Here is a 57443-nt window from a genome sequence, read left to right on the forward strand (position 1 = left end):
CGAAGCTCGGCTTCACCTTCCAGGCGCCGGACAATTTCACGCTCGACAACACCGCGCAGGCCGTGATCGGCGTCCGCGAGGGCGGCGCGCAGGCGATGCGCTTCGACGTCGTGCGCGTGCCGGCCGAACAGTCGCTCGGCGACTACCTCAATTCCGGCTGGATGGAAGGCGTCGAGAAGGCTTCGACCGAGGATCTCACCGTCAACGGTTTTCCAGCGGCGTCCGCCACCGCCAAGGGCGACCAATGGCAGTTCAAGGTCTATGCGCTGCGCTTCGGCAGCGACGTCTATCGCTTCATCTTCGCGGCACGGCAGAAATCGACCGAGAGCGAGCGGAATGCGCGCGAGACCGTCAACTCGTTCCGCCGGCTGACGCTGGAGGAAATCCAGGCCGCGCGCCCGCTGCGCATCAAGGTCATCACTGTGCAGCCCGGCGATACCGTGGAGTCGCTCTCCCACCGCATGGCCGGCGTCGACCATCCCGCCGAGCGCTTCCGCGTACTGAACGGCCTCGATCGCACCGCGCAGGTGAAGGTGCGCGACCGCGTCAAGATCGTGGCGGACTAAAGCGCGATGCGATTGGGATCGTCATCGCGCTTTAGGTTATTCTTTTGAGCATGATCTTTTCGGAAAACCGCTACACACTTTTCCGGACCATGCTCCGACGCCGCGCTAAGCGGATGTCATCCCAGAGAGACGCGGCCTCCCCCGCACCATGATCAGCGCCGCCGCCATCACCTCCAGCACGATGCAGAGATAGAAGGGCAGCGTATAGCCGCCGGAGAGATCGCGCAGGAAACCGACCACGCCGGGACCGAACGCGTAGGTCACCTGGTTGATCGCCGTGTTGAGGCTGATCAGCACGCCGAAGGCGGCAGAGTCGAACTCCTGCTGCACGATGAGCGAGGGCAGCGTGATGAGGTTGCCGACCGAAAAGCCGAACACGGCGCAGGCCGCGATCAGCACGTAATCGTTGTGCAGGTTGACGACGACGAGAAGCGCGGCGGCCTGGCTGAGGAACGACAGCGCGGACGCGAGGCGCTGATTGATGCGGTCGATCACCAGCGAGAACAGCACGCGACCGACCACCGCCATCGCGGTGAGCACCGCGACGGCCACGGCGGCGCGCTCGCGTCCGATCACGGGATCGAGGAACGAGATCAGATGCACGATGAAGCCGACCTGGGCGAACAGCACCAGGGCGAAGGCGATCGTCACCGTGAGGAAGCCGGCGTCCCGCAGCGCCCAGGCGCGGATCTCAGTCGATGATTGCGGCTTCGCCTTCGCCGCCGCCTGCCACCCGTGGCGATCGGGCGGGCGGCCGACGAGAAGGAGGATGACCGGCACGAGCAGGATCAGCATGGCGCCGGCGGCGGCGTACATCGCACCGGCGAAGCCGATATGGCCGATCAATGCTACCAGCAGCGGCACGCCGGCGATGCCGCCGAAGCTGGCGCCGTTGAGCGCGAGACTGATCGCCATGCCGCGCTTCTGGTCGAACCACAGGCTGATCGTGTTGGTGATCATGCCGAGACTGGTGCCGGCCCAGCCGAAGGCGAGCACGGCATTGGCGAGATAGAGCTGCCAGGGCTCGCGCACCGCGCCGATCGCGACCGCGGCGGACGCCATCGCCAGCGTCCCGGCGATCAGGCTGAGCCGTGGACCGTATTTCCGCACGGCCTCGCCGACGAAGACGACCAGCAGCGCGCCGAACAAATAGAAGAACGTGGTGCCGGAGGAGATCAGCGAGGCCGGCCAGCCCCGTGCGCGCTGCAGCTCGGCGACATAGACGCTCTGGCCGTAGAAGCCGAGCCCCCAGCCGAAGGTGGCGAGCAGGAAGCAGACCGCGACGATGCGCCAGCCTTCATAGCGGAGCGAGGATTCGTGGGCCGCTGGGGTCTGAGGATTGTCGAGCATTTCATCTGCCGTTTGTTCTGCTCCGTCATGCCCGGACTTGTTCCGGGCATCCACGTTCTTCTTCCGACCTCGCAAAGACGTGGATGGCCGGGACAAGCCCGGCCATGACGACATCTAAATAACCTTCCTCAGAAAATCACTTCGACCTGGATCGAAGTGTCAACGCTGCTGACACCCTCCCGCCACTCACACGGCATCGGGGAATTCGCCCATGGCCGCCTCCAGCCGCGCCTTGCGGCGCTTCGCCCAGGAGACCAGCGAGAGCACCGCAAGGCCCAGCACCACCGGCGGGAACACCACGAGGTTCACCGCGGACCAGCCGTAATTGGCGAGCAGCTGGCCCGATGAGAACGAGCCGATCGCCATCATGCCGAACACCAGGAAATCGTTGAAGGCCTGCACCTTGTTGCGCTCCTGCGGGCGATGCGTCTCCAGCACCAGCGCGGAGGCGCCGATGAAGGAGAAATTCCAGCCTACGCCGAGCACGATCAGCGTCGCCCAGAAATGCATCGCCGTAAGGCCGGAGAGACCGATGATGGCGGCGCCCGCTTCCAGCAGCAGGCCGGCGGCGACGATCTTCGGAGCGCCGAAGCGCGCGATCAGCGTGCCCGTGAAGAAGCTCGGCCCGTACATCGCAACGATGTGCCATTGCAGGCCGAAATTGGAATCGGACACGGACAGGCCGCACAGCTTCATCGCAAGCGGCGCCGAGGTCATGACCAGGTTCATCATGGGATAGGAGATGACGCCGCACAGCGCTGCCGCGATGAAGCGCGGCTGGGACACGATCGTGAGCAGCGGCCGGCCGCCGTGCAGATCGGCCGGCGCGGGCTTCGGCATATCGACGCCGGCGACGATGCCCATCGCGATCAGCGCGACGGCGGCCTGCACCAGGAAGCTGAAGGCGAACAGATAAGGCTGCCAGACATCCATGGTCCATTGCACGAGCTGCGGACCGAGCACGCCGGCGAACACGCCGCCCGCCATCACCCAGGACACGGCCTTCGGCCGGTAGGCCGCACTGGCGCCATCCGCGGCGGCGAAGCGATAGGATTGCGCCACCGCGCCGTAGAGACCGCCGAGGAAGGTAGCAAAGCAGAACAGCGCGAACGAGCCGCGCAGAATTGCGAGCGAGCCGAGCAGGCCGGTGAGCGTGCCGAGACCCGTGCCGATGACGAAGGCGGCGCGGCGGCCGAAGCGGCGCGAGATCGCGCCGGTCGGCAGCGTCCCGGCGGCGAGCCCGACCACATACATCGATATCGGCACGGTCGCGAACGACATGTCGGGCGCGAGCGTGGCGCCGACGATCGCTCCGGTGGCGAAGATCACGGCCGAGTTGGCGCCGGTCAGCGCCTGCGCGGCGGCGAGGCGCACCACGTTGGCGCGCGCGCGGGCATCGTCGGCGATCTCATGGGCTGCAGTCACGTCCAGCATCGGCATTTCCGCCCAAAGGGCTCTGTTGATTCGCGGCACTATGGAGGGGTGAGAGAGGGCCGGCAACCGGCGCAAACGGGCGCGGGCCATGCCCCTGACGCAATCGCTGGAATGATAACGCTGCGCACCCTTGACGGCTTGCGCTCGATCAAATCCTATCCGCCGCGATCTTCCGGGAGTTACCTTCATGTCCGTCGACGACAGGCCCACGCTTCAAGCGCCCGACGACGATCCCTGGCTGTGGCTGGAGGAGATCGAGGGCCGGCAGGCGCTCGATTTTGTAGAGCGGCAGAACAGCCTGACGCTCGCCGCGTTCGGCGGCAAGGCCTTCGAGCACGATCGCGACATCCTCGCGGCGATCTATGACCGACCTGACAACATTCCCTATGTCAGCCGGCGCGGCAACGACCTGCACAATCTCTGGAAAGACACCGCCAACCCGCGCGGCCTGTGGCGGCGGACTTCGCTTGCGGAATTTCGCAAAGCCGATCCGGCATGGGAGACCATGCTGGACATCGACCAGCTCGCGAGAAGCGAAGACGAGGACTGGTTGCTTAGCGGTATCGCCACGATGCCGGGAAGCTCGCGGGCGATCTTGAGCCTGTCGCGCGGCGGCAGCGATGCCGTCACCTTGCGGGAATTCGACCTCGCCACGAAAAGTTTCGTGGCGAACGGCTTTGCGCTGCCGGAAGCGAAAGGCGGCGTCGACTGGCTCGATGCCGACACGCTGCTGCTGTCAAGCGCGCATGGCGAGGACATGGCGACGAGCTCGGGCTATGCGCGCACCGTCCGCCTGTGGCGGCGCGGCCAACCGGTCGATCAGGCACAGATGGTCATCGAGACCACCGCCGATCACATGGTGATCTATGGCATGGCCGACGACACCGGAGCGGCGCCCCGGGTCTGGATCGTCGACCAGATCGACTTCTTCAACCACGCCATCTGGCTGCGCGATGCGGCCGGCACGACGACGAAGCTCGATCTGCCGACCGGGATTTGGATGCAGGCGCATGGCGACTGGTTCGCGATGAAGCTACGCAAGGACTGGCAGGTCGATGGCCGGACCTATGCCACCGACACCGTGCTCGGCATCTCGCTCTCGGCCTTCCTCGCCGGCAGCCGCGGTTTTGTCGTCCTGTTCGAGCCCGCACCGCGGCGCGCGCTGCAAGGGTTGTTCTGGGCGGAAGGAAAGCTGGTGATGTCGATTCTCGACGAGCTCAAACCTCGCTTCGAGATCTGCACACCGTCTGCCACTAGCTGGAGCCGCGAGACACTTGGCGGCCTGCCGCAGATCGGCGTCGTCGATGTCTGGCCGCTCGACCGCCATGCATCGGAGAGCAATGGCGATCTGCTCGCCAATGTGCAGGACCCGCTGACGCCGCCGGCGCTGCTGCTGATCGAGCGCGGCGTCGCAAGCCCGATCGTGCTGAAGCAGGCGCCGAAGACGTTCACCGCCGATGGCCTCGTGGTGACGCAGCACGAGGCGATCTCCGTTGACGGCGAGCGTATCCCCTATGTGCAGACGGGCCCTGCCGGCGAGACCGGCGATGCGCCGGTCTATCTGAGCGCCTATGGCGGCTTTGGTCACTCGGTGAAGCCGTACTACAATTCCTCGCTCGGCAAGTTGTGGCTGGAGCGCGGCGGCACGATTGTGCAGGCGAATCTGCGCGGCGGCGGCGAGTTCGGCACGCGCTGGCACGATGCCGGACGGCTTGCCGGCAAGAAGCTTTCACACGACGATTTCGCCGCGGTCGCGGCCGATCTCGTCCGCCGCGGTGTGACGAGCGCAAAACGCATCGCCGCGCAGGGCGGATCGAACGGCGGCATCCTCATCACCAACATGCTGGTGCGCTATCCCGAGCGTTTCGGCGCATTGTTCTGTACCATCCCGCTGATCGACATGCGCCGCTACACCAAGCTGCTCGCCGGCGCGAGCTGGATCGCGGAATATGGCGATCCCGACAAGCCGGAGGAATGGGAATGGCTGCAGACATACTCGGCCTATCACAATGTGAAAGCCGGCCGGTCCTATCCGCCGATCCTGATTGCAACGACGCGGCGCGACGACCGCGTCCATCCCGGCCATGCCCGCAAGATGGCGGCAAAGCTGCAGGCCATGGGCTATGAGGCCTGGTTCTACGAGCCGCCCGCAGGCGGCCACGGCTACGGCAAGGACAACAAGGAGCGCGCCGGTTTCGAGGTGCTGGGCTATCGGTTCTTGAAGGAGAAGATCGGGTGGCGGGATGAAGGCTAGAGTTGGGTGCGCTGACGTCTCCACATCGTCATGGCCGGGCTTGGCCCCGCCATCCACGCCTTGCCTTACCGCCCGAAGAACGTGGATGCCCGGGACAAGCCCGGGCATGACGACCTCCTAGCCTCTTGCAAACACCAGCGTCAGATTGTTCGCGGGCATCTCGATCGTGTCGACGAGGCCGAGGCCTGCCGCCTTCGCCAGCTTCTCGACGTCGACGACGTCGCGCACGCCCCATTCGGGATTGCCCTCGCGCAAGGAGGTGTCGAACACCGCATTGCTGAGCGCGGTATGCTTGCCGTCGCGCTTGAAGGGGCCGTAGAGGAACAGCTTGCCGTCGCGGCGCAGATAACGGCCCGCGCCGGCGAACAGGCCTTCGGCCACGGCCCAGGGCGCGATGTGAATGACATTGGCGCAGAACACGGCCGCGAGGCTGGTCGGCCCCTGCCCGCTTTTCATTTCCGGGCACCAGTCGGGATCGGTGAGGTCGATGCGCAGGGGTGAACGGATGTTCGGCAGGCCGGCATGCACGCGCCAGGCTTCGATGCTCTTGAGGTGGCGCTGGTTGAGATCGCTCGGCCACCAGATCAGGCCCGGCGTGTGGCGGGCGAAATGCACCACGTGCTGCCCGGTTCCACTGCCGAGTTCCACGACGTTGCCGGTCGCATCCGCGAGATGCTTTTCCAGCGCTGCCCAGATCGGTTCGTGATTGCGATGGAAGGCAGGCGCATCGAGCCGGCCATCCGGCTCGACCCGTCCGCCATCCCTGCCAAATTCGACCACATATTCAGCCAAGTGACGTCCCCAAAAAATGCGAACCAGAAAAGGCGGCCAAACGTCCGAGAATAATCTACTAGTTCACGCCCATCCGAATGAACGAACTATCTCGTCAGTTGCAATGCGCAGGATATTAACTCCATTTCACCGCGTGCATAGTCTTGATTGTCAGGCGATGGCCTTTGTGCTTTTGAACAATTCCGCAAACGAGATCATCGAGATAACGCCGGGACGATGCCTTGACCGCCTTTCCTCGCAAGCCCGCTCTGCTTGCTGCGCTGGCCCTCCTCGCCGGCGCGGCAATGGCCCCGGCGGGGGCGCAATCCACCGTGACGGAGGGCCAGAAGCTCGCCTTCGACCGCGGCAAGGGCAATTGCCTCACCTGCCACGTCATCAAAGGCGGCGACCTGCCGGGGACGATCGGACCGGAGCTGAAGGACATCAAGGCCAAATACCCCGATCGCAACGAGCTCACCGCGATCATCTTCGACGAGACCAAGCGCAATCCGCAAACCATGATGCCGCCGTTCGGCCGGAACCGGATTTTGACCGAGCAGGAGATCAACGCGATTGTTGATTTCCTGCAGACCCTGTAACCGCCGGCGGCCCCTAGGAGACTTGAGATGACCACGACCCCCAAGCCTCATTGGAGGCCTCATCCGACGCGGCGCCTGATCCTTCAGGGCGCTGCCTCCGTGGCGCTGCTCGGCCTCGGCAATCTGCCGTTCGCGCCCGCGCGCGCCGCGGCGAACGACAAATATCCGGAAGAGGCCTTCAGGCAGAAGAGCGAGGCGGATGCGATCAAGGCGCTCTACGGCAAGGCCGCCGAGCCGTCGGACAAGGTCAAGCTGGATGCGCCGGAGATCGCCGAGAACGGCGGCGTCGTGCCGATCTCGGTGACGACGACGCTGGACAAGGTCACCTCGATCTCGTTCTTCGTGGCGGAGAACCCGAGCGCGCTGGCGGCCAGCTACAGGATTCCCGATGGCACGATCCCTGCCGTCGCCAACCGGCTCAAGATGGCCAGGACCACCAAATTGACCGCGATCGTAGAGGCCGACGGCAAGCTCTACAGCGCGACCAAGGAGGTCAAGGTCACCGTCGGCGGTTGCGGCGGCTAAGCGAGGCAGTTCGACATGGCATCCAGCGTTCGCGTGCGCGCAACATCGACCGGCGACATCACCGAGGTGCAGACGCTGATCCAGCACCCCATGGACACCGGCCTCGTCAAGGACTCCAAGGGCGAGTTGATCCCGGCGCATTTCATCCAGCAGCTGAAGTTCGAATGTAACGGCAAGGACGTGTTCGTCGCCGATTGGGGCACAGCGGTCTCCAAGGACCCCTACGTCAAGTTCAGCTTCAAGGGCGCCAAGAAGGGCGACGAGCTCAAGATCTCCTGGACCGACAACAAGGGCGGCTCGGATACGACCACCGCGAAGATCGCGTGATGAAGGCCCGCATCCACCTCCTGCTGGGCTCACTCAGCGCTGCGCTCGTCGCGTTCGCGCTCGCCGCGCCGCGCGTGATCGCTGCCGACAAGGTCGATCCCGTCGCCGACGCCAAGGCGTTCCAGAACTTCTTCTTCCAGAAATTTCCGAACGTGAAGCACGAGGATTTCGTCAACGGTCCGTATTCCATGAACGAGGACATGAAGCGGCAGTGGCAGGAGAAGGAGGAATTCCCTCCTTACGAGTTCGCGCTCGAGGCCGGCAAGGAGATGTTCTCGACCCCGTTCAAGAACGGCAAGACCTATGCCGACTGCTTTCCGAACGGCGGCATCGGCATCCGCCAGAACTATCCGTACTTCGACAGCGGCGAAGGCAAGGTCATCACGCTGGAGCTCGCGCTCAACCGCTGCCGCGAGGCCAATGGCGAGGCGCCCTATTCCTACGTCAAGGACGAGATGGCCTCGCTCACCGCCTACATGGCCTACACCTCGCGCGGCAAGCTGATGGACATCAAGATCCCCGACGATCCCCGCGCGCTGGCGGCGTACGAGAACGGCAAGCGCTATTTCTACACGCGGCGCGGCCAGATGAATTTCTCCTGCGCGAGCTGCCACGTGCAGAGCCCGGGCGAGCGCATCCGCGCCGAGACCCTCGCCCCAGCGCTCGGCATCCTCAACGCGATGCCGATCTACCGCTCCGAATGGAGCGGCATGGGCACGACCAGCCGCCGCTTCATTACCTGCAACAGCCAGACCCGCGCGGTTCCACTGGAGCCGCAGTCGGATGAATATCGCGACGTCGAATATTTCCTGTCCTACGTCGCCAACGGCCTGCCGATCTCGGGACCGGGAGCACGGCCATGAAGCTGTCACTTGGCTTGGCCATGCTGCTCGCCTTGAGCCTTGCGCCATCCGCGCGCGCGGCGAGTGAGGCGGACTACAAGGCGGCCTATGCGGCCGCCGAAGCCGCCTCCAAGGAGGCGGCGGGCATGCGCAACCAGTGGACGGTGACCGTATCTGCGCTGGCGGCCGCGAAAAGGGCTGCCGATGGCGGCGATTTCGGCCGTGCGGTGGCCGCGGCCAGGGAAGCCGAAGCGCTGGCGAGGGCGTCGATCTTCCAGGCTGTTTCCGAAAAAGAAGCCTGGAAGGCGATGGAAATCCGCTAGACTGCCCCGCGGTGAACGCAGTCCCCACGAGAGGCGCGGAGAATTCTTGAATGGCGATCCGCCGCCGCGATTTCCTGAAAGGTGCAGGCCTTGCCGCGGCAACGATTGGCCTGCCGCGGCTCGCCCGCGGCGCTGACGCCGCCAGCATCTACGACCTCGAACGGTTCGGCAATGCGCGCATCCTGCACATCACCGACACGCATGCGCAGCTCAATCCGGTCTATTTCCGCGAGCCCAGCGTCAATATCGGCATCGGCGAGATGGCGGGACGGCCGCCGCATCTGGTCGGCCGGGCCTTTCTCGAGCGCTTCGGCATCCGCTCCGACAGCGCCGATGCCTATGCCTTCACCTGCTTCGAGTTCGAGAAGTCCGCAGGCCGCTTCGGCAAGCTCGGTGGCTTTGCCCATCTGAAGACACTGGTCGATCGCCTGCGCGCCGATGTCGGCGAGCGGCGTTCGCTGCTCGTCGACGGCGGCGATCTCTGGCAGGGCACGGGGCTGGCCAACCTGATGCAGGGCCGCGACATGGTCGAGGTGGCCAATCTGCTCGGCATCGAGGCGATGACGGGCCATTGGGAATTCACCTATGGCGAGCAGACGCTGCGCGACAATCTCGAGCGTTTCAAGGGCGAGTTCCTGGCGCAGAACGTGTTCCTGACCGAAGAGGCCGCGTTCAACGACGCGCCCGCCTTCGACAAGGCCACTGGGCGCGTGTTCAAGCCTTCCGTCATCAAGGAGCTCGGCGGGTATCGCATCGCAATCGTCGGCCAGGCCTTTCCCTACACTCCGATCGCGCATCCCAGGAGGTTTACACCGGACTGGAGCTTTGGCATCCGCGAGGAGGAGCTGCAGAAGCATGTCGATGCCTTGCGCGGCACCGACAAGGTCGACGCCGTCGTGCTGCTGTCGCACAACGGCATGGACGTGGATCTCAAGCTCGCCAGCCGGATCACCGGCATCGACGTCATTCTCGGCGGCCACTCCCATGATGCCGTGCCGCAGCCCATGCCGGTGAAGAACGCAGGTGGTACGACGCTCGTCACCAATGCCGGCTCCAACGGGAAATTTCTGGGTGTGCTCGATCTCGCGCTCGACAGCGGCAAAGTCAGCGATGCCAGATATCGTCTGCTGCCGGTCTATTCGGAGCTGCTGAAGCCCGATCCGGCGATGGCCGAGCTGATCGGCCGGGTCCGTGCACCGCACGTGGCCGACTGGTCGGAAAAGATCGCGACGCCCGACCGGCTGCTTTATCGCCGCGGCAATTTCTCCGGCCCCATGGACGAGCTGATCTGCACCGCGCTGCGCACCGAGCTCGATGCCGAAATCGCGCTGTCGCCGGGCTTCCGCTGGGGCGTCACCGCGCTGTCCGGCCAGGCCATGACCATGGAGGATCTGCTGGCGGAAACCGCGATCACCTATCCCGAGACCTATGTGCAGGAGATGACGGGTGCGGAGATCAAGGACCTGCTCGAGGACGTCTGCGACAACCTCTTCAACGCCGATCCCTACTACCAGCAGGGCGGCGACATGGTCCGTGCCGGCGGGCTCAGCTACACCTGCACGCCGGACGCTGCGATCGGCAGCCGCATCTCGGAGCTGAAGCTCGGCAGCGGCAAGGCGCTCAACGCCGGCCACCGCTACAAGGTCGCGGGCTGGGCCTCAGTCAACGGCCAGCAGGGCGCGCCGGTGTGGGACGTGGTCGGCAAATATCTGCGCTCGGGCCGGATGATGCCCGAACGGCTCGGCTCCGGCGTGACGCTGAAAGGCGTCGAAGGCAATCCAGGCATTGCAGGACTGGGATGATGTGTTTTGTCCGCGATCATGCGGCCATAATAATAATCTTCTAAATTTTTCTGCTCGTGCAGTGAATTACTTCTCTTTCCGACCCGTATTGTAGTAGAATCTTAGAAGTCAGTTCCAAGCCGGGTTCTGCCATGATCTTCCGACAGCTCTTCGACAGCGTTTCGGGCACCTACAGCTACGTCCTCGCCAGCCGCCCCGGCGGCGAGGCGCTGATTCTCGACCCCGTGCTGGAGAAGGTCGACCGCTACTGCCAATTGCTGCGCGAGCTCGACCTCAAGCTGGTCAAGGCGGTGGACACGCATCTGCATGCCGACCACGTCACCGGCCTCGGCGAGCTGCGCGATCGCACCCATTGCATGACCGTGATGGGCGACCAGACCAAGGCCGACGTCGTCGCCATGCGGGTGGCCGACGGCGACAAGGTGACGATCGAGGGCCTGTCGCTCGACGTGATGTACACGCCGGGCCACACCGACGATTCCTATTCTTATTTGATGGGCGACCGCGTCTTCACCGGTGACACGCTGCTGATCCGCGGCACCGGCCGCACCGATTTCCAGAACGGCTCGGCGCGCGCGCAATACGATTCGATCTTCAACCGCCTCTTGAAGCTGCCGGACGAGACGATGGTGTTTCCGGCCCACGACTACAAGGGCGACACCGTCTCCACCATCGGCGAGGAAAGACGCTACAATCCGCGGCTCCAGGTGCGCTCGGTCGACGAATATGTCGAGCTGATGGCCAATCTGAAGCTGCCCAATCCGAAGATGATGGACGTGGCGATCCCCGCCAACATGCATGTCGGCCTGCATCAGGAAGAGCTGGAGAAGGAAGGCCGCGCGCTCAGCGCGATCGAGGCGATCCGCAGCCTCGGCCGGCCCGACATCCTGCTGGTCGACTTGCGCGAGACCAATGAGCGGATGAAGCACGGCATGCTCGAAGGCGCGCTGCACACGCCCTACCCTTCCGTCGAGGAGAGCCTGAAGCCCGGCGGCATGCTGCGCGAGGTCGCGGCCGCTAGCGGCCGCCGCGTGGTGTTCTTCTGCGCTTTCGGCGAACGCTCGGCGATGGCCGTTGCGGCTGCAAAGGAGGCGGGGCTTCTCAACACCGCACATATCGCCGGCGGCCTCGATGCCTGGAAGAAGGCAGGCGGGCCGGTGGTGCACTGACGATCTCGTCGCCCCTTGAGATAAATCAGGCGCCGCACATATTTGGCAGGTAGATTCGGATGCAGCATCACCCATCCGGGACCAGCCATGGCCAAGACCGGCAAGTCGAGCGAGCCGCCCAAGATCACCGAGAAGAAGCCCGCGGACGACAAGGCGAAGAGGGCCCCGCGCCGGCGCGAGACCGATGACGACGACTACGAAGACGGCGACATCGCAACGCCGAAGCGCGACCGCTATGGCCCGGACGACGAGCCGTTCTGAGGATGCAGCTCCGCTGTCGTTCCTGCGCTCGCCGGGGACAACGGCGTGAAGCACACCTGACCCGCACGGCCCCGCCCGCACTACCTGCCATGCGCCTGCGTTCATGGACAAATAACCGCCAGCCCCGATAGTTTGCCGGTCCATCGGGAGTGAAACGGAACTGCAATGGTCGACGTTCTCGCCGCACCGCAACAAGGCAAGACGGACAGTGCGCTGCGCACGCTGACGGGGATCTCGATCGCGCATTGGGTCAGCCATTTCCATCTGCTGGTCCTGCCGATGCTGTTTCCGTTCCTGAAGGAGAAGCTCGGCGTCGGCTATGTCGAGCTCGGCTTCGCCCTCACCGTGTTCGCGGTGGTATCGGGGTTAACCCAGGCGCCGACCGGCTACCTCGTCGACCATTTTGGCGCGCGGCGCATTCTCTTGGCCGGGCTCGCGCTCGGCGGCGCCGCGCTGATCCTGCTCGGTCTGCATCTCAGCTACGCCTCGCTGATCGCCTGCGCAGTGCTGCTGGGACTTGCCAACAGCGTCTATCATCCCGCCGATTACGCGATTCTTGCGGAGCACATGGACGAGGGGCGGATGGGCCGCGCCTTCTCGATCCATACCTTTGCCGGGTTTCTCGGCGGCGCCGTCGCACCGGCGATCGTGGCCGCGCTCGTAACGCTGTCCGGCAGCACCGGCGCGCTGATCGCCTCGGGCGCGATCGGCATTGCGGTGGCGCTGCTGCTGATCATCATGAACATACCCGATGCCGGTGCGCACAAGAAGAAGCCCGGCAGCGAGAGCGCGCCAAAGCAGGCCATCATCACGCCGGCGCTGATCACGCTGACTGCGCTGTTCATGCTGCTGAGCCTGTCGGTTGCCGGCATCAACAATTTCGGCGTGGTGGCGCTGATGAGCGGCTACGGCACGTCCTATTCGATCGCCAATGTCGCGCTGACGGCGTTTCTCGCCGCAAGCGCCGCGGGCGTACTCGCCGGCGGCTTCCTCGCCGACCGCACCGAGCGCCACGGCTATGTCGCGGCGGCCTGCTTCGCCGCGAATGCGGCCATCGTGCTGCTGATCGCGCTGGTGACGCTGCCGGGCTGGGCCTTGACGGCGACGATGGCGACCGCAGGTTTCCTCTCCGGCGTGATCGCGCCTTCGCGCGACATGCTGGTGCGCAATGCCGCGCCTCCGGGTGCCGCGGGGCGCGCTTTCGGCATCGCCTCTACCGGCTTCAACCTCGGTGGCATCGTCTCACCGCTGCTGTTCGGCTGGATCATGGATCAAAGCGCGCCGCACTGGGTGTTCGGCGCGTCCGTGATCTTCATGGTGGCGACGGTGGTGCTGTCGCCGTTCACGGAGCGCCGGCCGGCGAAAGCTTGACGACGGCCGATCTCGGATCGGCGTACGCTCGATACGACGACAGTCGTGAGGCTGCGGGCCGCCGCCCTTACGTCGGCGACACTGCGCCCTTCAGCGCCGTGCCCTGCGCCGCCGCGCCACGCGTCAGCCTGGCCTTTTCCGTGTTCGGCCACAGCAGCAGCAGACCGATGACGCCGGAGCCGATCATGACCACCGCATTGATGGTGAAGCCGGTCAGGTAGCCGTCGAGCATGCTGCCGGCGCGCTGGATCACGGTGCCCATCACGCTCGGCGCGATGATTCCAGAAAGCGTGTAGAGCGCGCCGTAGATCGCGAGCACTGCACCGCGCTGCGAGGCCGGCGTGAACTCGCCGAGCATCGGCGGGCAGACCACGTAGATCGCACCGCAGAGTCCGGAGCCGACGACGAGCAGCGCGATCTGCAGGCCGGCGCCCTCGACATGCGCCATCGCGGTGAGGATCAGGCCGCCGACGATGAGCGGCACCGAGCCGAGCACGCCGCGCGAGACGCGCGTGGTGTAGCCGCGGGCCATCATCACCTGCGAGATCCAGCCGGTGAGGAGAACGATGGTAGCGCCGAACACCCAGGGCAGGATCGAGATGAAGCCGGCCTGGCTCTGCGAGAAGCCGAGCCCCTTGACGATGAAGGGCGTGAACCAGGTGAGGCCGAGCGACAGCGCCCAATAAGCGCCGAAGGTCGCGATCACGCAGCCGAGGAAGGTGCGCGAGGTCAGCAGCTGCACATACGGAATCTTCGGCTCGGTGGCGACCAGGATCTCGGTATCCTCCAGCGGGCCTTCCTTGCCGAGCGCGAGCCAGGCTGCGACCCAGATCAAGCCGACGACCCCGAGCGCGCCGAAGGCGTAATGCCAGGAATGGTTGACGATGATCCAGTTCAGCGCCGGCACCGCCAGGATGACGCCGAAGGCCGAGCCCTGTGACAGGATTGCAGTCGGCAGCGTGCGCTTCTCGTCGGGGAACCATTTGTAGATGGCGTGCGCGGCGACCGAGAAGGCCGGCCCTTCGCCCGCCCCCAGCACGATGCGGCAGATCAAGAGCGTGGTGAAGGAGACTGTGCCTACCATCGGGAACTGCGACACCGCCCAGATCACCGCCAGCGTCAACAACACCCAGCGCGTCGGCACCTTGTTGACGATGAAGCCGACCACGATGGCCGAGATCGAGAACAGGAAGAAGAACGAGGACCCGAGCAGACCGAACTGCTCGGCGCTGAGCTTCATCTCGGTCATGATCGGCACACCGGCGAGACCGACCACGATCTTGTCCGCGAAGTTCACCACCATGAAGAGAAAGAGGAGAAATGTAATAGTCCAGGCGCCCTTTGGCGTTTTGGTCGTCTTGGCCGCCACATTCGGCGTTTCCTGAGCGCTCATCATTCTCCCCACATGTCGTTTCGGCACTTTCTTGATTTGGCCGTTTTGGAAGCTAACAGCGGCTTCAGGGCCAACGCAACCCCGGCATTTCCGCATCAGGTGTGCTAGGCAGCAATTCCGTTAATTCGTCCGGCGCCATCATCGTGCTGAGCATCCGAAACCTCTCAAAGACCTTCTCTTCGGCCGGCGATCCCGTTCACGTTCTGCGCGGCGTCGACCTCGACCTCGGGGCTGGCGAGCGCGTCGCCCTGACCGGTGAATCCGGCAGCGGCAAGAGCACGCTGCTGCACCTGATCGCCGGCCTCGACGCCGCCGATGGCGGCTCGATCCGGCTGGGTGACGCCGAGGTCACCACGCTATCGGATGCCGGACGCGCCAGCTTGCGGCGGAATCGCATCGGCCTGGTTTTTCAGCAGTTCAACCTGATCCCGAGCCTCTCGGTCGCGGACAATCTCGCCTTTCAGGCGCGGATCGCCGGCCGGCATGATGCGGCCTGGACGAAAGAGCTTGTCGAGCGCCTCGGACTCGGCAGCCTGCTCAAACGGTATCCAGAGCAGATATCAGGCGGCCAGCAGCAGCGGGTCGCGATCGGCCGGGCGCTGGCGACAAAGCCCGCGCTGCTGCTGGCGGACGAGCCGACCGGCAATCTCGACGAAGCTACCGCCGAGGAGGTGCTGGCGCTGGCGCGCGACCTCGTCGCGCGCACCGGCTGCGGCTTCCTGATGGTGACGCACAGCCTGCATCTCGCCGCCACGCTCGACCGTCATCTCACGTTGCATGCGGGGCGCATTTCATGAAGCGCGCGCTCTGGGTTCTCGCCGTGCTGCTCAGCCATTGGCGGCTCCACAAGATGCAGTTCGCGACGCTGCTGATTGGCCTGATTGCGGCGACCGCGCTGTGGAGCGGGGTGCAGGCCATCAATCAGCAGGCCCGCAATGCCTATGACCGCGCTGCAGCGACATTCGGCGGCGTGCGCACCGCGATGCTGGTCGCTCCCAATGCGGCGACTTTCCCGCAGGAGCTGTTCATAAAGCTCCGCCGCGCCGGCTGGCCGGTGTCGCCGGTGCTGGAGGGGCGCGTCCAGATCAACGGGCATTCGGTGCGGCTGCTCGGCATCGAGCCGGTCACGCTGCCGGTCGATGTCGGCAACGCGCCACGCCTGGGTGCCACGGATCTCAGCAGCTTCGTTGCTCCGCCCGGCCAGACATTGGTGGCCCGGGAGACGTTGAGGGGCTTGGAGCAAGCAGAAGGCGCGGCCCCGGCGATCAGCAGCGGCGCAAGGCTGCCGCCGCTGCGGGTCCAGCCGCAGCTCGCACCCGATGTGCTCGTGGTCGATATCGGCGTGGCACAGCGGCTGCTGAGCAAGCCCGACCAGGTCTCGCGGCTGCTGATCGGCAAGCCGAGGGGCAAGCCCGCACCGCTCGCGAGCGTGGTCGGCGAGCAGCTAGAGCGAGTCGAGCCCAATGCGGAGACGGAGCTCGAGCGTCTCACCGACAGTTTTCATCTCAACCTCACCGCCTTCGGCCTGCTGTCGTTCTTCGTCGGCCTGTTCATCGTCAATTCGGCCGTCGGCCTTGCGTTCGAGCAGCGGCTGCCAATGCTGCGCACTTTGCGGGCCTGTGGCGCCTCGGCGCGGCTAGTCAATACGGTGCTGGTGGTCGAGCTGGTGGCGCTGGCGCTGGTCGCAGGCCTGATCGGGCTCGCGTGCGGCTATTTCATCGCAGCCGCCCTGCTGCCCGATGTCGCGGCCTCGCTGCGCGGACTCTATGGCGCGCAGATCCCTGGGCAGCTCAGCCTGCGGCCCGAATGGTGGCTCGCCGGCATCGGGATCAGCGTGGCGGGTGCGCTTGTGGCGGCGGCGACCAGCCTGATCAAGGCGATCAGGATGCCGGTGCTGGCGACGGCGCAGCCGGGCGCCTGGCAGCAGCGGCAACGCCGCTGGCTGATCCTGCAGAGCTGTGCGGCCTGCGGCGCGTTCGCCGTCGCGCTGCTGCTGCTCCACTACGGGCAATCACTGATCGCAGGGTTCGGCGTGCTGGCCGCGCTGATGTTCGGTGCGGCACTGATCCTGCCGGCCTTCCTCGACATCATCCTGCTCGTAGGCCAGCGCTTCGCGCGAGGCCCGCTCGTGCTGTGGTTCTGGGCGGACAGCCGGCAGCAGCTCTCCGGATTGTCGCTGGCGCTAATGGCGCTTTTGCTCGCGCTTGCCGTCAACGTCGGGGTCTCCACCATGGTGGAGACCTTCAGCCGCACCTTCATCGGCTGGCTCAACGGGCGGCTCGCCGCCGACGTCTACGTCAGCGCGTCCGACAATGCGCAAGGCGTCGCGATCCGGAACTGGCTGAAGGATCGCAGCGATGTTCAGGCGATCCTCTCGGGCGGGCGCGCGGAGGCGCAGGTTCAGGGCCAGCCGGTCGAGTTGCTCGGCCTGCCCGATCACGCGCTCTATCGCGAGCGCTGGCCGCTACTCGAGACCGCGCCGCGCGCCTGGACCCGCCTGGTACCGGGCAATGCCGCCTTCATCAGCGAGCAATTGAGCCGGCGGCTGAACGTGCAGATCGGCGACGTCGTCGAGGTGCCGGCGCCGGGCGGGACCTGGGAGCTCGACATCGTCGGCATCTATGCCGATTACGGCAACCCCAAGGGGCAGCTCACTGTGAACGTCGCCGCATTGATCCGGCAGTTTCCGCAGACGCCGCAGACGCGGATCGGCCTGATCGTCGCGAGAGAGAATATCCCCGGCCTGATTGCGGCTTTGCAGAAGCAGTTCGGGCTCGACGACCGCAGAATCGCCGACCAGGCGACGGTGAAGGCGGAATCGATCCGCATCTTCAACCGCACCTTTGCGGTGACGTCGGCGCTGAACGCCTTCACGCTCGGCGTCGCCGGAATCGCATTGCTCACGAGCCTGCTGACCCTGGCGAACTCCCGACTGCCGCAGCTTGCGCCGCTGTGGGCGATCGGCCTGACCCGGCCACGCCTTGCCGCAATCGAGCTGACCAAGACGCTCTCGGTCGCGCTGTTCACGGCACTGCTGGCCGTGCCGCTCGGACTGCTGGTCGCGTGGTGCCTGATTGCAATCGTGAACGTGAAAGCTTTCGGCTGGCGGCTGCCGTTCCACGTCTTTCCGTTGCATCTGGTGGAGCTGGTCGCGGTGGCGCTCTTCGCCTCGCTGCTTGCGGCGCTGCTCCCGATGGTGCGGCTGGCGCGGATGCAACCGGCGAACCTCGTCAAGGTGTTTGCCAATGAGCGCTGAAGCAATCACGCGGCGCGCCTTCGCCGGCGGCATCGTCGCCCTCGCCCTCCCGCGCCACGCCGGCGCGCAGGGCTATGCCGGACTCGCCGAGACCGCCGATGGGTTTACAAAGGTAACGCCGGGAAAGACATTCACCTTCCCCGAAGATCACGGACCGCATCCGCAGTTTCGTATCGAGTGGTGGTATCTCACGGCAAACCTCGTCGACGCGCGCGGCGCGGCGTGCGGCCTGCAATGGACGCTGTTCCGCCAGGCGGCGCAGCCAGGTCCGCAAGGCGAGGGCTGGGCCAATCAACAGGTGTGGATGGCGCATGCCGCGGTGACGCGCGCCGACACTCACCGCTTCTCTGAAACGTTTTCACGGGGTGGCGTCGGGCAAGCCGGCGTGACGGCAAAACCGTTCGATGCCTGGATTGACGATTGGGAGATGAAGAGTTTTGACCGCACCGATGACCTCGCTTTGGCGCCGCTGTCGCTGAAGGCAGCTGGCGCCGATTTCAGCTACGCACTGACGCTCGAGGCCGACCGGCCGGTCGTGCTGCAGGGCGATCGCGGCTTCAGCCGAAAGTCGGAGCGTGGGCAGGCCTCGTACTACTACAGCCAGCCGTTCTACCGCGCGCGCGGTACGCTCAGCATCGACGACAAGCCGGTCGAGGTCTCGGGCCAGGCCTGGATGGACCGGGAATGGAGCAGCCAGCCACTCGACGCCGACCAGACCGGCTGGGACTGGCTGTCGCTGCATCTGTCATCCGGAGACAAGCTGATGCTGTACCGGCTGCGGCAGAAGGACGCCAGAAATTATCCGTTCGGCAATTGGATCAGCGCGGCCGGCGAGACGCAGATGATTGCAGGCAGCGACATCCAGATGATGCCGAAGGCGACGGCTGAGGTCGCGGGACGCAAGTTGCCGGTGCAATGGCAGATCGCGATCCCCGCGCGATCATTCTCGATCCTCTGCAAGCCGCTCAATCCGAACGCCTGGATGGGGACCGGTTTCTCGTACTGGGAAGGGCCGATCAGCTTTGCCGGCACACATGATGGCATTGGCTATCTCGAGCTGACCGGCTATTGAGGCGCGATTTCTATGAAGGAACCGACGATGTATCATCTCACCGCCCTCGTCACGCTGCTGGCGATCGCGTTTTATTTCTTCACCTCCATCAACGTCTCGCGCTCGCGCACCAAGACCGGCGTCAAGGTACCTGCGATGTCGGGGCATCCGGATTTCGAACGGGCCTTCCGCATCCAGATGAACACGTTGGAATGGATGCCGATCGTCCTGCCAGCCCTTTGGCTGTTCGCGATCTATATCAGCGACGCCATCGCGGCGGCGATTGGCGTGATCTGGATCATCGGCCGGATCGTCTATTTCATCGGCTATTCGCAAGCCGTGGCCAAGCGCGGCACCGGCTTTGCGATCCAGGCGCTCGCGGCAATGGCGCTGTGGGTCGGGGCGCTCGGGGCGGTGGTGCTGCGGTTGGTGTGAGGCAATCCGCCGCCACACATTCCGCTGCCGTCCCGGACAAGCGTAAGCGCCGATCCGGGACCCATAACCGCAGGAAGATGTCGTGATGCGAGCTGATCACTCCGAGTCCCCGTAACCACGCGTGCCTGTGGTTATGGGTCCATGATCGGCGCGCGCTTGAGGCGCGCTTGTCCGGGACGACAGCGAGGGTGTGGCGCTCGCTGTGCCACTTCCCTACTTCGTCAGCGGACAGCCGCTCTCCTTGGCGGTGAAGAAGGCCTTGTCGCCGGGGACGGTGGCGAGCAGCTTGTAATAATCCCAGGGCTTCTTCGATTCCGAGGGCTTCTTGACCTCGAACAGATACATGTCGTGGATCATGCGGCCATTCTCGAGCACCTTGCCGCCTTGCGCGAAGTCGTCGTCGACCGGCAGCTCCTTCAGCTTCTTGGCGACGGCATCCGGATCCTTGGTGCCGGCAGCCTTGACGGCCTTGAGATAGCTCAGCGTCGCCGAATAGGTACCGGCGTGGATCATGCTCGGCATCCGCCCGGTGCGCTTGAGGAAGCGCTCGCCGAGATTGCGCGTCCTGTCGTTGAGATCCCAGTAATAACCTTCGGTCAGCACCAGGCCTTGCGCGGCCTGCAAGCCGAGGCCGTTCACCTCGGCAAGCGTCATCAGGAGGCCCGCGAGCTTCTGGCCACTCGCGACGATGCCGAACTCGGACGCCTGCTTGATCGAATTGGTGGTGTCGAGGCCGGCGTTGGCGAGGCCGACGATCTTCGCCTTCGAGCTCTGCGCCTGCAGCAGGAAGGAGGAGAAGTCCGACGAATTGAGCGGAACGCGCACCGAGCCGAGCACCTTGCCGCCATTGGCGGTGACGATCTCGCTGGTGTCCTTCTCCAGCGCGTAGCCGAAGGCGTAGTCCGCGGTGAGGAAGAACCAGGTGTCGCCGCCGGCTTTGGTCAGCGCGCCGCCGGTGCCGACGCCGAGCGCGCGGGTGTCGTAAGCCCAGTGGAAGCCGTAGGGCTGGCAGGCATCGCCGGTGAGGCGCGATGTCGCGGCGCCGACGACGATGTCGATCTTCTTCTTTTCCTTGGAGAGCTCGTGGATCGCGAGCGCGACCGAGGAGGTCGTCAGCTCCGTGATCATGTCGACGTTCTCGACGTCATACCAGCGCCGCGCGATCGAGCTTGCGAGGTCAGGCTTGTTCTGGTGGTCTGCAGTGACGAGCTCGATCTTCTGGCCGAGTACTTCGCCGCCGAAATCCTCGATCGCCATCCTGGCCGCTTCGACCGACCATTTGCCGCCGTAATCGGCATAGACGCCGGACTGGTCGTTGAGGATGCCGATCTTGACGCCTTGCGCGGAGGCGGGAACCGCAATCAAGAGGGCCGAGGCCGCTGCGGCCCAAAGTGCTGATTTCATATGTTAACTCCCGGCATTCTTCTGTGAAATCGCGCGGATAGTAGTGAAGAACCCCGCGCGCGCCCATCCATTTCATGTTGGTCGTTAGTATGGGATTCTGCGTGCCACATTCTCCACCGTCGTCCCGGGGCGTGCGCAGCGCGAGCCCGGGACCCATAACCACAGGATGGTGTTTGGCGAAGACTCGCCGCTGTCGCGCTAAACCCCTCCCTGTGGTTATGGATTCCCGCGTTCGCGAGGATGACAGCGGAGGATGTGGCGGAGTCTTTGGCCATCGAGAGAGACGTCAGGCCATCGCCTCCGGCTTCTTGTCGCGCCGCCCTTCCGCCAGGTTCCGCACCACGACGTAGAAGATCGGTGTGAACAGAAGGCCGAACAGGGTGACGCCGATCATGCCGAAGAACACGGCGACGCCGACGGCCTGGCGCATCTCCGAGCCAGAGCCGGTCGAGATCACCAGCGGCAAGACGCCGAGGATGAACGCGAACGAGGTCATCAGGATCGGCCGCAAGCGCAGGCGGCAGGCATCGATGACGGCCTCCAGCCGCGGCTTGCCTTCGTTCTCGATATCGCGCGCGAATTCGACGATCAGGATCGCGTTCTTCGCCGCCAGTCCCACCAGCACGACGAAGCCGATCTGGGTCAGAATGTTGACGTCCTGGCCCATGACGCGAACGCCGATGGTGGCGGCGAGCAGGCACATCGGCACGATCAGAATCACCGCGAACGGCAGCGTCCAGCTGCCATATTGCGCGGCGAGGACGAGATAGACGAACAGCACGCAGATCGGAAATACGTAGAGACCGGCATTGCCGCCGGTGACCTGCTGATAGGACAGGTCGGTCCATTCGAAGGTGAAGCCGCTCGGTAAAGTATCGTTCGCGAGCTGCTTGATGGCGTTGAGCGCGGTGGTCGAGCTCGTGCCCGGCGCCGGCTCGCCCTGGAGTTCGGACGCCGCATAGAGATTGTAGCGCGCGACGCGGTCGGGTCCCGAGACGTCCTTGAACTCGACCACGCTGCCGAGCATCACCATGTCGCCGGAAGCGTTGCGCGTGCGCAGGCGCGCAAGGTCGCTCGGTTCTTTCCGGAACGGGAAGTCGGCCTGCGCGGTGACGTGGTAGGTGCGGCCGAACAGGTTGAAGTCGTTGACATAGGTTGACCCGAAATAGGTCTGGATCGTCTCGTTGATGTTGGAGATGGGCACGCCCAGCTTCTGCGCCTTGGTGCGGTCGATGTCGACGAAGAGCTGCGGCGTGTTGGCCGTGAACGGCGAGAACACCGAGGGGGCGAGCAGCGAGGGCGATTTGCGCGCGGCGGCGACAAGCTCGTCGGTGGCGGCTGCGAGCATTTCAGGCCCGCGGCCCTGGCGGTCCTGGATGCGGATGGCAAAGCCGCCGCCGGTGCCGATGCCGGGCACGGCCGGCGGTGGAATCACGATGATGAAGGCACCCTGGATCGCGGACAGGCGCTTGCGCAGCTCGGCCGTGATGGCATTCGCGGACAGGCCCTTCTTCAGCCGCGCCTCGGGCTCGTCGAACACCGGGAACAGCGCCGCCGCATTGCCGGCCTGCGTGCGGGTGGCGCCGGAGAAACCGGCAAAGGCGGCGACTCGAACGATGCCCGGCGTATCCAGCGAGATCCGCTCGATCTCGCGCACGACCTCGGTGGTGCGCGCCAGCGACGCCGCGCCCGGCAATTGCACGGATATGATGACGTAGCCGCGATCCTGCGCCGGGATGAAGCCCTGCGGCGTGGTCACGATCAGCCAGCCGGCGCCGCCGATCAGCACGACGTAGATCAGCAGCATCACCACCGAATGGCGAATCGCGAAATTGGCGAGGCCGGCATAGCCATGCGCCAGCCGGTCGAACACGCGATTGAACACGCCGGTGAACGCATTCCAGCCGCGCGCGATGATGTTCCAGGCGGCCGGCGGCCGCTTTTCTTCGTGTGGTGTGAGGATCTGCGAGGCTAGCGCGGGCGAGAGCGTCAGCGAGCAGAAGCAGGAGATCGCCGTCGCAACGGCGATGGTGACGGCGAATTGCTGGAAGAACTGCCCGGAGATGCCGCCGAGGAACGCGGTCGGGACGAACACCGCGCATAGCACCAGGGCGATCGAGACCAGTGCGCCGCCGACCTCCTCCATCGTCTTCAGCGCGGCATCGCGACGACTGAGGCCGTGTTCGAGATGGCGTTCGACATTCTCGACCACGACGATGGCGTCGTCGACCACGATGCCGACCGCGAGGACGAGCCCGAACAGGGTGAGATTGTTGATGGAGAAGCCGAGCGCCGCCATCACCGCGAACGTGCCGACCAGCGAGACCGGAATCGCGATGATCGGAATGATCGCGGGCCGCCATCCCTGCAGGAACACCAGCACGACGACGACCACGAGCAGCATGGCCTCGTAAATGGTCTTGATCAGCTCGTGGACCGACTGGGCGATGAACTCGGTCGGGTTGTAGCCGATATTGAAGTCGAGCCCCCTGGGAAAGCTCTCCTTGAGCCTCGTCATGGTGTCGGAGATGTTCTTTGCGGTCGCGAGCGCGTTCGAGCCCGGCCGCTGCGTCACCAGCATCGCGACCGCCGACTTGCGCAGCAGGAAGCTGTTGGTGCTGTAGGCCAGCGCCCCGAGCTCGATGCGGGCGACGTCGCGCAGCCGCACCGTGCGGCCGTCAGGGCCGGCCTTGATCAGGATATCCTCGAACTGCTTCTGGTCCTTCAAACGTCCGGTGAAGGTGAGATTGGGCTGGAAGGCCCGATCGGTGATCGGCGGCTCGGCGATCTGGCCGCCGGCGATCTGCACGTTCTGGGCGCGGATGGCCGCGAGCACCTCGGCCGAGGTCAGGCCGAGATTGGCGATTCTGTCAGGATCGAGCCACAGCCGCATCGAATAGTCGCGGGCGCCGAAGATCTGGATGTCGCCGACGCCGTCGATGCGCAAGAGCTGGTCGCGGACCTGGAGCAGCGCATAATTGGAGATGTAGAGCTGGTCGAACGTGTCGTCCGGCGACAGCATGAACACGACCATTAGGATGTCGGGCGAGTTCTTGCGGGTGGTGACGCCGTTGCGCTGCACTTCCTCTGGAAGGCGCGGCTGCGCGATGGCGACGCGATTCTGCACCAGCACCTGGGCCTTGTCGAGATCGGTGCCGAGCTTGAAGGTGACGGTGATGGTGAGCTGGCCGTTCGAGGTCGCCTGGCTGTAGAGATACAGCATGTCCTCGACACCGTTGATCTCCTGCTCGATGGGAGCTGCGACCGTGTCGGACACGGTCTGGGCGGAGGCGCCGGGATATTGCGTCGTGACGACGACGGTCGGCGGCACCACTTGCGGATATTCGGAGACCGGCAGCGTGGTGTAGGCGAGTGCACCGACGATCAGGAGCACGATCGACAGCACCATCGCCAAAATGGGCTGGTTGATGGAGAGGCGGCCAAGATTCATGACTTGCCACCGGCCGGCGCTTGCGCGGTCTGGGGAGCGACCTTGGCGCCGACGCGGGCGCGCTGGATGCCGTTGACGATGACGCGATCGTCCGGCTTCAGCCCTTCACGGATCACGCGCAGGCCGTCGTCGAGCGGACCGAGCACGACGGGGCGTGCCTCGACCGTATCATCAGGCTTGACCACGAACACGATCTTGCGGGACTGGTCGGTTGCGATCGCAGCGTCCGGAATCAGCAGCGCCTCGTAAGGCGCGCTGCCGATCAGGCGGACGCGGCCGAACTGGCCGGGCAGGATCGAAAGATCCGTGTTCTTCACCACCGCGCGGCTGCGCAGCGTGCCGGTCGACACGTCCAGCCGATTGTCGAGGAAATTGACGGTGCCCTCGCGCGAGGGCTTGGTCTCGCCGGCCAGCGTCACTTGCACCGGGTTCGCGGTATCGCGCGAACTTGGCCGCCGTCCTTCGAACCACAATTTGCTGTATTTGATGAACGTCGCCTCATCCATGTCGAAATAGATGTAGATCGGATCGAGCGCGACGATCGAAGTCAGCAGCGTCGAGGTGCCGGTGTCGCTGCCCTGCACGAGATTGCCGGGGCTGACGAGATGGCGGCTGACGCGGCCGGTCAAGGGCGCTGCCACATGCGTGAACTCGATGTTGAGCTTGGCGGCCTTCAGCGCGCCCTCGGCCTGCATCTCGGCGGCGTGCGCAGCCTGCAAGGCCTGGCGGCGCTGATCGACGACCTGTTCGGAGACCGCGCTGGTCTGCACGAGGCTGAGACCACGGTCGAGCTCGCGCTTGGCGAGCTCCACTCGCGCCCGTGCGTCTGACAGCTGGCCCTCCGCCTGAGTGGCCACCGCCTCGAACGGGCGCGGATCGATCACGTAGAGCAGGTCACCCTGACGCACGATGGCGCCGTCCTGGAATTCGACCGAGTTGACGAAGCCGCCGACCCGCGGCCGCACCTGGACCTCCTCCACCGCCTCGAAGCGGCCGGTGAACTCGTCCCAATCGGTGACTGTGCGCTTGACCGGCTGGGCGACCGTCACCGCCGGCGCCGGCGGAGCCGCAGCCTGCGATGCCGGCTTGTCGCAGCCGGACAGGGCGAACGCGGCGGCGAGAAGCCCGGCAATTGCGCTGACCTGAACGAAATCGTGCTTTTTGATCAACTGCCTGCTTCCGTCCGGTCCGCTCATCCCCAGGTCCTCGCATCAAAGCCGCAGAAGATGCAGGGTACGCCTCTACCTGCGGGCGCCACAAGATGTGTTGCAAAGATGAACTCTTCAAGACCAATGCGCGCGCAATGCTCCGAACGGCGCCCTGACCGGATGACGGGTTGACAGAGAGAGAGACGGTGCCGGGCAAGGCAGTTGCGGCAAGCCGAACCCTGCCGTGAACGACGGGCACTCGGAATTGCGAGCTTTTCCCGGCGGCTGTCCTTCGAGACGCCCGCTTCAGGCGGGCCCATCCTGACAAAGAGAGCTACTTACGCAGCCTGGCCTTGGCGCCGGCGACGATCTGCATGGTGACGCCGGCCATCCAGCCGACCAAGACGAGCCAGGTCCAGGCCATGTGCGGATCGAGCCGGAGCACGATCACGGCGACCGAGGCGAAGGCGGTGAGCGTGGCGGAGAGCGTGCCGGCGGCGCTCATGAGCTCGGCGGCGTCAATTTGGCTGTGCGCATCGTCGAAAGGCATCTGCGGCGTGTCGATGCCGAGATAGAAGCCGATGCCGCCGAGCAGCATCATCAGCAGCAGGAAGCCCTGCGTGGTGAGGGTGGGGATCGCCGAGCCGACATAGGCGCCGACGAACAATCCGCACGCGGCCCCCGCCATGGCAAGGCCAACGCGCTCGAACACATGGGCAGTTTTACGAAAACGAAAGCGCATGGCCAGCCTCCGCGAGGCGTTGAGTATGGAGAGGTTAGGCCAGTTTTGGGGGGCATGGAAGGTGAGGAGGTTTACGGATGCGTGAGGGGTGGCAGCGCGCGCACCCCACTCGCTCTCACCTCGCCCCGAACGTGGTCTTGCCGAACAGCGCCTTTTGCGTGGACGGCTGCGAGCGCCAATATTGCGGCGGCGCCTCGACCACGCCGCCGAGCTCGGCGGCGGCGTGCCAGCCCCAGCGCGGATCGTAGAGCAGGCCGCGGGCGAGCGCGACCATGTCGGCCTTGCCCGACGCGACGATCTCCTCCGCGTGCTTCGACTCGGTGATCAGGCCGACGGCAATCGTGGGCAGGCCGGTTTCGCGCTTGATCGCCTCTGCAAACTGCACCTGATAGCCGGGGCCGAGCGGAATCTTCTGCAGCGGCGAGACGCCGCCGGACGATGCATCGATCCAGTCGACGCCGCGCGCCTTCAGCGCGTTCGCGAATTCGATGGTCTGTGCCAGATCCCAGCCGCCCTCGACCCAATCGGTCGACGACACCCGCATGCCGACCGGCTTGTCGGCGGGGAACGCGGCGCGCACCACGTCGAACACCTCCAGCGGAAAGCGCATGCGGTTCGCGAGGCTACCGCCATATTCGTCGGTGCGCTTGTTGGAGATCGGCGACAGGAATTGATGCAAGAGATAACCATGCGCGCCATGGACCTCGATGGCGTCGATACCGAGCCGCGCGGCGCGCTCGGTCGAATGGACGAAGGCCTCGCGGATGCGCTTCAGGCCTGCCGCATCCAGCGCCAGCGGGGCGGCCTCGCCCTCCTTGTGCGGCACCGCCGACGGCCCGACCGTCTGCCAGCCGCCCTGCCCTTCCGGAATCAATTGGCCGCCGTCCCAGGGGCGCGCGCTCGAGGCCTTGCGGCCGGCATGGGCGAGTTGCATCGCGATCGCGGTGGAGGAATGCTTGCGCACCGAATGCAGGATCGGCTTCAGCGCGGCCTCGCAGGCGTCGCTGTAGAGCCCGAGGCAGCCCGGCGTGATACGGCCGATCGCCTCGACATGCGTCGCCTCGATGCAGAACATCGCCGCGCCCGACAGGCTGAGATTGTTGATGTGGGTGAAGTGCCAGTCGGTGGCGACGCCGTCATCGGCCGAATATTGGCACATCGGCGACACCACGAGGCGGTTCTTCAACGTCAGGCCGCGCAGCTTGATCGGGGAAAACAGGGCGCTCATGCGAGGGTCCGGGGCTGGAGAAATGGAAGCGATTGCATGAAGTTTAGTGGGTGGGCGGCGAATTGCCAGCCGCACGGGCAGCATGGCGACCAGCAGCGGCATGCATTGCGCTGGAGATGCCGCGGCGAACATGTCTCCCTATTGTCGTCCCGGATCCGCGCTTCGCTTGTCCGGGACGATGGAGGAATGCGGGCGTAACCCGCCCCTACGGCTTGATGCCGGCGGCCTTGATCAGCTCCTGATTGGCCGCCAGCTCGCGCTTGACGAGGTCGTCCATCTCGGCGGGCTTCATCGGCCTCGGTTCGAGCCCGAGCTTTGTCAGGCTCACCTGCGTCGCCGACGTGGCCAGGACTTTCTCGGCGGCCGCGTGCAGCTTGTCGACGACCTCGCGCGGGGTCTTCGCCGGCACGAACACGCCGAACCAGATCTCGCTGTCGGCGTCCTTCAAGCCGATCTCGGCCGGCGTCGGCACATCGGGCAGCTCGGCAACGCGCTTCGATGTCGAGACCACCAGCGCGCGCACTTGGCCCTCGCGGATCAGCGGCAGCGCGGTCGCCAGCGGGCAGAAATACAGATCGATGCGCCCACCGAGAATGTCGGCGATCACTTCCGGGCCGGCGCGATACGGCACATGAATAGCCTCGATGCCGGCGGCGTAGCGGAACTTCTCGCTCGAGATGTGCACGGCGCTGCCGATGCCGACCGAGCCGAACGAGATCGAACCGGGCTTTGCCTTGGCAGCGGCGATGAAGTCCTGGATGGTTCTCCAAGGGCGCTCCTTCGGCACGATCATCACATTGGCACCGGATCCGATCATGAACACCGAGGCGAGATCGCGGCTGGGGTCGAAGCTCGCATTCGGGAACATCAGGGGCGCAATGGTCAGCGCCGACGACTGGGCGAGCAGGCTGTAACCATCGGGATCGGACTTCGCCACCGCCGCCGAACCGACCACACCGCCGCCGCCGGCGCGGTTTTCGATCACGATCGGCTGACCGAGTTCGGCGGAGAGATGCTCGAACACCAGCCGCGGCACCACGTCCGCCGCGCTGCCCGGACCGAACGGAATGGTCGCCTTGATCAGTCGCGCCGGCCAGTCTTGTGCCTGGACTTGTGTTGCAGCGGCGATCCAGAAGGACGCATATAGACAAAACACGCGAAGGAACCTGGTCATCGAAATCTCCGGTCGACTCTCGCGATCGCTGCAAGAACCGTTCCGGCGCGATCTCTACTCCGCCAGCGTGAATTGCAGCAGCAGGGTTCGCTGCAGCATCGAGAAATTGTCGTCGGAGATCAGGGTCAGCACCGTCTCGCCGTCGGCGGTGACGTGGGCGTCGATGCCTTCCATGTTGTCGATCTCGTGGCCGAGATCGGCGGCGAACAGCGTCAGGCCGTCGACGACGGCGCCCGGCGCGATTCCCTTCAGCGGGATCGCGCGGATGCGGATGTTGACGCCGGTGAACCAGGAAAATTTACGTTCGAGGATGAGCAGATCGCCCGAGGGCAGCAGCACCGCGTCGCTGATGTCGAAATTCTCCGAGCGCCGCACGCTGAATTGGCCGGGCGTCGAGCCGCCGATCAGGAAAGCGAGGAGGTTGCCGTCGGCATCGAGCCCGCGCTCGGAAAAGGCGATCAGCGTGCCCGCGAGCGGCTGGGCCTGGCTCTTGCCCGGTCCCTGCGCTTTGGGCACGACGACCATCGCCTCCAGCCCCTTGTTGTAGGGCAGCTTGCGCAAGGCCGGCGGGACGGCGATCACTTCGCCGCGGGCGCCGGTAGCACCCTTGGCGAAATCATAGCGCAGGATCTGGTTGACGCGTTCGAGCCCGACATAGACGAGGTTGCCGTCGCGCGCGAGCGACTCGGTATCGTACCAGAGCCGCTTCTCGGTGATCGGCCGCCCGTCGGCGCCCAGCACCGGCGCGGCCTCGACGTCGGCGAGCCCAATCATCTCGCGGCCGGAATAGCGGATGCTGCCGGTGAACCAGCCGCCCTGATCGGAGATCGCGAGAAAGCGCTCGCCCTTGCCGTCGAGGAAGCGGAGGCCCGACAGCCCGCCGAAGCCGCGATAGGGCGAGGTCAGCACCAGGCCGCTGCGAAAATCCAGCGAGCCGAAGCGCGTGCGCGAGCGGTCGCGCGGCTCGAAATTGGCAATGCTACGCGCGTTGACCTCGACGCTGACCGGCGCGGTGACGGCATGCTCGAGCTGGAGGGCGCGCGGCGGCGGCTCGGTCTTGGGCTGCAGCTGCGCCTGCGCCAAGCGCGGCAACGCGAGAGTGGAAAATCCCGCCGCCGCGAGGCTGACGAAGCTGCGGCGGGATGGATGCGTGCTCACGAATGCAATTTGCGTCGCGGGCGACCGGCCGCTTGCGTTGGCGCCGTGTTGGTCTCGCTGAAGAGCTCGGCAAGCTTTTCGGTGATCGCGCCGCCGAGTTCTTCCGCGTCCACGATGGTCACCGCGCGGCGATAATAGCGCGTCACGTCATGGCCGATGCCGATCGCGATCAGCTCGACCGGCGAGCGGGTCTCGATCTCCTCGATGATGTGGCGCAGATGCCGCTCGAGATAATTGCCCGGATTGACCGACAACGTGGAATCGTCGACCGGCGCGCCGTCCGAGATCATCATCAGGATCTTGCGCTGCTCGGGCCGGCCGAGCAGGCGCTTGTGCGCCCAGTCCAGCGCCTCGCCGTCGATGTTCTCCTTCAAGAGGCCCTCGCGCATCATCAGGCCCAGGTTTTTCCGCGCACGACGCCACGGGGCGTCCGCGGACTTGTAGATGATGTGGCGGAGATCGTTGAGGCGGCCGGGATTGGCCGGCTTGCCGGCGGCAAGCCATGCCTCGCGCGATTGCCCGCCCTTCCAGGCCCGCGTGGTGAAGCCGAGAATCTCGACCTTGACGCCGCAACGCTCCAGCGTGCGCGCGAGGATGTCGGCACAGGTCGCGGCGACCGTGATCGGGCGGCCGCGCATGGAGCCGGAATTGTCGAGCAGCAGCGTCACTACGGTGTCGCGGAACGTCGCCTCCTTCTCGTGCATGAAGGACAGCGGGTGATAGGGATCGGTGACGACGCGCGACAGCCGCGCAGGGTCGAGGATGCCCTCCTCGAGATCGAACTCCCAGGCGCGATTCTGCTGCGCCATCAGGCGGCGCTGCAGCCGGTTGGCGAGACGGGCGACGATGCCCTGCAGATGTGCGAGCTGCTTGTCGAGATAGGCGCGCAGCCGCTCCAGCTCGTCATGGTCGCAGAGATCCTCGGCGGCGATGACCTCATCGAACTTGGGCGCGAAGGCGTGATATTCCGGCCCACGCGGCTGGTTCCTGCCGTGCTGGTTCGGGCGCGTCGCCTCGCCCGGCGTCTCGTCATCACCGAGCTCGCCATCGTCGAAGGTGTCGGAGGTGGAGGCCTGCGCGCTTTCCATCGCGCTCTCGCTCATCTCCTCGCTGGTTGCCTGCGCCTGGTCGGCGCTCATTTCCTGCGCGGCGTCGGAATCGGGCGAGCCTTCGGCGCCGGACTGGTCGTTGTCGCCGTCCTGGTTCTCCTCGTTCTCGTCATTGTCTTCGCTGTCGGCGTTGCGCTCGTCGCCGAGCTCGAGTGCCGACAGCAGGTCATGCACGGCATCGCCGAACTTGGTCTGATCCTCGAGCACGCCGTCGAGCCGATCGAGCCGCTTGCCGATCTTGTCTTCGAGGATCGGTCGCCAGAGATCGACCATCTTCTTGGCCGCCGTCGGCGGCGCCATGCCGGTGAGGCGCTCGCGCACCAGCATCGCCAGCGCGTCCGCCAGCGGCGCGTCGGCGCGGTCGGTGATCTCGTCGAACTTGCCGCGGTGGAAATGGTCGTCGAGCATCGCGGTGAGGTTCTTGGCAACGCCCGCCATGCGGCGCGCGCCGATCGCCTCGACGCGGGCCTGCTCCACCGCCTCGAACACGCCGCGCGCCTGCGGATTGCCGGGCATCAGCTTGCGGTGAACCTTGGGATCGTGACAGGCGATCTTGAGCGCGATGGAATCGGCATGGCCGCGCACGATCGCGGCGTCACGCTTCGTCATCTTGCGCGCGGGCTCGGGCAGCCGCGCCTTGCCGGGCGCAAGTCCCGGGCGCTCGGCCGCGAAGGAGACGTCGAGCTCGGGCGCCTTTGCGATCGCCTTCAGACAGGAGGCGACCGAGCGCTTGAACGGCTCGGTCGGTGCTTCCTTGTTGCTGCGGAATTTGGAGTTGGAGGTGGTCATCTGACCCTATCTGTCGTCCCGGCGAAGGCCGGGACCATAACCACCGGCCGCTCTTGTGTCAGGAAACTATCAGCGTCGCTTCAATCGAGACATCACGCGGTATGGGTCCCGGCCTTCGCCGGGACGACACACCGTGAGAGATCAGCTCAGCGCGACGTTGATTGCCGATTCCGGCAGCTCGGCATTGAAGCAGCGCTGGTAGAACTCGGCGACCAGGGGCCGTTCGAGCTCGTCGCATTTGTTGAGGAAGGTGACGCGGAAGGCGAAGCCGATATCGCCGAAGATGTCGGAGTTTTCCGCCCAGGTGATCACCGTGCGCGGGCTCATCACCGTCGACAGATCGCCATTGGCGAAGGCGTTGCGGGTGAGGTCGGCGAGGCGCACCATTTTGTTGACGATGTCGCGGCCCTCCTGGGTGCGATAGTGCTTGGCCTTGGCCAGCACGATCTCGACTTCCTCGTCGTGGCTGAGATAGTTCAGCGTGGTGACGATCGACCAGCGGTCCATCTGGCCCTGGTTGATCTGCTGGGTGCCGTGATAGAGGCCCGAGGTGTCGCCGAGGCCGACGGTGTTGGCGGTGGCGAACAGCCGGAACGCCGGATGCGGCTTGATCACCTTGTTCTGGTCCAAGAGCGTCAGGCGGCCCGAAACCTCCAGCACGCGCTGGATCACGAACATGACGTCCGGGCGGCCGGCGTCGTATTCGTCGAACACCAGCGCGACGTTGTTCTGCAGCGCCCAGGGCAGGATGCCGTCGCGGAATTCGGTGACCTGCTTGCCGTCGCGGACCACGATCGAGTCCTTGCCGACGAGGTCGATACGGCTGATGTGGCTGTCGAGGTTGACGCGCACGCAGGGCCAGTTCAGACGTGCCGCGACCTGCTCGATATGGGTGGATTTGCCGGTGCCGTGATAGCCGGTCACCATCACGCGGCGGTTCCTGGCAAAGCCCGCGAGAATGGCCAGCGTGGTGGCGCGGTCGAAGCGGTAATCGGAATCCACTTCGGGCACATGAGGATCGACTTCGGAATAGGCCGGGACTTCGAGATCACTGTCGATCCCGAACACCTGGCGCACCGACACCTTCATGTCGGGCAGGCCGGAAACTTCCTCAACTTTGGACAGGGCGGCGGTCGTCATCAATCCTCCGAGGTCCCGGGCGGTCCCGAAACCGGTTATTCGCACGTTGGCTGCGGCTGGGTGCTGAAAATCAACCTATCAGAGACAACGAGCCGGCAGAAGCCCGCCCACCAATCAAAGTTCCGTTGTCTTTTCATTTAGATAGGCAAGGAACGCAGTTTTTGGAGGGCTGCCTTGCGAATCACGCCGAAATTCGGGCGGGTCGGCCCCAATCCGTGCGAATGGTACTTTGGCCGTATGCAGTTACTTATGTAGGGTCCGAAGTCCTCATGCTCCAGCCCTTCAAGAGACGACGTGACGTCCTTCCTCGATCCCCTCATCGCCTTCGTTTCCGCCCATGCGTGGCTGGCCTATCTGACCCTGTTCCTGGCGGCGCTGCTCGAAGCCGTTCCGGTGGTGGGATCGGTGATCCCCGGCTCGACCATCATCCTGGCGCTGAGCGCCCTGATCCCCGGCGGCGAATTGCAGCTGCCATGGGTGCTCTTGGCGGCCGCAACTGGTGCCGTACTCGGCGACGGGGCGGCCTATTGGATCGGGCACAGGCGGCAGCGCGAGATCCTCAACACCTGGCCGCTGACCAATTATCCACGCGTGGTCGCGGAGAGCGAAAACTTCTTCAACCGCTTCGGCACCTGGGCCGTGTTCTTCGCCCGCTTCGTGCCGCCGATCCGCGCCTTCGTGCCCGTGACCGCCGGCGCGCTGGGCATGGCGCCCACGAAATTCTATGCCGTGAACATCCCGGCGATCCTGGCCTGGGCGCCCGCCCATGTGCTGCCGGGCGTCTTGGCCGTGTCGGCCCTGCATGAATATGCCGGGCTGCATCATCATGCGCATGTCGGCAAGCACATCTGGATGCTGACCGTTGCAGGGGTTGCGATCGTGCTGGGCGTGGGGATGTGGATCTATCGCCGACGGTATGGCGGCGCGACGGCCAAGCCGCAGGTTTAGGCAGACGCTACATCACAACCGTCGTCCCTGCGTTCGCAGGCACCGAGTTTGTGCGAGAGCATCGCACCCATGACATCCGTGTGATTGACCTGCTCCACCGCTAGCGGCACGTTGGCCCGGATCCTCGCGCCCGCCACCCCATGTTCACCATCGCCAGCCTCTGGATTCCCTTCACCATCGTTGCCGCGCTCGGGCAGGTCGCGCGCAATGCGATGCAGCGGTCGTTGACGAAGCCGCTGGGGACCTGGGGCGCGACCAATATCCGCTTCCTGTTCGGCTTTCCGTTCTCGCTGCTGTTCCTGGGGCTGGTGCTGCTCGCGACCGGCGATCATCTGAGCCCGCCGCCAGCCGTGTTCTGGCCATGGCTGCTGTTGGGCGCGCTCAGCCAGATCGTCGCCACCGGGCTGATGCTGCTCGCGATGAACGACCGCTCGTTTGTCGTGACGACGGCCTACCTGAAGACCGAGGCGATCCAGACCGCGATATTCGGCTTCGTCTTCCTCGGCGATCACCTGACCTGGCTGAAGGTGCTCGCGATCATGATCGCCACCGTCGGCGTCGTCATCACCGCGCTCCGCCCCGGCGGCGACAAGAGCTTTGCCGAGCTGAAGCCGACCATCACCGGCCTCGTTGCCGCGGCGGCCTTCGCGCTGTCAGCGGTCGGCTTTCGCGGCGCCATCATCAATGTGCCCGACGTGTCCTTCGTGACCGCGGCGTCAATTACGCTGGCGCTCGGCCTGTTCGTGCAGACGCTGGTGCTGACGATGTACCTGCTCTGGCGCGCGCCGGACGTGCTCCGAGGAATCCTCAGGTTATGGCGACCGTCGATGCTCGCCGGCTTCATCGGCGCCTTCGCTTCGCAATTCTGGTTCCTCGCCTTTGCACTGACGGCGGCCGCCAACGTCCGCACACTCGCGCTGATCGAGGTGCTGTTCGCGCAAGCCGTGGCGTATTACTCGTTCAAGCAGCCGATCGCGCCGCGCGAGCTTGCAGGCATTGCGCTGATTGTCCTGGGCGTCGCTGTGCTGGTGGGAGCTTAATTCCGGTCTTCCGGCAGCGTCGGCAGCGGTGAGACCTCGATGCCTTCGTCGATCAGCGACTTCGCCTCTTCGGGCGAGGCTTCGCCATAGATTGGGCGGTGCTCCTTGTCGCCGTAATGCATGGCGCGGGCTTCGTTGGCGAAGCGCTCACCGACATTGTCGGCGTTCTTGACGATGTGGTCGCGCAGCTCTTTCAGCTTGGCGCGCAGCTCGCGCTCCTGCGCCATCAGCAGCGAGGTCGGCCCTGACGGCGCAGCCTCGGGTGTGGTCGCGGCCACGGGCTCCGGCGGCGGCGTGGCGCGGCCGCGCCCCTTCTTGCCGACGATGCGCGGCGCCATGATCGCCTTGTCGACCTTGGCTGAGCCGCAGATCGGGCAGGTCACGAGCTTGCGCTTCACCTGCGAATCATAGGCCGACGAGCTCTGGAACCAACTTTCGAAGGCGTGATTGCGGTCGCAGTGGAGCGCGTAGCGGATCATGCCGAGCCCCGCACGAGGTGCAAATGGTCCGGCCCGGCCTTGGGATCGGAGACGCCGAAGCGGCGGCCGTGCTGGAGCGAGGGAATCGCCCGGCGCGCGGTCTCGACCTTGGCCGGGTCGATCCTGGCCATGATGATGCCCGGCTCGACATCGCCTTCGGCGAGGATCTCGCCCCAAGGATCGACGATCAGCGAATGCCCGTAGGTCTCGCGCTTGTTCTCGTGGGTGCCGGCCTGCGCCGCGGCGAAGACGAAGCAGCCGGTCTCGATCGCACGGGCTCGCAGCAGCACGTGCCAATGCGCTTCACCGGTCTTGCGGGTGAAGGCGGACGGCACGGTGATGAAATAGGCGCCGCTTTCTGCGAGCGCACGGTACAGCGCCGGGAAGCGCAGATCGTAGCAGATCGTCAAGCCGATGCGGCCCCAGGGCAGATCCGAGATCACGGCGGTCTCGCCCGGCTGGTAATTGGCGGATTCGCGATAGCTCTCGCCGTCCGGCAGCTCGATGTCGAACATGTGGATCTTGTCGTAGCTCGCGAGCACATTGCCCTCGGGCCCGATCAGGAAGGAGCGGTTGACCGCCTTCTCCGGCGAGAAGCGCAGCGCCAGCGAGCCGACATGGAGGTGGATCTTCAGCTCCGCCGCGAGCGCCCGGTAGGCCTTCAGCGAGGCGTCGTCCTCTTCGCTCTGGAGGTGCTCGAACAGCGCCTTGCGGTTCAGCTGCATCATGTTGCTGACTTCGGGTGTCTGCACGTAATCGGCGCCATCGGCCGCAGCCTGCCGGATCAGCTTCGTAGCCTGCTCGAGGCTCGGCCCGGGCATCAGGCCGGTGCGCATCTGCACCATGGCGGCCGTGAACGTGCGGTTCTCGCTCATGATACCGCCTTCACGCTTTCGAGCATGCCATCGAGCTTGCCTTCGCGATCGAGCGCATAGAGGTCGTCACAGCCGCCGACATGGGTGCCGCCGATCCAGATCTGCGGGAAGGTCGAGCCCTGGCCGGCGCGGCCGTACATTTCCTGGCGCCAGGACGGGTTCTTGGCGACGTCGAATTCGGTGAAGGTCGCCTTCTTGCGGGTCAGCAGTGACTTGGCGGCGGAACAATAGCCGCAGCCCGGCCGGGTGTAGATCTCGACAGCAGCAGTCATTCGTCTGGCGCTCTCATGTCATGAATTCATTGAATTATATGGGACGGGGCCCGCTCTCGACAACCCGGGCAAAGACCAGCACGTCGACCTGGGCCGCCTTGGCGCGGAGCAGGGCCCGCGCGCAGGTGTCGAGCGTAGCCCCTGACGTCAGGACATCGTCGATCAGGACAACGCGGCGGCCCTGGATCTCGGCCTGACGGTCGGGAGATACCTGAAATGCGCCCTGCACATTGGTGGCGCGCTGGGCCCGCGACAGGCCGATCTGCTGCTCGGTGGCGCGCACCCGCCGCAGCACGTCGCCCCGCACCTTGATCCCGCTCTGCCGCTCGATGACACGCGCGAGCGCGCCCGACTGGTTGTAACGGCGCCGCCAGGCCCGCCGCCAATGCAGGGGCACGGGCACCAGCATGTCGGCGCCGGTCAGCAACTCGCGGCCCGCGCGCGCCATCCAACGGCCCATGGCCGGTGCCAGATCGGTACGGTCCTGATATTTCAGCGCATGCACCAGCGTGCGCGCGACGTCGTCGTAGCGTACCGCCGCGCGGGCGCGCTGGTAGGTCGGCGGGCTCGCGATCGCCTCCATCGACAGCATCTCGGGGCCGGGGTCGTAAACGAAGGGAATGCCGAGCCGCGGGCAATAGGGCCGCTCGATGAACGACAGCCGCGCCCAGCAGGAAGCGCAAACGCCCTCGCCATCGACCGGCTCCCGGCACGATACGCACTGTGTCGGCAGGGCGATGTCGAGCGCGAGCCGCGCCGCCCGCGCCAGCACGTGGCGGCCGGCCGTCCACGCGCTCCGCAGCGGTGCGGCGATGGAACGGATGGGGGGAGCGTCGGCTTCCATGTGGGGAGGCTAACGCTGCACGCAGCGGATTGCCAGAACTGTGGAGATCGGCGTAACCAGCGGCATGGTCCGGACCGCTCAAATCCCGCCCGCCTTGTTTGATCGTGCCTTGCTGCAGAGGCGGCAGCAGCGCGCCCAGGCCCAAGGCGCGGTCACATTCCTGCTCGAGCGGGTCGCCGAGGACATGTCCGACCGCTTGGCAGCGGTGATGCGGGAGTTTCAAGCTCCCGCCGACCTCTGGACGCCCGGCGCGGGACTGGCGGCGTTGCGCACGCGGCTTCCCTCCATCGAACACATCGCGCTCGACGCGGCCGGCGCGGAGAAGTTGCCCCTCGCGCCTGAGAGCCTCGATCTCGTCGTCTCGGCGCTGGCGCTGCAATACGTCAACGACCTGCCGGGTGTGCTCGCGCAAATCCGCCGGGCACTCAAGCCGGACGGGCTGCTGCTTGCTGCCATGATCGGCGGCGACAGCCTCACCGAGCTGCGGCAGGCCTTTGCCGCGGCGGAAGCCGAATGCGAGGGCGGTGTGTCGCCGCGCGTGGCGCCGTTCGCTGACCTTCGCGACATCGGTGCGCTATTGCAGCGGGCGGGCTTTGCGCTGCCGGTGACCGACGTCGACCGTGTCGTGGTGCGCTATGCCAATGCGTTCGCCTTGATGCAGGATCTCCGCCGCATGGGTGCGGCCAACGTGCTGATCGAGCGGCGGCGGACACCGACGCGCCGCGCGACGCTGCTGCGCATGGCCGAGATCTACGCCGAGCGTTTTGCCGATGCCGACGGCCGCATCCGCGCGACCTTCGACATCGTCTGGCTCTCGGGCTGGGCTCCGCATGCGAGCCAGCAGCAGCCGCTGAAGCCGGGGTCGGCGAAAGCGAGCCTGGCGGAGGCGGTGAAGAAGGCGGGGAAGGAGTGATCTTTCTCTTCCGTCATGGCCGGGCTTGTCCCGGCCATCCACGTCTTTCAGGCTGGCACGAAGGCCGTGGATGCCCGGGACAAGCCCGGGCATGACGCCAGAGAGCGGCACCCTTCGACCTCACATCAACAAATCGATCAGATGCGGGATCAGCGGAATGTCCGCGGGCGGCATCGGGTAATCGCGCAGCTTGTTGGCGCGGACCCAGGCAAGGTTCTGGCCCTCGCGTGCGGTGACCAACCCCTCCCAGCGCCGGCAGATATAGAGCGGCATCAGCAGATGGAAGGTCTCGTAACCGTAGCTGGCGAAGGTCAGCGGCGCGAGGCACGGCTCGGCGACGTTGATGCCGAGCTCCTCATGAAGCTCCCGGATCAGGCTCTGCTCCGGCCGCTCGCCCGGCTCGAGCTTGCCGCCGGGGAATTCCCACAGGCCGGCCAGGGCCTTTCCTTCCGGGCGCTGCGCGATCAGGACGCGTTTGTCGGCGTCGACGAGCGCGCAGGCCACCACCAGTGTCAGTTTGAGATCGGCCATGCGCGTCTGTCGCTCGCTGAGATCGTTTGCAACGGTTTGTTAACCTCGTTGCAGTCTACGTTTCCAAGGTCACCATAAGTCATATTTAATCCGCAGTTCCTAGAGTGGGAACTCTTTAAACCACTCCAGGCCACCTCATGCGCGCTGCGCCTTCGGTTCTCGTCCGCCGGTTCGTCCACGACCGGAGCGGCAATATCGCGGTGATTTTCGCGCTCGCCTGCGTTCCCCTGATCAGTGCGGTCGGCTGCGCCATTGACTATTCGCGCGCGACGATGATCCGGTCCAAGCTTCAGGCCGCGGCGGATGCCGCCAGTGTCGGTTCGATCGCCAAGGCTTCGCCCGCCTTCAAGGCCGCCGGCAACATGACTGCGGACGGCTCGATTTCGGTCGGCATCACGGACGCCACGAACATTTTTAATGCCAATCGCGCCAGTCAGTCCGGCTACACGCTGACCGGCCTCACGCCGACCGTGGTCAAGTCCGGCTCGACCGTCACCGCGACGGTTTCGTTCACCGCAACTTTGAACACCATGTTCCTCGGCGTGATCGGCAAGTCGGTGCTGACGTTGAGCGGCACGTCGAAGGCGACGGCCAGCATGCCGCTCTATATCGATTTCTACCTGCTGCTGGACAATTCGCCGTCGATGGGCGTCGGTGCGACCCCGGCCGACGTGCAGAAGATGGTCAACAACACGTCGGACAAGTGCGCTTTCGCCTGCCACGATCTCAAGGACAAGAACAACTATTACGACCTTGCCAAGAAGCTTGGCGTGACCACCCGGATCGACGTGCTTCGGAGCGCCACCGAGTCCTTGATGGATACGGCAAACGCCACCGAGACCTATTCAAACCAGTTCAGAATGGCGATCTATGATTTCGGCGGCTCTGCAAGTTCGCTCGGCCTGCGCAGTCTGTTTTCGTTGTCGGCCTCTCTCTCCAGCGCCAAGGCGGCGGCCGGCAAGATCGACTTGATGTCGGTGAACGGCCAGAACGAGAATCACGATCAAGATACCCCATTCACCGCGGTCTTTCCCGCGATCAACGGCGAGATCAGCTCCCCCGGAAGCGGCACGTCGGCCAGTCCGCTCAAGTATCTGTTCTTCGTGTCCGACGGCGTGGCCGATGAGAGCAACACCGGATGCCTGAAACCGCTCTCGGGCAGCACGCGGTGCCAGTCGCCGCTCAACCCTGCGCTTTGCAAGACGATGAAGGATCGCGGCGTCAAGGTCGCGGTGTTGTACACGACGTATCTCGCGCTGCCGACCAACCCCTGGTACATGAAGTGGATCGATCCATTCAATGCCGGCCCCTATGGCCCGTCGCCGAACAGCCAGATCGCACAGAACATGCAGAGCTGCGCTTCGCCGGGCCTGTATTTCGAGGTCAGCCCGACGCAAGGCATCGCGGACGCCATGAACGCGCTGTTCAAGAAGGCGGTCGCGGACGCGCGGATCTCCGGATGAGGGCGCTCACCTCTCCCCGTAAGAACGGAGAGAGGGAGAAGGCCTACGACCTGTAGTCCCCGTTGATCGCCACATATTCCTTGGTGAGGTCGCAGGTCATGACGCGGTCGCGGCCTTTGCCGAGGCCGAGCGAGACCAGAATCGCGATCTCCGGCGCCTTCATCGCTTCCGACACCTGCGCTTCGTCATAATCGGGATCGCGCGCGCCGCGCTTGGCGACGCGGATGCCGTTGAACGAGATCGACAGCTTGTCGCGATCGGCCGGCTCGCCGGCCTTGCCGACTGCCATCACCACGCGGCCCCAATTTGCGTCTTCGCCCGCGATCGCGGTCTTCACCAGCGGTGAGTTCGCGATCGACATCGCGATCTTGCGGGCGGAGGCCTTGGTCTTGGCGCCCTCGACGGTGATCTCGACCAGCTTGCGCGCGCCTTCGCCGTCGCGGGCGACCTGCTCGGCGAGATTGGCGAGCACCTGGTTGAACGCCTTGACGAAGGCCTTCAGGCGCGGGTCGCTGGCGCGGCTGATCTTCGGCGCGCCGTGCTCGGCGGCGGCGCCGGTCGCAAACGCCAGCAGCGTGTCGGAGGTCGAGGTGTCGCCGTCGATGGTCACGGCGTTGAACGTGTCCTCGACGCCGCTCTTGAGCAGCGCCTGCAGCGCGGCGGGCGCGATCGGCGCGTCAGTGAAGATGAAGGACAGCATCGTCGCCATGTCGGGCGCGATCATGCCGGCGCCCTTGGCCATGCCGTTGATGGTGACCTTGGCCTTACCGAGCTTGACTGTCGCGGTCGCCACTTTCGGGAAGGTGTCGGTGGTCATGATCGCCTTGGCCGCGGCGAGGTAATCGCCGGGCTCGGCGGCTTCGGCGAGGCGGCCGAGCACGCCGTCGAACTTGGTGGCATCCAGCGGCTCGCCGATCACCCCGGTCGAGGCCAGGAAGATCTCGCTCTCGCTGCAGCCGACCGCCTTGGCCGCGATCTTCGCCGTCAGCGCGGTGGAGGCGCGGCCGGTCTTGCCGGTGAAGGCGTTGGCATTGCCGGAATTGACCACCAGCGCGCGCGCCTTGCCGCCCTTCAGCTTGGCGCGGCACCATTCCACCGGGGCCGAGGGACACTTCGACCTGGTGAAGACGCCGGCGACGGCAGTGCCCTTGTCCATCACCGCGAGCAGCACGTCGGTACGGTTCTTGTAGCGGATGCCGGCTTCAGCCGTCGCCAGACGGATGCCCGCGATCACGGGCATATCAGGGACGGTTTTGGGGGCGAGCGGAGAGACGGAGGAGGACATCGCGGGCGCCTTGGTAGGGTCTGGACATGCAGATGGCCGGGGGAGCCCCGGCCATTGCGACGTTAGATATACTTGGCGTCCGCGAAGTGACAGCGAATTCTTACTTCTTCGCCGGCGGCGCCATCTTGCTGTCGGACGGCTTCGCCTCCGGCTTGGCGTCCTTCGACGCATCCGGCGCCGGCTGGTCCAGCCGCTCGACCTTGGCTTCGGTACGCAGCTTGGCGACATACTCGGCCTGGGCCTTGCGGGTCACGTACTGCTCGATCTGGGCCTTGACCTGCTCGAAATCGGGCGCCTTGCGGTTGCGCTTTTCCTCGACCTTGATGATGTGCCAGCCGAACTGCGACTTCACGGGGTCGGAGATCTTGCCGGGCTCCAGCGAGAAGGCCACGGCCGAGAATTCCGGCACCATCTGCTCCTTGGTGAAGAAGCCGAGGTCGCCGCCATCGGCGGAGCCGGGGTCCTTGGACTTCTTCTTGGCGAGCTCGGCGAAATCGGCCCCCTTCCCGAGCTCGGCCTTCACCGCCTTGGCCTCGTCCTCGGTTTCGACCAGGATGTGGCGGGCGCGCACCTCCTGCTCGCCGGTGATCTGCTTGGCGGCCTCCTCATAGACCTTCTTCATGGCGTCCGGCGTGGTGGCGGCCTTGCCCTCGCTGGCGAGCAGGCTGTCCATCAGAAGCCGGTTGCGGGCGAAGGCCAGGCGCTTCTTGAACTCCTCGCCGTCGGCGATTTTCCTGTCTTCGGCAGCCTTGCTGACGATCTTCATGTCGATCAGGAACGACAGGACGTTCTCGTCCTTGGTCGCTGGGTCCATCTGGGCGAGGCTCGGCCCGAGTTCCTCCTCGGCCATGGTGACGTCGCTCTTCTTGATTTCCGCGCCATTGACCTTCGCCAGCACCGGATCATCGGCGGCCCGGAGCGGGCCCGCAAACGCCAGGGACAGCGCCAGAGCGAGGCTGCCAGCCAGGGCGGACGCGGAGCGGAAGCGCTGGGTTGCCGGGAACGAGGTGGTCATGGAAAATCCTTATGTTGAAGCAGGGGGCTGCTCGAGCGGGGCGGACACTCGCCCAATCAGGGGGGCTTGGCAACGCGAAAAGTCTGTCAAAATGATGAATTAGCCGCACTGCGCCCGCCGTTGACAAGGCCCCGACCGGGCCATATCTCTGCGCGGTCGCGACCATGGCGATGGCGTTTATTTTGCTGCGTTTTTGGCCGTTGAACCCAGACTTGCCCAATTCCCACCCATATGGCGGATGTCCCCCGCAGTCCGGGCTCTGACGCCGCGAAGCGTCACGGTGAGTTGATAGGCGGGCGGGTGACAACTTCTTAGGCCCAACGCGGTTGAATCGCGAACACAGGAACCTGGCATGATCGGCGCGCTCGCCCGCAAGTTTTTCGGCTCCGCCAACGACCGGCGGGTGAAGGGATATCAGTCCCGCGTCAACGCGATCAATGCGCTGGAGCCCGAGGTCTCGAAGCTCTCCGACGAGGCGCTCAAGGCCCGCACCGCGGAATTCAAGCAGCAGCTCGCGAACGGCAAGACGCTGGACGATCTCCTCGTCCCGGCCTTCGCCACCGTGCGCGAGGCCGCCAAGCGCACGCTCGGCCAGCGCCATTTCGACGTCCAGCTGATCGGCGGCATGGTGCTGCACGAGGGCGACATCGCCGAGATGAAGACCGGCGAAGGCAAGACGCTGGTCGCGACGCTTGCGGTGTATCTGAACGCGCTCGCCGGCAAAGGCGTCCACGTCGTCACGGTCAACGACTACCTCGCCCGCCGCGACTCCGGCTGGATGGGCCAGATCTACGGCTTCCTCGGCATGACCACCGGCGTGATCGTGCACGGTCTCGACGATGCCGAGCGCAAGGCGGCCTATGCCTGCGACATCACCTACGGCACCAACAACGAATACGGCTTCGACTATCTCCGCGACAACATGAAGTACCGGCTCGAGGACATGGTCCAGCGGCCGCACTTCTTCGCCATCGTCGACGAGGTCGACTCCATTCTGATCGACGAAGCGCGCACGCCGCTGATCATCTCCGGCCCGCTCGACGACCGCTCCGACTTCTACAACACCATCGACGGCTTCCTGCCGAGGCTCGACAAGACCGACTACGAGGTCGACGAGAAGCAGCGCACGGTGACGCTGACCGAAGGCGGCATGGAGAAGATCGAGACGCTGCTGCGCGATGCCGGCCAGCTCAAGGGCGAGTCGCTCTACGACGTCGAGAACGTCTCCGTCGTGCACCACATCAACCAGGCCCTGCGCGCTCACACGCTGTTCACGCGCGACAAGGACTACATCGTCCGCGACGGCGAAGTCGTCATCATCGACGAGTTCACCGGCCGCATGATGCCGGGCCGCCGCTATTCAGAAGGCCTGCATCAGGCGCTGGAGGCCAAGGAGCACGTCCAGGTCCAGCCCGAGAACCAGACGCTGGCCTCGATCACCTTCCAGAACTACTTCCGCATGTACGAGAAGCTGGCGGGCATGACCGGCACCGCCGCGACCGAAGCGGACGAATTGTTCGACATCTACAAGCTCGAGGTCGTGGAGATCCCGACCAATCTGTCGATCGCGCGCCTCGACGAGGACGACGAGGTCTATCGGACCCAGAAGGAAAAATATCAGGCCATCCTCGCCGAGATCGAGCGCGCCAATGCGCGCCTGCAGCCGGTGCTGGTCGGTACCGCCTCGATCGAGAAGTCGGAGGTGCTCGCCGAATTCCTCAAGAAGAACGGCTACAAGCAGATCGATTTCGGCAAGGAGGGCGCGCTCGACAAGCTCTATGCCGCCGCCCGCGCCGGCAAGCCGGCGAAACTGTTCGCGGTGCTGAACGCGCGCTTCCACGAGCAGGAAGCCTACATCGTCGCCGAAGCCGGCGTGCCGGGCGCGATCACGATCGCCACTAACATGGCCGGCCGCGGCACCGACATCAAGCTCGGCGGCTCGCTGGAGATGCGCATCCAGCAGGAGACTGCTGATATCGCCGACGAGGCCGAGAAGGCCAAGAAGATCGAGCAGATCAAGGCCGATATCGAGCACTTCCGCGACATCGTGCTGAAGGCCGAGGAGACCGTCGAGGTCGAGCCGGCCAAGGGAAGCAAGCCTGCCAAGACCGTGAAGAAGCCCGGCGGCCTCTACATCATCGGCTCCGAGCGCCACGAGTCCCGCCGCATCGACAACCAGCTGCGCGGCCGTTCCGGCCGTCAGGGCGATCCCGGCCGCTCGAAGTTCTTCCTGTCGCTGGAAGACGACCTGATGCGCATCTTCGGCTCGGACCGTCTCGACAGCATGCTGCAGCGTCTCGGCCTGCAAGAGGGCGAGGCCATCATCCATCCCTGGATCAACAAGGCGCTGGAGAAGGCGCAGCAGAAGGTCGAGGCGCGCAACTTCGACATCCGCAAGAACCTGCTCAAGTTCGACAACGTCCAGAACGACCAGCGCAAGGTGATCTTCGACCAGCGCGTCGAGCTGATGAAGGACGAGAGCGTCGCCGAGACCGTCGCCGACATGCGCCACGCCTTCATCGACGACCTCGTCGCCAAGCACGTGCCCGAGCATGCCTATGCCGAGCAGTGGGACGTCGCCGGGCTCAAGGACGAATTGAAGCGCGTGCTCGATCTCGACCTGCCGGTCGACGAATGGGCCAAGGAAGAGGGCATCGCCGACGAGGAGCTGCTGACTCGCATCGAGACCAAGGCCGACGAGCACATGGCGGCGAAGGTCGCGCAATGGGGTCCCGACGTGATGCGTTACGTCGAGAAGACCATCCTCTTGCAGACGCTCGACCATCTCTGGCGCGAGCACCTGATCATGCTCGACCATCTGCGCCAGGTCATCGGCCTGCGCGGCTACGGCCAGCGCGATCCGTTGCAGGAGTACAAGACCGAAGCCTTCAATCTCTTCCAGGAGATGAGCGCTCACTTGCGCGAGGCCGTCACGGCGCAGCTGATGCGCGTCGAGATCGTCCCGCCGGAGCAGGAGGCCCCCGTCCTGCCGCCGATGGAGGCGCACAAGTTCGATCCGAACACCGGCGAGGACGAGATGGCTCTCGCCAGCGTCACCCTGGGCGCCCAGGCCACGGATGCGTCGATGCGCGACCCGAAGAACCCGACCAGCTGGGGCAAGGTCGGCCGCAACGAGGACTGCCCGTGCGGTAGTGGCAAGAAGTACAAGCACTGCCACGGGCGGTATGCTTGATCGATGACCTCAAAACCCAGCGAACTCGCGGTGTTGTCTTGGCCCACGAGTTCGCCAGGCGTCGAATGCTTTCGATCCATATGATGCCTGCTGGTCTTCCGTTGCATAACGAATGGTAGGCGCACGCCATTGAGGATGGCTGGCGCACAATTGTCAGACGGTCCTTTATCCGTCACGCGCGGCTGAGCACGCTTCAGTCATCTGGCAACCCGCCTCAGCGCCTGTTCCTGTGATCACTCCGGAGTGCTGCTGCTTCTGCAGATGGCCGGCGGCCACTCGCTCGCGCGGCTGCGTCGCTGAAGAACTCTTCGCCGGGAGAGCCAATGGTCAAACCGCGGCATCGTGTCTCGGCGAACGCCCTCGGGTAGACCATCCAACTTTTTACCACTGCTCATTGTGATCTGGATCACCGCTACAGAGCTCAATCCGTGGTTTGATTGATTCACGAGACGCGGCCTGAAAATTGGAGCCAGACAATGCCCAAACGCGCGCTGCCAACCGCCTTTTGTGTCCTTGCCCTGAGTCTTTACGCCTGCGGTTCCGCCCCTGCGAGCCAAGTGGGCGGATGGTGGGGCGGAACATGGTCGTGCAACATCGACGGCCGCCCGGCCCGGATGAAATGGGCCGCCGTCGATGACAGTCAGACAACCTGCAACGGCAACACTTGCACCAGCACTTCGGGAGCACGCTGGTCAGGCCGCTTCTCAGATAATGGCTCGCGATGGGTGAAGTTGACAAATCCACGCAGCGGAACCCAGGGCGGCGTGTACTTCAACCATGCCGACGGCAACAGATGGTATCTAGCCAAGCCGGTCAGCAACAAGGCCGTGGGCTGGACGACATGGAATGGCCAACGCTATCGCCTCTCGTGCTGGCGATGATGCGCGAGTGCTTTCCTCTGGCTATGCATTGAAACGGCAGATGTGTGTGTGCGCTTCGCAAGGCGCCACGCTCCACTTCACGAGGTCTAATTCGAGCTGTCGATCAAGCTCTCCAGCAGCCGCTTGAGCTCGCTCGTCGACTTGTCGCCGTAGCTCTCCAGGATGTGCTCCTCCTGGTCGACCGCGAGCGAGTTGAGCTTCTTGCACAGCACCTTGCCGCGGTCGGAGATGAACATCAGCACCTTGCGGCGGTCGTTCGGGTCCTGCACGCGGTAGACCAGCGTGTCGGAGACCATGCGGTCGATCATCTTCGTGAGCGTCGGATGGTTGAGCAGCACGGCGTCCGCGAGCTCGCCCATCGAATGGCCCTCGCCGTCCGACAGCACTTTCAGGATGCGCCATTGCTCGACCGGCACGCCCTCCTTGCTCAACCTCAGTTCGAGCTGCCGGTTGATTTCCCGGTTGGCTTGCGCGAGCAGGTAAGCGAGGTGTTCGGTGATTGGGGAATTTTGTTTCGGCGGTTTTGCCACGGCTGAGACTTCGCCTTGACCCAAATGAGTGAATGTCTTGCAATCGATGCTGCATCTATATGCACTTCAATTCTTGAATATTCAATATTTTCAAAATAAGATCATTGCCCAACAAAAGGGCGGAAGCCGCGGCCGCCTGCTCAATGTGCTTTCAGGTCTGGCCTCAGACAGGAGTTGGCGTGCGCGCGACGGTGAACTTCCCGGCTCACGGCGGCTCGGCGTTACCGCCGTCCTTGCTGTTCAGGAATCTGTCGTCTTCGGCAGCTGGCGGTGCCTTGTCGCCGCACGGTGACGCCTTGTTCAAGCGCCGCGGCGTCAACAAGCTGCGCGTCGGCGGCTTCATCTGCTGCACCGGCTCGCCTGGCGTGTGGGGCCCGTGTGCCACGAACAGCGCGCAGCTTGCCGTCGCCGAGATCAACAAGCGCGGCGGCATTCTCGGCCGCGAGCTCGAGCTGTCGATCTACGATGCCGGCGGGCCGCTGGATGAGGTTCTGGACCGCGCCGAGCAGGCAATCGCATTCGACGAGGTCGATCTGATCGTCGGATTGCACACCAGCGCGGTTCGCGTGGGCCTCCGCGACGTCACCACACGCCACCGCATTCCCTATATCTACACGCCGGTCTACGAGGGCGGCGAGCGCACGCCCGGCGTGATGGCGATCGGCGAGACGCCGCGCTGGCAGAGCCGCCCCGCCATCCATTGGCTCGCGGACGTCAAGAAGGCCAAACGCTGGTACCTGATCGGCAGCGACTACGTTTGGCCCTGGCAATCGCATCGCGCGGTGAAGAACTACATCAAGGAAACCGGCGGCCGCGTCGTCGGCGAAGAGTTCGTCCCGCTCGGCGAAGACAATCACGGGCCGCATCTGGCGCGGATCCGCGCCGCCAAGCCCGATGTCGTGTTGATCTCGCTGATCGGTACCGACAGCATCACCTTCAACCGGGCCTTCGGCGAATGTGGGCTAGGCGCCACGACGCTGCGGCTCGCGGGCGCGATGGACGATACCGTGCTACTCGGCATCGGCGCCGACAACAGCGAGAACATGTTCTGCGCTTCCGGCTACTTCACCGGCACCGGCGCGCGCGCCAATGACGACTTCCAGAGCCGTTATCACGCGATGTTCGGGCCGAATGCGCCGCCGATCGGCTCGGTGGGGCAATCGAGTTACGAAGGCCTGCGCTTCCTCGAAGCCGTTGCGAACAAGGCTGGTTCGCTGGCGATGCGGCCGCTGCTCGCGGCCGGCCGCAACATCGTCTACAGCGGCGCCCGCGGTCGGGTTACCGTCTGCAACGGGCACGTGCGGATGCCGATGCATCTCGCCGAGGCCGACGGTCTCGATTTCAAGCTGATCAAGCCGCTCTGACCGCCTCGCGGCTTGACCGGCCGGCGCATTTGCAAAATAATACTTGAAAAGGAAAATATTTCCGTTTTGAATGTTTCGGCGAGGCCGCGGGTGCGTGCGTCGCGCCGGGGCGGCCACGCCCAACGTTGCAAAGAACTTCAAGGAGAGCGCCGTGACAGTTGCCCTTCCCACGCCAGCCCAACTTCGCAGTGTCGCCGAGCAATGCGGTCTTTCGCTCACCGATGACGACGTCGCCTCGTTCCGCGGTCTCATGCAGGGCTCGATCGAAGCCTACAATCTCGTTGCCGCGATGCCGGACGAATTGCCCGAAGTGAAATATCCGCGCACGCCGGGCTATCGGCCCTCGGCGGAGGAGAACCCGCGCAATGCCTGGTATCGCAAGTCGACAGTGAAGGGCGCCGCTAGCGGCAAGCTCAAGGGCAAGACCATCGCGCTGAAGGACAACATCATGCTGGCCGGCGTGCCCATGACCAACGGCTCGTCGACCTTGGAAGGCTATGTGCCCGATTTCGACGCCACCATCGTCACGCGCATGCTGGATGCCGGCGCCGAGATCAAGGGCAAGGTGCATTGCGAGCATTTCTGCCTGTCCGGCGGCAGCCACACCGGCTCCTACGGGCCGGTGCATAATCCGCACAAGATGGGCTACTCGGCCGGCGGCTCGTCGTCGGGATCGGGCGTCGTGGTCGCGCTCGGCGAGGTCGACATGGCCATTGGCGGCGACCAGGGCGGCTCGATCCGCATGCCGTCGTCGTTCTGCGGCATCTACGGCATGAAGCCGACCTGGGGCCTCGTCCCCTACACCGGCATCATGCCGATCGAGATCTATGTCGATCACACCGGTCCGATGACGGCAACGGTCGAAGACAATGCGCTGCTGCTCGAGGTGCTCGCCGGGGACGACGGCTACGATCCGCGCATCAAGGCTCCGAAGGTCGAGGAATACACCAAGGCGCTAGGCCAGGGCGTCAAGGGCATGAAGATCGGCATCGTCAAGGAAGGCTTCGAGCAGCCGACCGCCGAGTCCGCCGTGAACGAAAGCGTGCGCGAAGCCGCAAAGCGCTTTAGGGATCTCGGCGCCACGGTCGAGACCGTCTCGATCCCGATGCACCTGATGGGCGGGGCGATCTGGACGCCGATCGGCACGGAAGGCCTGACCCAGACCATGATGTTCGGCGACGGCTACGGCCTCAGCCGCGGCGATCTCTATTCGACCTCGCTGATGGATTTCCATCGCGGCTGGCGTCGGCAGGCCGACTCGCTGTCCGAGACCACGAAGCTGTTCATGATGCTCGGCACCTACATCAACAACAATTTCGGCCCGCGCTTCTACGGCAAGGCGCTCAACATCTCGCGCCGGCTGACCGCGGCCTACGACAAGGCCTTTGCGGATTACGACCTGCTCCTGATGCCGACGACGCCGATGAAGGCGACCAAGCTGCCGGAGCTCAATGCCAGCCGCGAGGACTATGTCGCCCGCGCGCTCGAGATGATCTCCAACACCGCGCCGTTCGACATCACGCACCATCCCGCGATGTCGCTGCCCTGCGGCATGGTCGACGGCCTGCCGGTCGGGCTGATGCTGGTCGGCCGCATGTTCGAGGAATCCACGATCTACCGCGCCGCCCATGCCTTCGAGCAGATCGGCGACTGGAAGAAGATGTGAGGAAACCTTCGCTTCAACTCGGCGGAAACGCAACGCATGGCTAACGCGTTCGTCGCGGCGTTCGAGATCCTGAGCTTCGGCGCGATCATCGTCCTGATCGTGCTGGGGCTCGGGATCATCGCCAGCATGATGGGCATCTTCAACTTCGCGCAGGGCGAATTCGTCCTGCTCGGCGCCTACATCACCTATCTCGCTTATGCCAAGGGCCTGCCGATCTGGGCCGGCATGGTTGCGGCGCCTTTCGTGGTCGGTGCGCTCGGCTTCGTGCTGGAGGCGCTGATCATCCGACGATTCTACGCCGCGCCGATCGTTGCCATGCTCGGCACCTATGCGCTCGGCCTGATCATCCGCGAGGCCGTTCGCGGGCTGATCGGCGGCTTCTACCTCACCGTGCCGGAGCCGATCGGCGGCTCCATCGATATCGGCGCCATGCACATCTCGGCGTGGCGCTTCACCATCATCATCATCACGCTGCTGGTGATGGGCCTCTGCTATCTGCTGTTGTCGCGGACGAGTTTCGGCCTGCGCGTGCGGGCGACGCTGGAGAACCCGTCGCTGGCGCGTGCGTCGGGCATTTCGACGCCGCTGATCTACGGCGCGACGTTCGCCTTCGGTGCGGCGCTCGCGGGCCTTGCTGGCGCGCTGATCGTGCCGGTGTTCAGCCTGTTTGCCGATCTCGGCCTGCGCTTCCTGATCCAGGGTTTTGTCGCGGTCATGGTCGGCGGGGTCGGCTCCTTCATCGGCCCGGTCGCGGGCGCCGGCGTCATCGGCACGCTGAGCGCGGCGCTGCCCTGGGTAATGGCACCCGTCGTCGCCGACGTGCTCGTCTTCGTGCTCGCCATCGTCTTCATCAAATTCCGTCCGCAAGGTCTCATCGCTGGAAAAGGGGTTTAATCACATGCTCGATCGTACTCAGCTCACGCGACGTCGTTTCCTGTCCAATTTCGCCTTTGCATCCGGCGCGGTCGCAACCGGCGTCGGCAGCTGGGTGATTCCGGCGCCCTGGGCCAATGCGGCCGAGGCGCCGATCAAGGTCGGCATCGCCACCGACCTCACCGGCCCGATCGCCTATGCCGGCAACGCCGACGCCAACGTCGCGAAAATGGTGATCAAGGAGATCAACGCGGCCGGCGGCCTGCTCGGCCGTCCGCTCGAGCTCTACATCGAAGACACCGCCTCCAACGAATCCGTCGCCGTCGGCAACGTGCGCAAGCTGATCCAGCGCGACAAGGTCGATATGGTGCTCGGCGGCATCACCTCCTCGATGCGCAACGCGATCAAGGACCCGATCGTCGCGCGCGGCAAGACCCTCTACATCTATCCGCAGCTCTACGAGGGCAAGGAGTGCACGCCCCATTTGTTCTGCACCGGCCCGACGCCGGCGCAGCAATGCGACGAGTTCATCCCCTGGCTGATCAAGAACGGCGGCAAGAAGTTCGCGCTGCCCAGCGCCAATTATGTCTGGCCGCACACGCTCAACGTCTACGCCCGCAAGGTGATCGAATCCAATGGCGGCGAGGTCGTGTTCGAGGAATATTACCCGCTCGACCAGGTCGACTTCTCCGCGACCGTCAACCGCATCATCTCCAACAAGGTCGACGTCGTCTTCAACACCGTCATCCCGCCCGGCGTCGGCCCGTTCTTCAAGCAGCTCTATGAAGCAGGCTTCCTCAAGAACGGCGGGCGCCTGGCCTGCGTCTACTACGACGAGAACACGCTCAACATCAACCAAGCCGCGGAGATCGAGGGCCTTGCGAGCTGCCTCGACTATTTCAAGGTGCTGACCAAGGAGAACCCGTTCGACGCCAAGATTCAGGCGGCCTATGAGAAGGATTTCCCGGGCAACTTCCTGTTCGCCGCCGGCAGCGCTGCCACCGGCACCTATCGCGGCCTCAAGCTGTGGGAAGCCGCGGTCAAGGAAGCCGGCAAGATCGACCGCGAGTCCGTGGCCGCCGCGCTCGACCATGCCAAGATCGCCGAAGGTCCGGGCGGACCCGCCGAGATGGTGCCGGGCAAGCGGCACTGCAAGATGAAGATGTACACCGCCGTCGCCAAGAGCGGAAATTACGAGATCGTCGGGCGCAGCAACGGCCTCGTCGATCCCAAGGAATGCTGATTTTCGCCTCTCCCCTCTCGGGGAGAGGTGAATCCCGCCGTGATTGACACGGCTGCCTCTGACGATGTTGAACTCGGAATGCTGAAGCCGATGAGTGTGGTAAGAGAGGCCATCGTCGCCGACGTGGACGACGAAATGGACGGTGCGATGGCTGAGGGCGCAGCGGCGAAACGGGCCAATGACGAGGTCAAGGCAAGACGAAAAATCCTGCCGATCGTCGAGGGCCTCGTGCTCCTCGCGGCGCTGCTCGCGCCGCTGGTGCTGCAGGACTATCTCACGGTGTTCGCGACGCGCGTCATCATCCTGGCGCTGTTTGCACTGTCGTTCGACCTGGTCTGGGGCTATGCCGGCATCATGAGCTTTGGCCAGGCCCTGTTCTTCGGCTCCGCCGGCTACGGCGTCGCGCTGCTCGCGCGTGACCTGAACGTCACCAACATCTTCCTGGTGTTGCCGGCAGGCACGCTGATCGGCCTCACCTTCGCGCTGCTGCTCGGCGGCTTCCTGCTGCTGGGACGGCATCCCTCCAGCGTGATCTTCGTCTCGCTCGGCACGCTGACCGGCTCCTACGCCGCCGATCGGCTCGCGCGCGGCTGGTACTATCTCGGCGGCCAGAACGGCATCCCCTCGATCGCGCCGATGTCGCTTGGGTCATACGACTTCACGGAAGGCCCAGCGTTCTATTATCTCGTGCTCGGCATCCTCGTCGTGGTCTATCTGCTCTGCCGCTTCCTGGTGCGCTCGCAATTCGGCCTTGCGCTCGCAGGCCTGCGCGAGAACGAGCAGCGCATCGCCTTCTTCGGCTACAAGGCGCAGCATCTCAAAGCCATCATCTTCACCATCGGCGGCGCCGTCGCAGGCCTCGCCGGCAGCCTCTATGCCTTCCACGAAGGCTTCGTCTGGCCCAACATGGTGGGCGTCGTGGTTTCGACCCAGGTCGTGCTCTATGTGCTGTTCGGCGGCTCCGGCACGCTGATCGGTGCCGTCGTCGGCGCTGTCATCGTCGAGGGCGTCAGCTTCTGGCTTTCGGACAATTACCGCGAGATCTGGCCGATCATCCTCGGCCTGCTGCTCCTGCTCGTGATCCTGTTCCGGCCGCTCGGCCTGATCAGTTTTGTGCTCGGCGAGCGCGAACGCGTCGGCAGCTTTGGTGCCAAGCAAAAGGAGAGGCGCAATGCTCCTTGAAGCGGCCGGCATCAAGAAGGTCTTCGGCAAGCTCACCGCGCTCGACGGCGCAGCCCTCACGGTCGGCGAGAATGAGTTTCACGGCCTGATCGGCCCGAACGGCTCGGGCAAGAGCACGCTGATGAAGTGCATCGCCGGCGCCGAAGTGCCGACCCAAGGCAAGGTCTCCTTCGTCAACACCGACATCACCGCGTTCACGCCGACCGAACGTGCGCGCGCCGGCATGAGCCTGAAATTCCAGATCACATCCGTGCTGCCGTCGCTCACGCTCTACGACAACATCCTGCTCGCGCTGCAGGCGCAGTCCTCGCTGTTCGACCTCGTGTTCTCGCGCACGCGCGGTGCGTTGCACGACCAGGTCATGTCCATGCTGACGCAGTTCCGTCTCGCCGACCGCGCCTTCGATGCGGCCGCTGCGCTGTCGCACGGCCAGCAGCAATGGCTGGAGATCGCGATGGCGCTCGCCGGCAAGCCGAAGCTCCTATTGCTCGACGAGCCCACCGGCGGCATGAGCCTGGAAGAGCGCCGCGTCACCGGCGAGCTGCTGCAGCCGATCAAAAAACATTGCTCGCTGGTCATCGTCGAGCACGACCTCGATTTCATTCGCGACATCTGCGATCGCCTCACCGTGCTCGACCAGGGCAAGGTGCTGGCAACAGGCACGGTGTCCGAGATCCAGACCAACACATCCGTCCAGGAGATCTATCTGCGCCGTGCCTGAATTTTTGGACATCAAGCATCTCGATGCCGGCTACGGCCGCAGCCAAGTCCTGTTCGACGTCAGCCTCGGCATTCCCTGGCGCGGCGGTGTTGCCGTGCTCGGCCGCAACGGCGCCGGCAAGACCACGCTGATGAAGACCATCGTCGGCGAGCTGCCGGCATGGAAGGGCGAGGTCGCCTTCGACGGCCGCGACATCAGTCGCCGCGCCACCCAGGAGCGCGTCCGCGCCGGCATCGGCTACGTGCCGCAGGAGCATTCGGTGTTCGCGCGCCTGTCGGTGCGCGACAATCTCGCCGTCGGCTCGCTGGCTAAGAAGGATTCCTCCGCCATCGACCGCGTGCTGGCGATCTTCCCAAAGCTCGGCCAGCGCCTCGACCAGCCCGCCGGCACGCTTTCCGGCGGCGAGCGCAAGATGCTCGCGATCGGCCGCGCCATGCTCGGGGATCCAAAACTGCTGCTGCTGGATGAGCCCACCGAGGGCGTCTGGATCGGCGTCATCGAGGAGATCACCGAGCGCCTGATCGAGCTTGCCAAGAGCATCGCCGTCATCATCGTCGAGCAGCACCTCGACCTCGCTTTGCGAGTCGCCGACTACGCCTATGTGCTCGACCGCGGCCGCGTCGCGCTGCAGGGCGACGCCGGCGAGGTGAAAGGCAGTCCGGAGCTGATGCGGTATCTGGCGCCTTAGCGCGCGGCGCCCCTCGCACTGCGAAATATTCGGGTTGTTCAAGAGCTTCGCGGCATCCCATCGATTTTATTTCAGATCGGAACGAATCTGTCGGGCCGCGTTGAATCCCGCATGTGTGCCGTTGCGTTGCGTCAGTCGGGACTATCGCGCCTAGCCGGCGCGCGGAAGATTCCGATTCCATCATACATCGTGCCATGCGATCCCACGCTACGCGAGAACCCGCCGCAAGGCAGCGGCTGGGTGTTCGAGATAAAAGCCGACGGCTATCGCGCGCAACTTCACCTGCAGGCGGGCGCGGCGACGGTCTATTCGCGCGCCGGATACGATTGGACCGAGCAGTTCTCGTCAATTGCAGCCGGCGCGCGAATGCTCAGAGCCGGGAGTGCGATCATTGATGGCGAGGCCGTTGTCTACGGCAGTAATGGCCGGCCGGACTTCCAGCAGCTGCGGCGCGAGCTCGGCGCCAAGCAGAGCCGCCGCATTCGCTATCACGCGTTCGATCTATTGTATCTTGACGGATACGATTTGCGCGGCGTCGGCTTTGTCGAGCGCAAGCAGCTGCTGCAGCGGCTCCTGAAAGAAGCGCCCGAGACTTTCATCTACGTCGAGCACGTCGAAGCCGACGGCGAGCAAATCCTTCGCCATGCTTGCAGGCTTGGCCTCGAAGGGCTGCTCGCCAAGCGCGCGGACGCACCTTATCGCTCCGGACGGCAGGAAGCCTGGCTCAAGCTGAAATGTAAGAAGAGCGAGACGTTTCCGATCGTCGCATTCGTCGAAAAGCTGGGCGCGTACCCGCGCAAGGTGGCTTCGCTTTACGTCGGGCATCACGAGGATGGGCGCCTGCTTTATGCCGGCAAGGTCCGCACCGGATACACCGAGGCGACCGCGCGTGAATTGCGTGAACGGCTTGACCCACTGATCCGGCGCGATTCTCCGCTCGATCTGCCGGTAAAGAAGCCCAAGGCTACATGGGTTGAGCCCGTGGTGAATGCCGAGGTGGAATATGGCGCCCTGACCGACGATGGCCTGCTGCGTGAAGCCGTATTCAAGGGCCTGCGCGACGATCTTGCGCCGCGGAAGGTCAGGGCGCCCCGGTTGGTGCCTTCATCGGTCAGACGGCCGAAGCTCGGCGTTCCCAAAGAGAATATCCTGCAGCTGCTGCCCGATGCGATCGTGCCCTCCAAGCAAGAGCTCGCGCATTACTGGGCGCGTGTCTGGAAGAAGGCGCTGCTGCATCTAGGACATCGCCCGCTCAAGCTGGTGCGGCACGTGCACGGCACGACGTTCTATCACAAGGGGCCGCTGCCGAAGGACATTCCGCAAGCGGTGCACCAGCTACGCATCCGAAAGCGCGAAGGCGGCGAAGGCACGCGGCTTTGGGTGGACAGCCTTGACGGTTTCCTGGGACTCGTCGAGATCGGCGCAGTCGAATTGCATCCCTGGAATTCGACTGTTGAGGATTTCGAGCACGCCGATCGCATCGTGATCGACCTTGATCCCGGCGAGGGCGTCGAATGGCATGCTGTGATCGAGACCGCTCTGGAGCTTCGCGCGCTGATGAGCCGTGAGGGGTTTGCGACCTGGCCCAAGCTGACCGGTGGCAAGGGCATTCATCTGACGGCACCGCTTGACCGCCCAATGCTGCACGATCAGGCGCACCGGGCGGCCCGCAACCTCATGGCCGATTTCGCATTGCGTCGGCCGGACCGCTACGTCCTCTCCGCCCAGGCCAGGCGCAGCGGCCGCATTTTTCTCGACTATTTGCGCAACGGCCGCGGTACCACCGCGATCGGCACCTTCTCGCCGCGGGCACGCGAGAACTTTCCCATTGCTGCACAGGTGACATGGAAGCGGATCGAAAGCGGCATAGTGCCCGACGCGTTCACGATTCACAGTCCCTACCGTGCGGTGCGGAGGAAAGAGCGATAATTGCGCGCTCGGGCGCTAGCCTACTTCACCGCCGAGAAGCGGCTGTCGAACGAGTTCGACTGCACCACCGGCGCGGCGCCTGATATCATCGGGGTGCTGTCGCCCGCGCCTTCGCTCACTGATGGCTTCAGCGCCGGACGCGTCGCGGCGAGGCGGGTGTCGGGCTTCGGCGGCTCGGCCGGCTTGGCGGCTGCTACGGCCGGCTTCGGCGTATCCTTCGCCGCCTCCTTGACTGAATCCTTGGACTTGTCATGTCCCGGCACGAAGCGGGTCACGGCGGCCTTGAGTCGCGAGGCGGCCGTGGCCGGCGTCGTGGACGTCTGGGCGGCCGGGGCCACGGACGCGGTGGCTTGCGGCGCAGGCGTCGCGGTCGCGGTGGTGTCGGCGGTGCCGAGCCCCATCTTGCGGCCGAGATTGGAGAAGAAGCCGCCGCTTT

At 65.0% G+C, this 57443-nt stretch carries 52 protein-coding genes (2 of these 52 cut by a window edge); 30 read left to right on the forward strand and 22 right to left on the reverse strand.

The window, feature by feature from the left end:
* Positions 1-566, forward strand: partial view of a M48 family metalloprotease gene (locus I6F20_RS17330; RefSeq protein ID WP_518513059.1) — the final stretch only. It extends 925 nt beyond the left edge of the window; only the last 566 of its 1491 coding nucleotides appear in the window; its start codon lies beyond the left edge, outside the window; its stop codon occupies positions 564-566.
* 105 nt (positions 567-671) lie between these two features.
* Here the strand turns inward: I6F20_RS17330 and I6F20_RS17335 are convergent, their stop codons facing one another.
* Positions 672-1916: an MFS transporter gene (locus I6F20_RS17335; RefSeq protein ID WP_036014586.1), complete on the reverse strand. Its 1245-nt coding sequence runs from the start codon at positions 1914-1916 to the stop codon at positions 672-674.
* A gap of 186 nt (positions 1917-2102) precedes the next feature.
* Entirely contained in the window at positions 2103-3350 is a 1248-nt protein-coding gene (locus I6F20_RS17340; RefSeq protein ID WP_036014620.1) for an MFS transporter, read from the reverse strand.
* Between the two features lie 187 nt (positions 3351-3537).
* On the opposite strand from I6F20_RS17340, the gene I6F20_RS17345 reads away from it, so the two are divergent.
* Positions 3538-5604 carry a prolyl oligopeptidase family serine peptidase gene (locus I6F20_RS17345; RefSeq protein ID WP_225127109.1) on the forward strand — a complete coding sequence of 689 codons (2067 nt, stop codon included), beginning with the start codon at positions 3538-3540 and terminating at the stop codon, positions 5602-5604.
* Between the two features lie 117 nt (positions 5605-5721).
* On the opposite strand, the gene I6F20_RS17350 is transcribed toward I6F20_RS17345, so the two are convergent.
* A complete protein-coding gene (locus I6F20_RS17350; RefSeq protein WP_036014591.1) occupies positions 5722-6396 on the reverse strand; it encodes a DUF938 domain-containing protein in 675 nt (224 codons plus the stop codon).
* 221 nt (positions 6397-6617) lie between these two features.
* Between I6F20_RS17350 and soxX the strand changes: the two genes are divergently transcribed.
* The 9 genes from soxX (at position 6618) to I6F20_RS17395 (ending at position 13594) form a co-directional block, all read left to right on the forward strand.
* Positions 6618-6974, forward strand: coding sequence for a sulfur oxidation c-type cytochrome SoxX (gene soxX / locus I6F20_RS17355; protein ID WP_036014593.1), 357 nt, complete (start codon positions 6618-6620; stop codon positions 6972-6974).
* Positions 6975-7001: 27 nt separating this feature from the next.
* Positions 7002-7499: a thiosulfate oxidation carrier protein SoxY gene (soxY, locus tag I6F20_RS17360; protein WP_036014597.1), complete on the forward strand. Its 498-nt coding sequence runs from the start codon at positions 7002-7004 to the stop codon at positions 7497-7499.
* A 15-nt stretch (positions 7500-7514) separates the two neighbouring features.
* Complete coding sequence (gene soxZ, locus I6F20_RS17365; protein ID WP_225127110.1) at positions 7515-7826, forward strand: thiosulfate oxidation carrier complex protein SoxZ; 312 nt, start codon at positions 7515-7517, stop codon at positions 7824-7826.
* Entirely contained in the window at positions 7826-8689 is an 864-nt protein-coding gene (gene soxA, locus I6F20_RS17370; protein WP_225127111.1) for a sulfur oxidation c-type cytochrome SoxA, read from the forward strand. Before soxZ ends, soxA begins: the two co-directional genes overlap by 1 nt.
* On the forward strand, positions 8686-8991 hold the full coding sequence (locus I6F20_RS17375) for a hypothetical protein (protein ID WP_036014604.1): 306 nt from the start codon (positions 8686-8688) through the stop codon (positions 8989-8991). Before soxA ends, I6F20_RS17375 begins: the two co-directional genes overlap by 4 nt.
* A gap of 50 nt (positions 8992-9041) precedes the next feature.
* Entirely contained in the window at positions 9042-10793 is a 1752-nt protein-coding gene (gene soxB / locus I6F20_RS17380) for a thiosulfohydrolase SoxB (protein WP_225127112.1), read from the forward strand.
* 131 nt (positions 10794-10924) lie between these two features.
* Complete coding sequence (locus I6F20_RS17385) at positions 10925-11962, forward strand: MBL fold metallo-hydrolase (RefSeq protein ID WP_225127113.1); 1038 nt, start codon at positions 10925-10927, stop codon at positions 11960-11962.
* An 87-nt stretch (positions 11963-12049) separates the two neighbouring features.
* Positions 12050-12223, forward strand: coding sequence for a hypothetical protein (locus I6F20_RS17390; RefSeq protein ID WP_036014608.1), 174 nt, complete (start codon positions 12050-12052; stop codon positions 12221-12223).
* Positions 12224-12388: 165 nt separating this feature from the next.
* Positions 12389-13594 (forward strand): MFS transporter, encoded by a 1206-nt coding sequence (locus I6F20_RS17395; protein WP_225127115.1) that lies wholly within the window; start codon positions 12389-12391, stop codon positions 13592-13594.
* A gap of 67 nt (positions 13595-13661) precedes the next feature.
* On the opposite strand, the gene I6F20_RS17400 is transcribed toward I6F20_RS17395, so the two are convergent.
* Positions 13662-14987: an MFS transporter gene (locus I6F20_RS17400; RefSeq protein ID WP_225127117.1), complete on the reverse strand. Its 1326-nt coding sequence runs from the start codon at positions 14985-14987 to the stop codon at positions 13662-13664.
* 143 nt (positions 14988-15130) lie between these two features.
* On the opposite strand from I6F20_RS17400, the gene I6F20_RS17405 reads away from it, so the two are divergent.
* Genes I6F20_RS17405 through I6F20_RS17420 form a run of 4 tightly spaced genes read left to right on the forward strand, consistent with a single transcriptional unit; the run spans position 15131 to position 19729 of the window.
* Positions 15131-15784: an ABC transporter ATP-binding protein gene (locus I6F20_RS17405; protein ID WP_225127119.1), complete on the forward strand. Its 654-nt coding sequence runs from the start codon at positions 15131-15133 to the stop codon at positions 15782-15784.
* Positions 15781-18243: an FtsX-like permease family protein gene (locus I6F20_RS17410; RefSeq protein ID WP_225127120.1), complete on the forward strand. Its 2463-nt coding sequence runs from the start codon at positions 15781-15783 to the stop codon at positions 18241-18243. Before I6F20_RS17405 ends, I6F20_RS17410 begins: the two co-directional genes overlap by 4 nt.
* Positions 18233-19315: a lipocalin-like domain-containing protein gene (locus I6F20_RS17415; RefSeq protein ID WP_225127123.1), complete on the forward strand. Its 1083-nt coding sequence runs from the start codon at positions 18233-18235 to the stop codon at positions 19313-19315. Before I6F20_RS17410 ends, I6F20_RS17415 begins: the two co-directional genes overlap by 11 nt.
* Positions 19316-19342: 27 nt before the next feature.
* Positions 19343-19729, forward strand: coding sequence for an MAPEG family protein (locus I6F20_RS17420; protein ID WP_057027794.1), 387 nt, complete (start codon positions 19343-19345; stop codon positions 19727-19729).
* A gap of 213 nt (positions 19730-19942) precedes the next feature.
* Here I6F20_RS17420 and I6F20_RS17425 read toward each other — a convergent pair whose 3' ends face one another.
* The 9 genes from I6F20_RS17425 to cobS all read right to left on the reverse strand — a co-directional run bounded on the left by I6F20_RS17425 (position 19943) and on the right by cobS (position 33072).
* Entirely contained in the window at positions 19943-21133 is a 1191-nt protein-coding gene (locus tag I6F20_RS17425; RefSeq protein ID WP_036014626.1) for an ABC transporter substrate-binding protein, read from the reverse strand.
* Between the two features lie 286 nt (positions 21134-21419).
* Positions 21420-24584 carry an efflux RND transporter permease subunit gene (locus I6F20_RS17430; RefSeq protein ID WP_225127125.1) on the reverse strand — a complete coding sequence of 1055 codons (3165 nt, stop codon included), beginning with the start codon at positions 24582-24584 and terminating at the stop codon, positions 21420-21422.
* On the reverse strand, positions 24581-25780 hold the full coding sequence (locus tag I6F20_RS17435; RefSeq protein ID WP_036026265.1) for an efflux RND transporter periplasmic adaptor subunit: 1200 nt from the start codon (positions 25778-25780) through the stop codon (positions 24581-24583). The genes I6F20_RS17430 and I6F20_RS17435 overlap by 4 nt, the downstream gene beginning before the upstream one ends.
* 286 nt (positions 25781-26066) lie before the next feature.
* Positions 26067-26474, reverse strand: coding sequence for a hypothetical protein (locus I6F20_RS17440; RefSeq protein ID WP_109141731.1), 408 nt, complete (start codon positions 26472-26474; stop codon positions 26067-26069).
* 115 nt (positions 26475-26589) lie between these two features.
* A complete protein-coding gene (locus I6F20_RS17445; RefSeq protein ID WP_036026261.1) occupies positions 26590-27702 on the reverse strand; it encodes an NADH:flavin oxidoreductase/NADH oxidase in 1113 nt (370 codons plus the stop codon).
* A gap of 205 nt (positions 27703-27907) precedes the next feature.
* Positions 27908-28876: a Bug family tripartite tricarboxylate transporter substrate binding protein gene (locus I6F20_RS17450; protein WP_036026258.1), complete on the reverse strand. Its 969-nt coding sequence runs from the start codon at positions 28874-28876 to the stop codon at positions 27908-27910.
* A 54-nt stretch (positions 28877-28930) separates the two neighbouring features.
* Positions 28931-30034 (reverse strand): esterase-like activity of phytase family protein, encoded by a 1104-nt coding sequence (locus I6F20_RS17455; protein ID WP_036014638.1) that lies wholly within the window; start codon positions 30032-30034, stop codon positions 28931-28933.
* Complete coding sequence (cobT, locus tag I6F20_RS17460; protein WP_225127127.1) at positions 30031-31932, reverse strand: cobaltochelatase subunit CobT; 1902 nt, start codon at positions 31930-31932, stop codon at positions 30031-30033. Before cobT ends, I6F20_RS17455 begins: the two co-directional genes overlap by 4 nt.
* Positions 31933-32073: 141 nt before the next feature.
* Positions 32074-33072 carry a cobaltochelatase subunit CobS gene (cobS, locus tag I6F20_RS17465; protein ID WP_036014642.1) on the reverse strand — a complete coding sequence of 333 codons (999 nt, stop codon included), beginning with the start codon at positions 33070-33072 and terminating at the stop codon, positions 32074-32076.
* A gap of 294 nt (positions 33073-33366) precedes the next feature.
* Between cobS and I6F20_RS17470 the strand changes: the two genes are divergently transcribed.
* A complete protein-coding gene (locus tag I6F20_RS17470; protein WP_036026250.1) occupies positions 33367-34020 on the forward strand; it encodes a DedA family protein in 654 nt (217 codons plus the stop codon).
* A 140-nt stretch (positions 34021-34160) separates the two neighbouring features.
* On the forward strand, positions 34161-35060 hold the full coding sequence (locus I6F20_RS17475) for an EamA family transporter (protein ID WP_225127129.1): 900 nt from the start codon (positions 34161-34163) through the stop codon (positions 35058-35060).
* On the opposite strand, the gene I6F20_RS17480 is transcribed toward I6F20_RS17475, so the two are convergent.
* Genes I6F20_RS17480 through I6F20_RS17495 form a run of 4 tightly spaced genes read right to left on the reverse strand, consistent with a single transcriptional unit; the run spans position 35057 to position 37530 of the window.
* The gene (locus I6F20_RS17480; RefSeq protein WP_036014648.1) at positions 35057-35539 is read right to left on the reverse strand and encodes a DUF1178 family protein; all 483 of its coding nucleotides are present in this window, start codon (positions 35537-35539) and stop codon (positions 35057-35059) included. The two genes, I6F20_RS17475 and I6F20_RS17480, sit on opposite strands and share 4 nt — an antisense overlap.
* Positions 35536-36414, reverse strand: coding sequence for a carbon-nitrogen hydrolase family protein (locus I6F20_RS17485; protein WP_225127131.1), 879 nt, complete (start codon positions 36412-36414; stop codon positions 35536-35538). The genes I6F20_RS17480 and I6F20_RS17485 overlap by 4 nt, the downstream gene beginning before the upstream one ends.
* Positions 36411-36686: a glutaredoxin 3 gene (gene grxC, locus I6F20_RS17490; protein ID WP_036026245.1), complete on the reverse strand. Its 276-nt coding sequence runs from the start codon at positions 36684-36686 to the stop codon at positions 36411-36413. Before grxC ends, I6F20_RS17485 begins: the two co-directional genes overlap by 4 nt.
* A 34-nt stretch (positions 36687-36720) precedes the next feature.
* Positions 36721-37530, reverse strand: a complete 810-nt coding sequence (locus I6F20_RS17495; protein ID WP_225127133.1) for a ComF family protein — start codon at positions 37528-37530, stop codon at positions 36721-36723.
* A gap of 64 nt (positions 37531-37594) precedes the next feature.
* Here I6F20_RS17495 and I6F20_RS17500 point away from each other — a divergent pair, with 64 nt between their 5' ends.
* Positions 37595-38443 (forward strand): methyltransferase domain-containing protein, encoded by an 849-nt coding sequence (locus I6F20_RS17500; RefSeq protein WP_225127166.1) that lies wholly within the window; start codon positions 37595-37597, stop codon positions 38441-38443.
* A gap of 120 nt (positions 38444-38563) precedes the next feature.
* Here the strand turns inward: I6F20_RS17500 and I6F20_RS17505 are convergent, their stop codons facing one another.
* Entirely contained in the window at positions 38564-38974 is a 411-nt protein-coding gene (locus tag I6F20_RS17505; RefSeq protein ID WP_036014656.1) for a (deoxy)nucleoside triphosphate pyrophosphohydrolase, read from the reverse strand.
* Positions 38975-39111: 137 nt separating this feature from the next.
* On the opposite strand from I6F20_RS17505, the gene I6F20_RS17510 reads away from it, so the two are divergent.
* Entirely contained in the window at positions 39112-40437 is a 1326-nt protein-coding gene (locus tag I6F20_RS17510; protein ID WP_036014658.1) for a TadE/TadG family type IV pilus assembly protein, read from the forward strand.
* Between the two features lie 43 nt (positions 40438-40480).
* Here I6F20_RS17510 and argJ read toward each other — a convergent pair whose 3' ends face one another.
* On the reverse strand, positions 40481-41722 hold the full coding sequence (gene argJ, locus I6F20_RS17515) for a bifunctional glutamate N-acetyltransferase/amino-acid acetyltransferase ArgJ (protein ID WP_036014660.1): 1242 nt from the start codon (positions 41720-41722) through the stop codon (positions 40481-40483).
* A 100-nt stretch (positions 41723-41822) separates the two neighbouring features.
* Entirely contained in the window at positions 41823-42737 is a 915-nt protein-coding gene (locus I6F20_RS17520; RefSeq protein WP_225127135.1) for a peptidylprolyl isomerase, read from the reverse strand.
* A gap of 352 nt (positions 42738-43089) precedes the next feature.
* Between I6F20_RS17520 and secA the strand changes: the two genes are divergently transcribed.
* Positions 43090-45930, forward strand: coding sequence for a preprotein translocase subunit SecA (gene secA, locus I6F20_RS17525; RefSeq protein ID WP_036014665.1), 2841 nt, complete (start codon positions 43090-43092; stop codon positions 45928-45930).
* Between the two features lie 476 nt (positions 45931-46406).
* Positions 46407-46811, forward strand: coding sequence for a DUF6006 family protein (locus I6F20_RS38375; protein ID WP_225127137.1), 405 nt, complete (start codon positions 46407-46409; stop codon positions 46809-46811).
* Positions 46812-46897: 86 nt separating this feature from the next.
* Here I6F20_RS38375 and I6F20_RS17535 read toward each other — a convergent pair whose 3' ends face one another.
* Complete coding sequence (locus tag I6F20_RS17535) at positions 46898-47341, reverse strand: MarR family winged helix-turn-helix transcriptional regulator (RefSeq protein ID WP_025032676.1); 444 nt, start codon at positions 47339-47341, stop codon at positions 46898-46900.
* 37 nt (positions 47342-47378) lie between these two features.
* Here I6F20_RS17535 and I6F20_RS17540 point away from each other — a divergent pair, with 37 nt between their 5' ends.
* The 9 genes from I6F20_RS17540 (at position 47379) to ligD (ending at position 57007) form a co-directional block, all read left to right on the forward strand.
* Positions 47379-47633 carry a hypothetical protein gene (locus I6F20_RS17540; protein WP_162131185.1) on the forward strand — a complete coding sequence of 85 codons (255 nt, stop codon included), beginning with the start codon at positions 47379-47381 and terminating at the stop codon, positions 47631-47633.
* The gene (locus I6F20_RS17545; RefSeq protein WP_036026234.1) at positions 47521-48705 is read left to right on the forward strand and encodes a substrate-binding domain-containing protein; all 1185 of its coding nucleotides are present in this window, start codon (positions 47521-47523) and stop codon (positions 48703-48705) included. The genes I6F20_RS17540 and I6F20_RS17545 overlap by 113 nt, the downstream gene beginning before the upstream one ends.
* Positions 48706-48856: 151 nt before the next feature.
* Positions 48857-50371 (forward strand): amidase, encoded by a 1515-nt coding sequence (locus tag I6F20_RS17550; protein ID WP_225127138.1) that lies wholly within the window; start codon positions 48857-48859, stop codon positions 50369-50371.
* Between the two features lie 36 nt (positions 50372-50407).
* Positions 50408-51265 carry a branched-chain amino acid ABC transporter permease gene (locus I6F20_RS17555; protein WP_225113637.1) on the forward strand — a complete coding sequence of 286 codons (858 nt, stop codon included), beginning with the start codon at positions 50408-50410 and terminating at the stop codon, positions 51263-51265.
* Positions 51266-51269: 4 nt separating this feature from the next.
* The gene (locus I6F20_RS17560; protein ID WP_225127140.1) at positions 51270-52487 is read left to right on the forward strand and encodes a substrate-binding protein; all 1218 of its coding nucleotides are present in this window, start codon (positions 51270-51272) and stop codon (positions 52485-52487) included.
* 78 nt (positions 52488-52565) lie between these two features.
* Positions 52566-53669: a branched-chain amino acid ABC transporter permease gene (locus tag I6F20_RS17565; RefSeq protein WP_225127142.1), complete on the forward strand. Its 1104-nt coding sequence runs from the start codon at positions 52566-52568 to the stop codon at positions 53667-53669.
* Positions 53659-54390, forward strand: a complete 732-nt coding sequence (locus I6F20_RS17570) for an ABC transporter ATP-binding protein (protein ID WP_225127143.1) — start codon at positions 53659-53661, stop codon at positions 54388-54390. The genes I6F20_RS17565 and I6F20_RS17570 overlap by 11 nt, the downstream gene beginning before the upstream one ends.
* The gene (locus tag I6F20_RS17575; protein WP_036014686.1) at positions 54383-55078 is read left to right on the forward strand and encodes a branched-chain amino acid ABC transporter ATP-binding protein; all 696 of its coding nucleotides are present in this window, start codon (positions 54383-54385) and stop codon (positions 55076-55078) included. The genes I6F20_RS17570 and I6F20_RS17575 overlap by 8 nt, the downstream gene beginning before the upstream one ends.
* Positions 55079-55189: 111 nt before the next feature.
* Positions 55190-57007: a DNA ligase D gene (gene ligD, locus I6F20_RS17580; protein WP_225127144.1), complete on the forward strand. Its 1818-nt coding sequence runs from the start codon at positions 55190-55192 to the stop codon at positions 57005-57007.
* A 20-nt stretch (positions 57008-57027) separates the two neighbouring features.
* On the opposite strand, the gene I6F20_RS17585 is transcribed toward ligD, so the two are convergent.
* Positions 57028-57443: the final stretch of a L,D-transpeptidase family protein gene (locus I6F20_RS17585; RefSeq protein ID WP_057030185.1), read on the reverse strand. It continues 1120 nt past the right edge of the window; 416 of the gene's 1536 nt are visible here — the last part of the coding sequence; its start codon lies off the right edge, out of view; its stop codon occupies positions 57028-57030.

It is taken from the genome of Bradyrhizobium sp. IC3123, assembly GCF_020193625.1.
GTDB classification, from domain to species: domain Bacteria; phylum Pseudomonadota; class Alphaproteobacteria; order Rhizobiales; family Xanthobacteraceae; genus Bradyrhizobium; species Bradyrhizobium yuanmingense.

Coding starts and splice junctions, on each gene's coding strand:
- I6F20_RS17335 (WP_036014586.1), bottom strand. CDS start 1,916: ATGCTCGACAATCCTCAGACCCCAGCGGCCCACGAATCCTCGCTCCGC.
- I6F20_RS17340 (WP_036014620.1), bottom strand. CDS start 3,350: ATGCTGGACGTGACTGCAGCCCATGAGATCGCCGACGATGCCCGCGCG.
- I6F20_RS17345 (WP_225127109.1), top strand. CDS start 3,538: ATGTCCGTCGACGACAGGCCCACGCTTCAAGCGCCCGACGACGATCCC.
- soxY (WP_036014597.1), top strand. CDS start 7,002: ATGACCACGACCCCCAAGCCTCATTGGAGGCCTCATCCGACGCGGCGC.
- soxZ (WP_225127110.1), top strand. CDS start 7,515: ATGGCATCCAGCGTTCGCGTGCGCGCAACATCGACCGGCGACATCACC.
- soxA (WP_225127111.1), top strand. CDS start 7,826: ATGAAGGCCCGCATCCACCTCCTGCTGGGCTCACTCAGCGCTGCGCTC.
- I6F20_RS17375 (WP_036014604.1), top strand. CDS start 8,686: ATGAAGCTGTCACTTGGCTTGGCCATGCTGCTCGCCTTGAGCCTTGCG.
- soxB (WP_225127112.1), top strand. CDS start 9,042: ATGGCGATCCGCCGCCGCGATTTCCTGAAAGGTGCAGGCCTTGCCGCG.
- I6F20_RS17385 (WP_225127113.1), top strand. CDS start 10,925: ATGATCTTCCGACAGCTCTTCGACAGCGTTTCGGGCACCTACAGCTAC.
- I6F20_RS17390 (WP_036014608.1), top strand. CDS start 12,050: ATGGCCAAGACCGGCAAGTCGAGCGAGCCGCCCAAGATCACCGAGAAG.
- I6F20_RS17395 (WP_225127115.1), top strand. CDS start 12,389: ATGGTCGACGTTCTCGCCGCACCGCAACAAGGCAAGACGGACAGTGCG.
- I6F20_RS17400 (WP_225127117.1), bottom strand. CDS start 14,987: ATGAGCGCTCAGGAAACGCCGAATGTGGCGGCCAAGACGACCAAAACG.
- I6F20_RS17410 (WP_225127120.1), top strand. CDS start 15,781: ATGAAGCGCGCGCTCTGGGTTCTCGCCGTGCTGCTCAGCCATTGGCGG.
- I6F20_RS17415 (WP_225127123.1), top strand. CDS start 18,233: ATGAGCGCTGAAGCAATCACGCGGCGCGCCTTCGCCGGCGGCATCGTC.
- I6F20_RS17420 (WP_057027794.1), top strand. CDS start 19,343: ATGTATCATCTCACCGCCCTCGTCACGCTGCTGGCGATCGCGTTTTAT.
- I6F20_RS17425 (WP_036014626.1), bottom strand. CDS start 21,133: ATGAAATCAGCACTTTGGGCCGCAGCGGCCTCGGCCCTCTTGATTGCG.
- I6F20_RS17430 (WP_225127125.1), bottom strand. CDS start 24,584: ATGAATCTTGGCCGCCTCTCCATCAACCAGCCCATTTTGGCGATGGTG.
- I6F20_RS17435 (WP_036026265.1), bottom strand. CDS start 25,780: ATGAGCGGACCGGACGGAAGCAGGCAGTTGATCAAAAAGCACGATTTC.
- I6F20_RS17440 (WP_109141731.1), bottom strand. CDS start 26,474: ATGCGCTTTCGTTTTCGTAAAACTGCCCATGTGTTCGAGCGCGTTGGC.
- I6F20_RS17445 (WP_036026261.1), bottom strand. CDS start 27,702: ATGAGCGCCCTGTTTTCCCCGATCAAGCTGCGCGGCCTGACGTTGAAG.
- I6F20_RS17450 (WP_036026258.1), bottom strand. CDS start 28,876: ATGACCAGGTTCCTTCGCGTGTTTTGTCTATATGCGTCCTTCTGGATC.
- cobT (WP_225127127.1), bottom strand. CDS start 31,932: ATGACCACCTCCAACTCCAAATTCCGCAGCAACAAGGAAGCACCGACC.
- cobS (WP_036014642.1), bottom strand. CDS start 33,072: ATGACGACCGCCGCCCTGTCCAAAGTTGAGGAAGTTTCCGGCCTGCCC.
- I6F20_RS17475 (WP_225127129.1), top strand. CDS start 34,161: ATGTTCACCATCGCCAGCCTCTGGATTCCCTTCACCATCGTTGCCGCG.
- I6F20_RS17480 (WP_036014648.1), bottom strand. CDS start 35,539: ATGATCCGCTACGCGCTCCACTGCGACCGCAATCACGCCTTCGAAAGT.
- I6F20_RS17485 (WP_225127131.1), bottom strand. CDS start 36,414: ATGAGCGAGAACCGCACGTTCACGGCCGCCATGGTGCAGATGCGCACC.
- grxC (WP_036026245.1), bottom strand. CDS start 36,686: ATGACTGCTGCTGTCGAGATCTACACCCGGCCGGGCTGCGGCTATTGT.
- I6F20_RS17495 (WP_225127133.1), bottom strand. CDS start 37,530: ATGGAAGCCGACGCTCCCCCCATCCGTTCCATCGCCGCACCGCTGCGG.
- I6F20_RS17500 (WP_225127166.1), top strand. CDS start 37,595: ATGGTCCGGACCGCTCAAATCCCGCCCGCCTTGTTTGATCGTGCCTTG.
- I6F20_RS17505 (WP_036014656.1), bottom strand. CDS start 38,974: ATGGCCGATCTCAAACTGACACTGGTGGTGGCCTGCGCGCTCGTCGAC.
- I6F20_RS17510 (WP_036014658.1), top strand. CDS start 39,112: ATGCGCGCTGCGCCTTCGGTTCTCGTCCGCCGGTTCGTCCACGACCGG.
- argJ (WP_036014660.1), bottom strand. CDS start 41,722: ATGTCCTCCTCCGTCTCTCCGCTCGCCCCCAAAACCGTCCCTGATATG.
- I6F20_RS17520 (WP_225127135.1), bottom strand. CDS start 42,737: ATGACCACCTCGTTCCCGGCAACCCAGCGCTTCCGCTCCGCGTCCGCC.
- secA (WP_036014665.1), top strand. CDS start 43,090: ATGATCGGCGCGCTCGCCCGCAAGTTTTTCGGCTCCGCCAACGACCGG.
- I6F20_RS38375 (WP_225127137.1), top strand. CDS start 46,407: ATGCCCAAACGCGCGCTGCCAACCGCCTTTTGTGTCCTTGCCCTGAGT.
- I6F20_RS17555 (WP_225113637.1), top strand. CDS start 50,408: ATGGCTAACGCGTTCGTCGCGGCGTTCGAGATCCTGAGCTTCGGCGCG.
- I6F20_RS17560 (WP_225127140.1), top strand. CDS start 51,270: ATGCTCGATCGTACTCAGCTCACGCGACGTCGTTTCCTGTCCAATTTC.
- I6F20_RS17565 (WP_225127142.1), top strand. CDS start 52,566: ATGCTGAAGCCGATGAGTGTGGTAAGAGAGGCCATCGTCGCCGACGTG.
- I6F20_RS17570 (WP_225127143.1), top strand. CDS start 53,659: ATGCTCCTTGAAGCGGCCGGCATCAAGAAGGTCTTCGGCAAGCTCACC.
- ligD (WP_225127144.1), top strand. CDS start 55,190: ATGTGTGCCGTTGCGTTGCGTCAGTCGGGACTATCGCGCCTAGCCGGC.